Below are 55998 nucleotides of genomic sequence, written 5' to 3' on the forward strand. Positions count from 1 at the left end.
ACCGGATTGGCACGCTTGCAGAGAATGATTGTTGGCATTATTTTTTCCTCTTTTGAGGTTAGCATGCCGTCTCCACGCATCCGTAAAATGTCCCTGTCACGCGCACTGGATAAGTACCTGAAAACAGTTTCTGTTCACAAGAAAGGGCATCAACAGGAGTTTTACCGGAGCAATGTTATCAAGCGATATCCCATTGCCCTTCGGAATATGGACGAAATAACAACCGTTGATATTGCTACATACAGAGACGTTCGTTTAGCAGAAATCAACCCCCGAACGGGTAAAGCCATTACAGGTAATACTGTACGTCTTGAACTCGCCCTTCTGTCATCTCTGTTCAATATTGCTCGTGTTGAATGGGGAACCTGTCGTACTAACCCGGTTGAACTGGTTCGCAAGCCGAAAGTATCCTCCGGACGAGATCGTCGGCTAACGTCTTCAGAAGAACGTCGCCTTTCTCGCTATTTCCGCGAAAAAAATCTGATGTTGTATGTCATTTTCCATCTTGCCCTTGAAACAGCCATGCGGCAGGGCGAAATACTGGCCTTACGTTGGGAACACATTGATTTGCGCCACGGTGTGGCTCATTTACCTGAAACCAAAAACGGTCACTCACGGGATGTTCCTCTGTCCAGACGTGCCCGTAACTTTCTTCAGATGATGCCCGTTAATCTCCACGGCAATGTTTTTGATTACACCGCATCCGGCTTTAAAAATGCCTGGAGAATAGCCACACAACGACTTCGCATCGAGGACCTGCATTTTCACGATCTACGGCATGAAGCAATAAGCCGCTTCTTCGAACTGGGTAGCCTGAATGTAATGGAGATTGCTGCAATATCAGGACATCGTTCCATGAATATGCTGAAACGGTATACTCATCTTCGTGCATGGCAACTGGTCAGTAAGCTTGATGCCCGCCGGCGGCAGACACAAAAAGTGGCAGCATGGTTTGTGCCGTATCCTGCCCATATCACGACCATCGATGAAGAAAATGGGCAGAAAGCGCATCGTATTGAGATCGGTGATTTTGATAACCTTCACGTCACTGCCACAACGAAAGAGGAAGCAGTTCACCGCGCCAGTGAGGTTTTGTTGCGTACACTGGCCATTGCAGCACAGAAAGGCGAACGTGTCCCATCTCCCGGAGCGTTACCTGTTAACGACCCTGACTACATTATGATTTGCCCTCTGAACCCGGGCAGCACCCCGCTGTAAACATCATTCAAAACACATACAGAAAGGCGAGTTGCAACAACTCGCCAAACACATTCGATCTGCATGATCGAAATTATTCGTTTCACCAGAAAAAACACCGAAGATACAATAACCACATGAGCTGAAAAGACTTTTTCAGTCGGAGGAACAATGAGACTGAATACGACCGGTATTGCGGCCCGAATGATGCTCTCGCTGGACAAAAAAGCAATCGGCGAAAAACTCATCAACGGTCGTCAGATAAACCCGACACCTCTGCAGGTCCGTTACCCACAAGGGGTAAGAGAAGTTCTGGGGATAATGAGCGAACAATTAGCCATATCCACCGCTGATTTAACCCGAATCCTGCTTGAGGATGCTCTTCATAATATGTTTATGCCTGCGGATAACACCACAGGAAACATAATAAGCAGAATTGAATACATCATGCTGTCGCATGATATAAATGCGCCATTACTGGCAACATTGCTGTCGCCATGGAATATCCGCTCCACGGTTATACAGGACCCGGCCAGACTTGCAGACTATCTTTCAGCTGACGCTCTCGAACATCTTGCTGAATGTTTTAATCTCAATCCGGACTGGCTGAATGGCCATGAAAACTATCCGATAGCGTTGTCCGGTGAATGGCCAGATACTGCTGATAATTTCAGAATGCTTATTAATAATAGCAGCAACACTGAAGTTATTTTCTGGCATAGTTTCCCCTTCGCAGGAAACACGAAAAGAGAATATTGCGGGGTAATATTGAGACAGGAAAAAGAAATAAATGGCTCTGTAATATATCCGGCACTATCATTATCACCAACACTTCTGAACGATGAAAAAAGAAAATGGTTAACTGAATATACAACCAGGCAGAATACAACAATGTCTTTGCGACGCGTCACGTTGAGACCTGGCCTTGCCGAGAACCTTATTACAGGGCAAATACTACCTGTTAGCTTATTTAATACGTCTTTATTACCCTGGTAAATACCAGATAGTACCAAAGTAAAAAATTACGGCACATCCGTGTCATAGCGTTGTTTTGTCTAAATTCTGATAAACAGGAAATTAAATGATGAAGAAAAATCATATTACCCGCACCATCATTGCATCTGCTGTATTATTTTCCTTTAACGCTGCAGCAGCGACGTCATATTTTGAAGCGCGTAACGATGCAATGGGTGGCACCGGGGTAGCATCTTCCCATTATGGTGTGGCACCTCTGGCAAACCCGGCTTTACTGACAAAGCACAACAGCAATGATGATTTCAGCCTTCTTCTGCCGTCTGTTGGGGCACAAGTTGCTGATCCTAATGATGTATCAAATAAAGCTGATGATGTTAAAGATGACTGGGATTTGTTTGACAGTGCTGTAGATAACCAGCATGGCGTACAACAGGCAGCGGCAAATCTTAAACATCGTCTGCAGGAATTCCGCAATATCAATGCAGATGCTCAGGTAGGTGTATCAGCTGTAGCAGCCATGGCAAATGACACTCTGCCGTTTGCCCTTATGGTCAAGTCTTACGGAACTGTCAGCGTAAACGGAAAAGTAAACGATGCAGACCTGGATTATCTGGACAAAGTTGCCAATGGAACAATTACCGACGTCGATAAGAATGCCCTGACCTCACGCGCATTCGGGCGTGCAGCTGTAATTACCGACGTCGGAATTTCATTTGCCAAAGAACTGGAAACGGCCGGACAAAAATGGTCTCTTGGCGTCACACCAAAATATCAGCGTGTGGACCTGTTTAACTACAACGTAACGGTTCGTGATTACGACAAAGACGATTTTGACGGTGACAAGTACCACAACACGAAAAACGGATTCAACGCCGATATTGGTGCTTATACAGACCTGAATGACAACTGGACTGTCGGTCTTGTTGCCCAGAACATCATTCCACGCAGTATTGATACTAAAGTCGTCAATGGCTTTAAAGAAACCTTCAAAGTTCGTCCACAGGCAACCGCCGGTGTATCCTGGCATAATGACCTGTTTACCACTGCTCTTGACGTTGATCTGACTCCTGCCAGTGGCTTCACTTCTGACAGCAAACGTCAGTTTGCAAGTGTTGGTGCTGAATTTAACGCATGGAAATGGGCGCAATTGCGTGCCGGTTATCGTCAGAACATGGCATCAAACTCCGGAAGCGCCTTCACCGCTGGCGTTGGTATCTCTCCATTTGACGTCGTACATATCGATGTTTCCGGCCTGGTAGGAACTGACCACGATTACGGTGCAATGGCACAACTTCAGTTCACTTTCTGATTACTGTCCCCGCCCCCGGCACTAAACCCGGGGGTATTTTTATATTCATTTTAAATAACATGATGAAACCACGTTCTTCTTATTCAAAGACAGCATTCATTCTTTTATTTTCTGTTTTCCTGGTAGCTGCAGTGACAAAAGCAAAAAGCTCGCTTCCCGATATCACCCTAGAACAGGCAAAAGAAATTAATGCTGATAACACCGTTATTTTCCTTTTCCGCCATGGAGAACGTTGCGACCGTTCAGATATGCCATGCTATTCGGATAAAAGCGGAATCACTATTACCGGTACAGAGAAAGCACAGCAGGAAGGTATTAAGTTCGCAACAATCTTCAGTGAATATGATATTTACTCCAGCAATGCGGTAAGAACCATACAAACTGCAAAATTCTTCTCCGGTAAAGACCCCGTCGTTATGGACAGTTTATCAGACTGCAATAATGATCTTTATAAGACGCTTGAATCAATCGCAAGAGAATCTCATAAAAGGAACATAGTAATAATGACACATAATCATTGTTTATCATTTCTGGCCAGAGATAGGCTCGGCAAGAAATTCAAACCGGCGTACCTTGATGCCCTGATCATGCATTACGATGGTACCCGGCTCATACTTGACGGAAAATACAACAAAGAGGCATAGAGGATATTTGAATTTACATAAATTCTGATATACTCAGTAAGATACAAGAGTGTACGGGCACATGTGCCTGTCTGAATTGCAGGTCATCCGGACGAGGGCCGGGAACTGTTTCAGGGACAAGCGCCGGTACGTTCGATTCATAAATCGTCGAGTCATCCATCATGGATCGATTCGGCGCGGAGCGTTAAAGATTACGCTCATATTCGTTTTATGTCTGACGACACATCAACCAGCCAGTATCAGGAATAATCACCTTCAGTAAACTATGAGGCTATTTACCTGGCCACACTGGCATTTATTTCCGGTAACGCAAGTATAGCCGGAAACAAACATCATCCTGTCTGTACCGGAGCACCGGTATATCCCATTCTGATTTAACTGCTCAGGAATTATTATGAACCGTATTATACCTGCGGGGTGTCTTGCCGCCCTTTTTCTGGCTGGCTGCAACTCCCCTTCTCAGCATACTCCTGTTCCGCGTAACTACGGTGCTGCCTCTGATGTGGCGGTTACCCGGCACACTCAGTACACATTATGGGACAAAGGTGTGTTTTCCGGCCAACTTCCGGTTTCAACGGGGTCTCATCTTCTGACAGCTAACAGCGATCGCCTTTCCTTTGACTGGGAAGGTGATGCAATTGAATTACTGAACGAACTGGCCAGAGTCAGGGGGATGCAGTTTAACTACAATGGTGTCCGCCTGCCGTTACCAGTCAACCTTCACGTCCGGGATATGACGTTTTCCAATACGTTGAGACTTATTGAAGCCCAGACAGCCTGGAGAGCAACAATCCATCAATATCCGGGCTTGTTACAGGTCAGCTTCATGCAGCCGGAGAACCGGAAAAAATGAAAGCACTCACCTCTCTCATTTTGCCAGTAATACTGCTTACTGGTTGTTCTTCTTCCCCTACCATCTCGCCAGGTGGTGTCAATACGCCACCACCTGACATTAATGCATGGCTTAAACCACGAAGTGAAAAGCCGGATAGTCTGTCAGAAACACGCTGGAAAATGCTGACCGACGCAGGTAAAACGCTTGGATTTCGTGGTGGCAAGGCTCAGCGTTCATGGGAGCTGATTCAGGCACTCAACGCCCGGGAAAGCACACTTAATGCCTTATACGATTTCCGGCCACTGATTAGCCCGGAAGGCTGGCTACCACCGGTTATTGATGAAGCACAGGACGTAGCTCATATCACGCCAGATCAAATCCGGACCTCTTCCCGGGTCTGGACCATCATTCGCCCTGAACGCTTTGTCAGCAATCCACCGGGCTGGCGTGACTGGCTTCTCCGGGGGCTTTCAACAACAGCCACTCCGGGTACAGAAGGCAGCGTCGTTCCAGAAGACAGCGTGCAACGAAAAGTGTGGGAAACCGCATTACGGCAGGGATGGCAGGAAGGAAGACAAAACGCCGACCTGACGCTTGAAGCCAACCAGAAAACCCTCACCCGTGATTACCGGGGCATGATGCTGTACTCACTTCTCTGGCGTCAGGGCATGATCACCCGTCCGGATGTTTCTGATCAAATGCAAACCGTTACAGGTGACGGGAAAAAACTGGTCACTGGAGATCGTGTTCGTCGCCTTAAAAATCATGCGGAATTCAATCTTCAGAAATCTCACTGGCGTCCGCTTATAGGCACTGAAGGAGGCTCCCGATGAATATTCCTGATGAGTTTGGTCTTTTTCCGTTTCAGCGTTTCACTGCAGATGAATTACGGCATTTCTTTGTCTGGTGTGCCGCACATAAAGTCAGTGATGTGGATCTGACCGGTGGGTCACCTGTATCTGTCAGTCGCTTTGGCCGACGGGTGCGTTGTTCCAGTGCAACGTTACCAACCACACTCATGTCCTCCCTGATTGATGAACTGTTCGGTCGGGAAGTCGTTCCCCGCGTTCTGGCAGGCAATCCGGTTGACAGGACGATACAGATTAACGGGGATGCATCCGGTCGCTATGGTCTTAAACGCGGAGAACGCATCCGGTTACGCTCCCACCTCATTCAGGGCACATCTGGTGCAGAGGAGAAAGCAGTCTCAATAACCATGCGTGTCATCCCGACAGAAATACCGGACATTCTCTCCATGAACATTGAACCAGACCTGCTTGAAGCAATGGTCTGCAAAAGCGGTCTGGGATTTGTATGTGGTGAAACCGGGTCAGGAAAATCAACGCTGTGTTCAGCACTGTACCGTTACATTATGGACAATTTCCCCGACGCCAAAATCGTGACATATGAAGACCCGGTGGAATATATCCTGGGAAATGAAAACGATCTGCTCCCACCGCATCAGGCAGAAATCGGGCGTGATGTGGTCAGTTTTGCTGCCGGACTGCGTTCTGCTGTACGACGTAATCCCGAAATTATCGGTGTTGGTGAGATCAGGGATAACGAAACCGCCGACGCAGCGGTTCAGGCAGGCAACACCGGGCATTACTGCCTGAGCACCATGCATACGAAATCTCCTGGTGAAACGCTGGCACGTCTTCTTGGGCTGTTTCCCCCTGTCATCAGGGATTCGATGGCCTGGGCTGTCCTGTCACTGTTGCAGTTCATTCTGGTTCAGGTTCTGGTCAGAACAAATGACGGTGGTCGTAAAGCCGTCCGGGAATATATCGTCATTAACGATGAGCTTCGCGACAATCTTTCCGGAATGCCGCATGCAGAGTGGGGGCATCACATTGATGCCATAATCCGGCAGGAGAAGCGCCGTATCCGGGACCAGATTCTGGAAATGTATATCCGGAATGAAGTTGACCGAAGAGAAGCGATTCTTTTTATCCCGCCAGGGGAGTTACGGTCATGAAAAGAGAAGGTTTCTGGCGATATGCAACACCGCCAGTCAACATCCAGGGCGTACCTCTGCCGTTCACCATGATTTATCTGTTTATATGCCCCTTTCCCTCCAAAACAACCTTCTGGATTTGCACCGGCATCATTTTATTTTTCGTCATTCTCGACCGTTCAGGCTGGACTGTCAGGACGATCTGTACTCGCATTTTCAGCATTCTGAGAGGGGCCATCGCCTCCGGTCGTCCATGGTGGTATCGCCACCATACGGAATCACCACGAGACTGGACTGGCCTCGATTAAATTCTGGAGTCTTTATGTCAGGTAAAAAAACTATCGTTACTCTGCTCCGGGTATCGCTACTGGCATGCCCGTTACTGTTCACGACACCATCGTTTGCAATGATCGACACGCCATCCGTGAAGGTCGGCTTTTCTCCTGAAGGAAGCGCATCCGCTCTGGTGCTTGACACAATCAACAGTGCGGAAAGCTCCATCAGGATGATGGCATATTCCTTCACCGACCCGGATGTAATGCATGCGCTGGCAAAAGCGAAAAAACGCGGAGTGGACGTCCGTATTGTTGTTGATGACAAGGGGAATACGAACCGGGCAAGTCAGGAAGCGATGAAATATATCAACCTGCTGGACATTCCTCTCCGGACTGTAGATGCCTTCCCCATCCATCACGACAAAGTCATCATTGTTGACGGAAACACGGTTGAAACTGGCTCCTATAACTTCTCTCGTGCTGCTGCACGCAAGAATTCAGAGAATGTCGTTGTGCTCAAGAATATGCCGGATGTAGCCGCACAATATCTTGAACACTGGCAGGATCGCTGGAATAAGGGTACAGACTGGAGACCCTGACAAACATTTCTCCCCCGATTTTCTATCCCCCCAGCCACCCCCGGCTTCCGGCGGTGGTTTTTTTCCGTCTTTTTTCAGGAGAAGCACTCATGCCGTCTGTATCCCGCTACCGCACCTGGCTTGCCGTGCCTGCAGATGAAATAGAAGATCTCAAAAAAGCACATCCCCCGATGAACGGGCACACGCCCGTCATCTGGGACAAGGAGCACAAACTCTGGTTCGCCCGCCCGGGGGCGGACCTGTCCAGGCTGGACCGCTGGCTGCCCCGGCCACAGGACGTCTCCATGAACGGCAGTGATCCGGTCACCGAGTTTGCCCAGGTTCTGGAGAATGCCGGACTGGTTCTGAAAGAACTGCCGGTCATGGACGGGAAAATCCACCGTGTCCCGACCGCCGATGACAAAAAAGGACAAAAAAGTGGCGCATATCGCGGATTCCTGGACGGCAGACCTGCCGGCTGGTACAGGGATTATCGCAGCGCGGATAATTCGCCGATCACCTGGACCTTCTCCGGCGGAGAACAGACAGATCCCCGCGCAAGACTCCACCTGAAAGCGCATTCAATGCAACGCAGGGAGGACGCGGAGCGGGAACTGAAAGCACAGTACAACCGACAGGCCGCGTATGCCCGCCGCTATATCAACAAATGGCCGCAGGCCACAGCACATGAATACCTGACCCGGAAAGGCATTCAGGCTGCACCGGGGGTGCGGGTAAACAACAAAAATGAACTGGTTATTCCCTTCAGTAACCGTAACGGCGCGATACGCTCTTACCAGCGTATTCCGGTCACCGGGGGGAAAGATGCCCGCATCCTGATAGATTCGGAGAAAACCGGTAACTGGTTTGCGCTGGGCACACCGCGCAACGGTCAGCCGGTACTGTTTGCCGAGGGCTATGCCACTGCGGCCTCCCTGCACGAAGCCACGGGCCTTCCGGTACTGATGACGGTGGATGGAGGCAACATGATTGCCGTTGCCGAAAATGCCCGGCAAAAGTGGACGCAAAGCCCCTTTATCTTCTGTGCCGACAACGATCATGCAATCCGGGTTAACAAAGGTATCGTCAGTGCAACAAAAGCCGCAGAACTGACAGGAGGATCGGTCATCTTTCCTGCGTTCACCGATGCCGAAAAAGCGCAGGGGCTGACCGATTTCAATGACCTGGACGCAAGCCGGGGACGGGCCGCTTTTCAGCATGTCATCAACGCCCAGTTAGAACACATCGGGGTTTCCACCCCCAACAGTAACACCCCGGAAATGCGCGAGGCACTGGTGATAGGCAACCTCGTTTTTACACCGGTCCACACTGAGGAAAAAACCATGACTCCGACAGAATATCCTGAAACATCACCCGATACAGGGCACAGCCATGACCAGGGACCTTCTCTGCCGTCCGCCACGCAGCAGGAACAACCAGCTGCTTCCAGCAGTAACATTGCTGATGAAACACAGTCATTTACCAGTCACGCCACTGAAAATAACGGCAAAGATGAGCGGCACGCTGATAACGTTCAGGCGCAAACGGAAAGCTCTGTAGTTCAGGACTCCCCTGCAGAATCACTGGCGTCCCCGGAAAGTACAACGGCGTCTGCCCCTGATGAACCCGCTCATCCGGCGGAACCTCCGGAAAAAGTTGTCTCGGTGGCCACAGATAAAGACTGGCGTGAATTTGAAGCTGAACTGTCACAACCGGAAAAAAACGAGTCACAACAGGAATCCGGCACTTCACCTGAAATACCGGCCCCTGCTGCCACCACCGCATCCCCTGAAGACAGTCCCTCATCTGAAACCATGAATGAATCAGCCGAGCCATCACCTTCCCCTGATGCAGTCAAAGAGGAAATGACCGTGATGACGGAGCCTGATGACAAACAAAGCACCGGAATATCCCCGGATACTCCCCGGGAAGAGGCGGTCAACCATGTAACTGAAGACATTCCCCTTCAGCCAGAGCCGTTCCTTCCTGAGTCAGATGGCCCCGAAGAATACGAAAACTACAGCGCATATCAGGAGCTGATGAACAATGAAAATCCTGAGCATCTGCAGGAAAACAGTGATATGCCGTCGCAACCGGACACAGGCCACGTTCAGGCTGATGAGTCAGAACTTCAGGCCACAACAGATACAGTAGAACCGGCTGTCCGGGATGACCCCACTCCACAGCAACCTGTTCAGAGCACATCATCTTCTGATAATACTTCATCGTTTCTCGACAAAGCGCGTGGCTTTTTTACGCGTAAAAAAACGGATTCACAGGCGCATGAGAACAGTGATCCCACACCCTCACCGGAAACCACGACGACCACACCGGCACCTGACAGTATTGTCTACGCCCCGGAACGCCCTGATGCACCGATATCGCTCAATCTGGACGAAATCATTAAATCGCTGGAAGGTGAAGAACGAGCAGACAGAACCGTCCTGTACAAACTGGATGGCAAACCTGCCTTCATTGACCGGGTAAACCGGCTGGAAATGGTCAACGGTGCCAGCAATGACGATCGCAGTGTTCTGGCTGCACTTGCTGTGGCCACTGATTTTTATGGTGGTGTCATTGAGCTGACGGGCAGTGATGCCTTTAAGCAAAAAGCGATGCAGTTGATCATCGAGCACAACATCAAAGTGCGCATGAAATTCCCGGATCAGCGAGCGGCGCTCGAAAAATTACGCAAGGAAATGGCTGTCGGTAAGGATACTGTTGTCACCCATAAGCCAACACCGGAACTTAACCGGAATACCCCTGAACAACCAGCAGTCCCAGACCCTGTTCAGGAAAAAGAAGCCACACAATCCCCGGCGTCCCCAGTAGCCCCTGAAGCATCAACCGTCAGCACCGTCCCTGCATCATCACCGGCTGAACCTGGCAAAACGGCAGATGCGGCACAAGGTGAAGAACCACCAGGAAAACTTCGCCCGGGAGAGAGCGTGACTGCCGTACTGCACAATTTTGGTCGTGCTGAATATGCACCCGGCAAAGGAGAGAGTTTCTTTGTTGAGCTTAAAAACCGCAGTGGCAGCAAACTCTACTGGGGGGAACAACTGGAAAGTCTGGTCAAAAACCATCAGAAAGGTGACGTGGTGACACTGACACTTCAGAACCGCGAACAATTCATCCTCCCGGGAGAGCAAAAAGCACGTTTCCGGAATAAGTGGTCCATGGAGTCAGTTACCAACGGGATCTCGGTATCACATGATAATCCGGATAAAGGTCAGCGTATTCAGGCGATTCCGGTCGAAACCTTTATGAAAGTGGCTGCGCAAATCAGCCAGGGGTGGCCCGAAGAGATGAAAGCGTTACGTATGCCAGAAAACGTCGGCTCACATCTGTTTATCGGTGAAGACCGACATCCGGTCTCCGCGCCACAGAACGCAAATCAGGTAACAGAAATAACCAGCGCAGCCCCTGACAAGCTGACACCTGTTCTGGGATCAGTGGATAAGGATACGCGTGAACTCAACCTGCTACTTGTCCAGAGTGCCGATGAACATCTGCAGGGTGTGGTCCGGCTGAACGGCACATTGTATCCGGCACTGGCCACCCCATCAGCCGACAACAGTCAGCTGGTTATCAATGCGCTGACCGACAAAGGTTTACGCTTTGCAGGTTATGGTGAAGCGGTAAACCACGATGCTGACAGCACGAATCGCCCTGCACCGGAGCTTATGCAGTTTCATCTGAAAACCCGGGAAGAACCTCTTTTTGCTGCTGTCTACACGCCGGAAAAACAACCTGATGCGTTGTACCGGAACCTGGGCTTCGAGCAGTCATGGCAGCAGTGGTCCAACAGCCAAAAGCCGGAGGACAGGCAGGAAAAAACTCTGCATCAGGATCTCTCCCACAGCCCCGGCCGATGAGCCGGTAAGGAAGCCATATGAACATGCATAAGTCTCTGGTTGCCGTGCTCGGCCTTATCCTGATTTCATCCACGGCAAGTGCTGCAACCTGTCGTGCGGGTAGCGCGGCACAGGCCGGTAGTAATACAGGATATGAGCGAGCACGTGCAGCTGCGGATGCATGGTCACAACGTGAAAACGATGTTTCCTCATCCCTGCAGTCCTGTCTGTCACGAATCAAAAAAATCAGCATAAACCTCCCCCAGTTCCCCAGCCTTGACGACATTCTGTCGCAGCTGGAAAACCAGGTCTGCGACGCGGTCGTGGACAAGGTGAATGAAAAGCTGCCGGGGAATATTGATCCCTGGAAGGACTACAACCTATGACCGAAAATACCGAGCCATCCTCGCCATCACATCCGGCACCTGACCCGGAAATACTGAAGAGCACAATCAGGGCTATGAAGCAGTCAGAACAGCGGGCAAATAATGTCCCTGCGCTGATAAAAGCGCTTTTATGTACGGGCACATGTCTTCTTATCAGTATTACTGGTAACGCCATTCAGTACTGGCACTCAACGAATGTGGAGCGCGAATATTTCGCTACAGACAATGGTCGTCTGGTCAGGCTGGCACCAACAAGTCAGCCAGCATGGAGTCAGAATGATGCAATGGCCTTTGGCAGCCAGGCACTGGCGACCGCATTCAACCTGGATTTTGTGCACTATCGTTCACAGATCTCCTCCCTGTCTCCGCGTTTTTCTGACGAAGGTTTTGTCGGATATGTGAATGCATTACAGGCATCTAACATTCTGGAGACGATCAAGAAAGAGAAGATGAATCTGACCGCCACGACAGGTGCTGGCGTTCTGGTACGACAGGGACAAATGTCCGACGGCGTATGGTTCTGGACATTCCAGTATCCTGTCCGTATGCGTCTGGTCGGCCAGACAACCAGCAAGCCAGAACAGTCTTTTGTTTTCGAAATCACCATCCAGCGTGTTGACCCCAGACTGAAACCATCCGGTATGGAAATCCGGCAGATGATCTCCCGTAACGCCGGACCGAACTCCTGAGATAAGTAATATGCAATCACGTTATTTACTGAGCACACTGCTCCTGGTGTGCAGCGCCGCCACGTCTGCAGATAACGCAGGATGGCAGAACGCACGCACACCACAAACGACAAATTCTGCCAGCGATCACGTTCAGAACACCTCCCAAAACACCGGAGGTGTTCCGGCAACACTGGTAAAAGGTGAGCTGCCTGCCCCCGGGCAGGCCAGCCCGCTGGTACAGGATGCGGCAAGGCTTGATTCTGAGCTCTCCGCCGATGAGATTCGCTCACTACGCAGTCTCATGGCGGATAACGAGCGGGCCATCAATGCGCCCATCACCAGTGTTGTACCCCGTATCAGCTCTCTGACAGTTAATCTGTCCCCCGGTGCCAGCCTTCCTCTTGTTCGCACAGCCATGAACAACCTGAGCGTGGTGACATTTACCGATATCAACGGTTCACCATGGCCACAATCCGATCCTCCTTATAACGCGGCACCAAAACTCTTTGATGTGCAGTACAACGAGAACATGGTGACAATCACACCATTGCGGCCATGGGCATCCGGAAATATTTCTGTCTACCTGAAAGGTCTGTCGGTACCGGTCATCCTGAACGTAACCAGTGGCGAAACAGATACGCCGTCATCCAGTCAGGAAATGGACAGTCGTCTGGATCTGCGAATACCACGGCAGGGACCAACCAGCCCGGTTGTCTCCATCCCGACGGATAAGATCGCCCTGCATGATGCAACATTACAGGCATTTCTGGATGGTATTCCTCCCCGGGACCCTTCAGTTAAGAGGCTGAAATTCACAGGTAATGTCCCAGATACAACGATCTGGCAACACGGCGATGACCTTCTGGTTCGTTCCCGGGCGATGTTGCGCGATGAATTTGAACAGACCTTGTCCTCTGCCGACGGAACTCATCTCTGGAAACTTCCCGTCACCCCACTACTGACTTTCTCTGTGAATGGCCAGTCCGTTCACGTGACACCAGAACTGGAGTAATCATGAGTGCTGAACAGGATGCCGGTAAATCCGGAAAGAAACTGGCTGCCCTGCTTGGACTGGGCAGCATCATCTTATTTGGCGGCGGCTATATCGCGTTTTCCAAACTATCAGGGAGTAACAGCGATATGCAGTCAGCCGTGAACATTAACAGTGCAGCAAGCGGCGGAACGCGCAGCGTTACCGAAACGCCTCACTATCGTGAACTGTTAAGAGCGGATAATGAACGAGGGGCCGCAGCTGCAGCCCGCAATAATCAGACGTTCATTGCCAGTCTTCCACAGGGGCTTGATATTCCGGACACTCCGGAAAAGCAACAACAGCCTGCAGCAAAACCGGAAAACTATGCTCATCGCCAGGCTTCCGGCACACCACAGGAGGATCGAGCAGCCAGTGAAAAACGTATGGAGCGGCTGCAAAAGCTGATTGTAAGAATAAAAGATCAGCATCCTGCCGGTAGTACACCAACCATAGCAACGACTATGTGGAATAAATCTCCGGCAGAAACAACAGGGCAGAATGGTACGCAGCAATTCGCATTACAGAATGCCAGCCTGTCCACGCCTGTAGCAGAAAAAGGGATACAACTGATACCTGCTCTGACCCGTATACCGGCATATATTGATACTGCAGTGGATTCTGATAACCCGTCATCCAAGGTTATCGCAACCATTCCCGCTGGCCCCTGGGCAGGGGCAACGCTGTTCAGTCCGGGAGTCAAACTGGTGGGTAACGGCGTGGAGATCCATTTCGACCGGATGAGCTGGAACGGCATGGACCTTAAGGTCAATGCATATGCTCAACGGGAAGACAACCTGATGTCATCCGTGGCCAGCAATGTGAATACACGCTGGTTTAAACATATCATTCTGCCGTCAGTGTTAGGAGGTGTGGGCAGTATTGGCACACTTTATAAAGATGCCAACACGCAGGTTATTCAGGGTAACTATGGCACGGTTACCGGACGCGTGGGAATGCCCAGTGGTGAAGCTGTTGCGGGCGTTATTGCCGGTGGTATGGCGGAAAGAGGAAGTCAGATATTAACCCGCCAGGCAGAAAGTGAGCCCTATAAACAGGTAGAAGTGTATCAGCATGAAGTCGTATCAATTCTGTTTGTTGACCCGGTAATGACAAACGACGCCAGGTCATCTTCCCTTTCCAGTGGCATTTCCCCTTCAGTTAATCGTACATCACAGGCGGAACAACGCTCGCAGGCACGAATGCAGACAGCCATGGAGCAAAGAAAAGCTGTGATGCAACGTCGGTATGATGAACAACCGGAGACACCATAATGAAACCTGAAACAGAAATAGATGAAACCGGCAGCTTCGGTGAACCCGAAGAGAAACCCGCCCCCTTCTGGAAACGTTCCGTCTGGGGGATATCTGTAGCAACATGGGGGCTATGTGCAGTCGTGTTGCTCGCAGCCATATGGTATCTGTTCCTGAGAGCGCCATCGGAAACAGGCATGCCTCCGTTTAATGATGCGGATGCTGGCGTACAGACCTGGCAAACCACACAAGAATCATCACCTTCCGTTCAGTCCACTGAGACTATGACTGTCCGGACAGGAGAAGATATGAGCCAGCTTGCCCGGGATGTAAAAACAGAGCTGGATAACCGCGATGAAAAAATTCAGGCAACACTGAATATGCTTCACGACAGCATTAACAAGCTGGGCGAAGCTATAAAAAAGGATGAAGAATACGCACAGGAAACACGCCGTCAGCTGGATGATATCCGGAGCCGCCTGAACGGAATAATGACACAGAAAAGCGTCACTGAATCCTCTTCCACACCGCATCCAGCAAAGAAAAAAACGTCGTCTGTACTTAACGGAATGAAAATCATGTCGATGGAAACTGGTATGGCCTGGATTCGCTGGCAGGGTAGTACCTGGGCTGTCAGAGAAGGTCAGACGCTGGGCAATGTGGTGATCCAGCGGATTGATCCGACTACCCGGACCATCATCACCAGTGCAGGGACGTTACGCTGATGAACATGGATGCCCTGACCGCCATTGAGAACTTTGCCAGCAGTATTTTCAGTGCCGGAATGGATTTCCTGTTTACCTGGGGAGAATTCATCGGGGTGATCAGCATGATTACCCTGTTTGCCCGCGCCCGTTCAGCCGGTCCGGTAAAAATGTCTCCCGGAAAATTTATTGCGGGGATGTTAACCAGCTGCATGCTCGTATCACTCCCGGCAATGATTAACGCCGGAGGCGTACAAATGGGATTCAGGGCTGACTCATTTGGCCCGATTGCATATGTACAACCTCAGACGTTTGGCGCTGCTGCTGGCGCAGCAAATGCAGTTCTGTCGCTGGCCAAGCTGGCCGGTGTTGGATTTGTAATGAACGGGATATCCATCTGGCGCAAGGCCGGACTCGATGGACATACCGCACTGAGTGCCAGTGAATCCGTCAGTAAGGGAAACGTCAAATTTATTGCCGGCGTCCTGCTGGTCTTTATCGATCGTGTCCTCAATGCCCTGCTGGCAAGCATTGGAATCGTCTTCTGATTTTTTTCACCTTCATATAAACCACTGATATATCCATTTAAGGAGAAACTATGTCACGTATTCGTGTCGTAGCGGCCCGTCTGTACGCCGCATTTATCCACGCACAACTGTTTGTAATGTCATGCCGGAGCAAACTGACTAAGTTCCTGCTGCTCATTCCCATGATGTTGCTGCCCAAAGCCGTTCTTGCCGATGGAGATCTTGCCGATATGGTTCGCAATGTCGAACAAGGTGCCAAAACAGCACAGTCATCATCACTGACTATTGCGCAGTTCATCGGCGTAATTCTGTTTCTCGGGGGCCTGATTGGCCTGAAAAAAGTTGGGAAACAAGGGGGGATGGGACTGGCTAGTTGCATTGTATCTATCGTCATTGGGGCGGTACTTGTCGCCGGACCTGAAATGATGAGTCGCAGCCAGAAACAACTGGGGATTTCCTCAATTTCCATTGGCTAATCTTGTCCAGGGCACTGGCATTTATCCGGTGCCCTTCCTGTTCGGCAATACAAGGAGGCACATATGTCTGCCTGGAGCCCGGAGCACATAACGTTACGACGAACAGAAAACGGCAATGTGATTGCCCACGACAGTCGGGACGATCAGGAATTCATTTTTGCAGAATGCTGTTCCGATGAAATCGCAAACATCATTCTGGAAGCCGTGAAACGTTACACCAGTACGGAGCCTGCTCATGCAACACAGCATTAAAGACTTGTGGTTGTATCCCTTTCCAGAAATTGATGTGGTTCATACACAGGAGCCACTGTTACCGGAACCGGAATTAACAACGCCCGGTCGATGTATCTGCTGCCGGCAAAACGTCAGGCACCGTTTCAGACTGGATGACTCATGGCCACTCAGACAGCTTACCGACACAATCAGTGACACACGAGTTCGTCTTAATAAGGCCACAGAACATCTGGTTAAGTTAATCAGGCGTGGTGAACCAGTCGCAACCGGCGAAAAGGAAAAGTACAACACGGCAGTAAAAGCCGCTGAACGGGCGCTTGAGCAGGCCCGTCTGTCTGCCAGACGTCTTTCACTCCGCCATGTACAGAAAGCTGAAATCACCAGTACAGAGCCGTTGTCAGAGAAAGAGCAGGAACTGTTTCATGAAGACGGCCCGCCTTACAGCTTATGTGCTTTCTGCCACGCCTGGCATTCACTGAATGGTTATGCCGCAGCACAGGGCGTTATGGTGTGGCTACCCGACCTTCATCCATCCACGGTCGTGGCCCTTAACCGTCGTTCATTACAGGAAGTTTTCAGTAATGATAAGTTCCGGGTCCGGCGGGGACGGGAAGCGCTCTCTGCACTGATGCAAAACAGACTGGCGGTTGAGGATAAATTCCGCAGTTTCCGCCCGGCCGATTTCGCTGACGTTTTTCGTCGCTATCCACCTTCCGGTCGTTCGCCCCTGCGTGAAAAAATGAACGGGATTGCCCTGATTCTGACACCAGATTCATTCATCAAAAAAGAATACGTTGATTGATTTTTCTTCATGCCACTCCAGCGCGGGGTGGCATTAAAAAAATCAAACTGCACAAACCTCCCTCCTGTAAGTCCGGAGTTCCCTCACCTATGAACATAAACCGTTTAATCTTCACTATCGAAGACTGTCTGAACACGCTATCCCGTTTCTCTGTCGCAAGCAGTTTTGTTGAGTATTGCGATTTACGTACTGTAATTGGTCTGGACAGACAGGATCGTGAACGTCGCCCATGGCTGAATTCGCCCTATATTGCAGCCACAAAGCGTGGAGAATATCTCTCTGTCTTTGAAGTCAGCGGTGCTTTCAGGGAAATGGATGAAGCATCCGACCAGACTGGCCCGGGTTCACTGGAATCGCTGATCACCAGCATGAGTGACAGCCTGAATACGGCATATAAAAACAGCGGTCATAAAATCAGCTTCGTTTTTGAGCGTGATCCTGACATGGGGAAAGAAGAAATCGAAGACATGGTCGCCCCACAAAAGCGCTCACTGGCTAATACAGGTATCCAGTTACAGGATGTGGTCGATGAGAAAGTCACAACACTGTCCCCATGGCTGGTCCGGGAGCGTTGCTGGCTGGCGATCTGGAGTGGACCCGACCTTATCAGCAACAGCGATCGCACCGCCCATGATGAGCTTGTCAGAAAACTGGCTGAACGGGTACCGAAAGCACGCTTTGCCCAGTCCCCCTGGCAGTGGACCTTATCTGCACTGAAAATCCGCCACGAAGCTTTTCTTGATAATGTGGAACAGGCACTGAGACATTCATCTGATGGCCTGATTCTCCGGCTACTGGATATACACGAGGTCGGGCGTGAAATACGTCGTCAGACAGAACGGCACAGCACACCACGTAACTGGCAACCCCACCTGCCTGAAGATGCCCAGCCAGCGGGATATCGCTGGACTGACGATGAATCCGTACTACATGCTCCTTCATTGCATTTGCAGTTATTCAACACTCAGGTGACCACACAGGGCAACCTGGTTCAGGCGGGCGGACTCTGGCACGGAATGGTATCGATTACTTTACCTCCGCAAAATCTGCAGACGTTTAACGAACTGGTCCGTGCCGTCCCCCGCGCAGTCCCCTGGCGCATCAGAATGGATCTGATGCCCGGCGGGATGAAGGCTCTTAATCTGAAGAAAACGCTTCTGACTTACAGCAGCTTCATTTCTGCCGTTCGTCCAATGTATGAATCCGTTATGGCCCTGGCGGCAACGGATGAAAAAGAACCTGTCTGCATAATGACCATCATGGCCTCCACGTGGGGAAAAACACGTGAAATATGCACACGAAACCAGGCCATTCTGAAATCAGCCATTGAAGGCTGGGGCGTATGTGGCACCACGACAACATTTGGCGATCCCCGACGCGCCTGGGTGAATACCATTCTCGCGGCATCCGGAGGCTCCGGCCCGGTTCCCCTGTATCCCCCGTTGTCACATGCCATCTCGCTTTTCCCGCTTAACAGGGCAGGCTCTGTCTGGCGAGGTAAAGGGAATCTTATGTTACATACAGAAGACGGTTCCGCAATTGAGGTTGGTCTGGCGTCATCCCAACAAAATAAACATACAGAACTCGCACCAGGCGATCCGGGACTGGGTAAATCAGTTCTGATTAATACATTGTCGGAAATACAGATATCATCTGCTCAGAAAAACCTGCCCTTCATTGCCTATATCGATAAGGGATACAGTGCTCAGGGACTGGTTCAGCTTATTCGCGACAGTCTTCCTCCGGAAAGAAAAGACGAAGCTGTCGGTATTATTCTGAGCAATGATCCGGAATACACCCGTAACCTTTTTGACGTGATGTACGGCGCTAAAAAGCCTATTACGCCGGAAAAGAATTTCATGTCATCGGTGCTGTGTGCTCTCTGTGTCGATACCGGTACCGGTCAACCCTGTAACCCCGGAGACACCCGACAAATTATCAACCAGCTTATCGAGCTGGCTTTTAAAGAGTACGGTGAAAATAATCCGCGACTTTATCGCGCCTCAACGGAAGAACTGGTGGATTCAGCACTGCAGGACTCGGGACTGTATGAAAAACATGATGCAACCTGGTGGGCCAGATCAACCTGGTTCGAAGTCCGGGATATGCTCCACAATGCCGGGTATATCATGGCGGCTCAGCGGGCACATTATCAGGCAATGCCCCAGCTTCCCGAAGTGTCCTCGATGCTGGGCCATACCAGTCTCAGGGATGTTTTCGGTACTGTTCAGCGTGATGGTTCAAACGAACTTCTGCTGGACTACATCCGCCGCGCTCTCGAGCAGGGACATAACGACTACCCCATGATATCCGGGTATACCCGGTTTATGATCAACCCGGAAACCCGGGTCATCGCTGTCGATCTGAATAATGTTGCCGGTGACAAAACGCCTGCAGGCAGGCTTAAAACCGGCATCATGTACCTGCTTGCAGGTCAGATCGCCGGTGGTGACTTCACCCTGCCACAATACAGGGATGAAGTGTTAAAGCAGCTTCCACGGGAATACCATGAAATCGCTCTTAAACGTATTAACCAACTTGATCAGGAGGTTAAGACAAAAGTTTATGATGAACTGCATAACGCCCGGGGCATTGACTTCATCTGGGAAAATCTGGATACCCAGGAGCGTGAGCAACGCAAGTTTGCTATCCGCACGGTTCTGAGTACGCAGTATCTGAGGGACTACCCGGAAAGCGTTCTTAAGTCAGCAAATACTCTCTGGTTACTGCGCTACAAACCCGAAGATATCCCCGTACTGAGGGATAACTTCAACGTTCCTGAATTTATGCTGAAACGCTTCCTGAAAATGCCGGAAGGCCCGGCACCAGATGGTAGTGGTGTTCCTGTTCTGGGAGTATTCAGGGTAAAAAGTGGCACGCTTGCGAGAATACTCAAATTTACCGTCGGTCCACTGGAGCTATGGGCGCTGAACTCATCGCCAAAAGACAGTGCCCTGCGTAAAACACTGACAAATAAGTTAGGTTCAGTTCGGGCACGTAAGATTCTGGCCGAAAACTTCCCCAGAGGTTCTGCAACGTCATTAATTGAGCACCGGGCGGGCCAACATAACAGTGACAATGTTATTGAAGAACTGGCCTCGGAGCTCATCCGAAAACAGGGATACAATCTCTGATGTGTACAATTCATATCACCCCACGCTGCCGGAGACCTGCCAGAGGGCAGGTATTTCTTAAAAAACTTGAGGTAAAAGGTGACAGTTTCTCATTCACTCTGCCGTCACGTGTCTTCAGGTTACATCCGGCCCCCAATCCCAGAGTGATATACGCCTCGGATGCCAGAACACAGGGAAAGGTTACAGGCATGCGGCTGTTGTTGCCGTCCAGCACAGATGAGCTGATAACAACGGCAATATGGCAGGTTTCTGTCCCGGATGAAGCACCATTCGACGTTCAGCATGTCATCCAGTGGATACTCCCTTCACCGCTGGCTTCGCTGATGTCCGATGATACCTGGTTATGGCCATCCGTTCCCGGAACGCCGGCACTGAGTGCCGGTGACTGGCCTGTAATGGATACTGACCCTTCCACCTTACGGCGCGTCAGACGTCGTTCTTTCAGCATCATCGATAACCGGAACAGGAAAGGTTATATCACCAGGCGATATCAGTGTTTCCCACTGGCCCCACTACCTGAAGACAGAAAATACGACAGCCTTCCTGACCTTGTGCTCCACCCCGAGCAGGAGACAATAAAATGCAAAGAAAAACATTACTCGCAGCCCTTATAGCTATCCTGAATGGAACGGCATACCAGGCTCATGCTTATTCAGTCACCGTCGTCGCCAGCCGTCCCGTTGAACAGCAGGTCGTCCCCAGAATGGAGGCCATCAAAGGTGTGCTGAGTGACATACTGAGTACCCAGACAGCCACGGGTACCGCTATCAATCAGAACTCTGAAAAGCTGGCAAGTGTCATTGCCCAGAACGGACAGGCGACACGTCAGCAGATGATTTTCAGTAATGAAACTCAGCGCCTCGAGGAGGCACGGAAAAGCTTCACCGTGCCAGACTCCATCTGCAGTGAATCCGCATCAGGGATTGCAACAGAAAGCAAAAGTGCCTCAGCATCCGCAGCCTCAAAACTCAGTAAAGGTGGCGGTGTGAGCAACCGTAGCATCCGCGACCGTCTGGCCAGCGCAGCAAACTCTCCCGTGCGGGAAGCTTATGATGGCGCGGCCATACACGCCAGTTACTGTACAGAAGCAGAATATGCACGTTTTGGAGGAACCGCCGTTTGTCCTTCTGTGGGCGAAATACCAGGTGGAGACAGTCAGGTACGCTCGATTTACCACGGCGCAGGTACAGCGGACACACCTGCGGCACTGACATGGGATCAGAAGCAAATAGATGCAGCGACGGCTTACATGAAAAACACTTCCCGCCCCTCTGCCGGTCGTGCTCTGGGTAAAGGAGAAGTGAATACCCAGAGTGGGCGAACCTACGTCGGACTCCAGAACGAATACAACGGCATCATTGATTCTGCGTCGAATCCCCAACTGACGTTGATTGCTGACAGCACGCCTAATGAAAGCACACGTAAAGCACTGGCTGAAACACTGCAGTCAGACTCAGCGGCCGCTTACTTCGACCAGGTGGCTTCACCAGAAGCAAAAGCACGGGGATATATGAGTACCCGTGAGTTTGAAGCTTTTGAGGCTGGCCGGCGCTACGCCAACACAGCATACCTGGTGGATTTACAGGAAATGCAGGGGGATAACCTGCTCCGTGAACTGGTAAGAATCACTGCGCAAATGAACTGGCAGCTGAACGATCTGAAAGAACAGATCCGCCAGGGTAATGTTATCTCTGGCCAGCAACTGGCTCTGACTGCCCGCCAGTATTATGAAAAACAACTCGGTAGCCTTGAGAAAACAATCAATCAGGCAAACGCACGTTGAAAGCTGACGTCAGAACAGGACTGAAAAAATGAATAAGTTACCGGAAAATTCAGACCAGACGAAAAACGTCAAAAAATCACCATCCATAACCCGCATAGCCACCCGGAGGATTATTAACATTTTTGTTCCGCTGATGGAGACTCGCCTGATAACGAATTCTGTACAGCATATGCTAAAGCAACAAAAAAGCAGGCTGGACAGATTTCGTCAGGTAAATAATAAAAAGGCGCAACTCTGCCTCTCGTGGGAAGAAGCTCTGCAGGCCAGCCATATGTCAGTAGACGATCTGGATCGCCGTTTCCGCCGGCGCAGAACAGCATGGCGGTTATGCTGCTGGAGTCTGCTGGCCATCGCTTTATTCCTCAGCGGTATGCTCTTTGCCGCCTCCTCATTACCTTTGATGACACTGGTACGCGCCATCAGCACTCTTGTGTTGATACTGTCAGGCGTCGCTCTTTGTGCTTCCAGAGCCCTGATAGTTACATACCGCCTCTGGCAGTTGCATGAACGAAAAGTCAGCGAACCCGAGCAGGGGACTTTTCGTGATTTTCTGAACGACCGCAATGGCTGGCGCAATGCCACATTAATTGCCGTAACCAGTAAACAATACTGATCACGTCCGGATGCCAGTACCACTGGCATGTCGCCATCCCCCTTAATTAAATCCTGTGTGGCCTTTGCCCATACGCAATTCTATTCCGGAGTTACTGTGAAAATTTTACTTCGCGCACTCTGTGCAGGCCTTGCTATATCCTCACTGCCGGCAATGGCTTCAGTGACCTATCAGGATATTGTGTCTGCCGCCACCAATCCTGACGATCTGTCCCGTCAGGCGCTGGTCACGATATTCGGTGATGTGGTTACCAATCCACTGTCAACCAGCGACCCTACCCTGATCGGAAGCATGTTCTGGGTGTTCAACAATATCATTGCCGTACTTGCTATCGTCTGGTGTATCTTCATTAGTATCCGCCATGTTGTGCGTTCGGGGCATCAGGGACAGGTATTCAGCGTCGGGCGCGATATTGTCGGCATACTGAGTTTCGTCGCAGGTTTTCTGATGATCGTTCCTACCGGAAATGGCTGGAGTCTCGCTCAGCTCATTATGTTATGGGGCGCATCGATAATGGGGGTTGGGTCCGCCAATGTGATGGTGCAAGTTGCCGCTGATAATATCGCAAATGGTTATTCAATGACTGTACAGCCAGTTCAGGCATCCACACGAACAGCAGCGCGTGGCATTTTTGAAATGGAACTGTGTAAGTATGCGGTTAACGCAGGACTAAATGATTTTAATCAGACGGCCAAATCCTCGACTTCACTGATGACAGAATCAGCTAAAACTGCCAGTGGTAATTACACTGTCACGGTATCCAATGGCAGCGGTATCTGTGGTACAGCCAGCCTGTCAGTAGAAGGAAACGGAACAACAGATCAATCGACGATTGGAAAATTCTTTAATCCCTTCAGTAAAAACGAGTATAGCGGTGTTATCTCAGCACAACGTGCAGCCATGGATAATATGATTAGCGACATGGACAACGCTGCCAGTGAGTTTGTGACAACATTTCTGGAAAAAAGAAATTCTGGCAACGGAACACTGCCGGATATCGAGACACGAATTCAGAAAGCAGCCGACGAATACGAACGTGCTGTGCAAAAATCGCTACCCACTGATAACGGAGAGCAATCCAGAAAAGAGGCTCTTAAATCTTATCTCACAACCTACGGGTGGGTAACGCTTGGCGCATGGTATCAGACCTTTGCCACTGCTAACCAGCGTCTGGCAGAGCTGGCTGACAGAGCTCCAGCTGTAACTTCAATGTCATCACTGGGAGAAGTTGGTGATACTGACTTATTCAGTGCGGTCATGAGTGCCTATAGGACGCAACTGCAGAATTCCTCCTATACGCCACCGCTGGGCACAGTAGTATCATCCAGTGAACAACGCATGGCAAATGCACAAGATCCGAAATCTGCCTTGTCTGAAATTATGGGCCCCCTTGTTAGTCTCACTAACAGGATTGCAACGGAAACAAGTGGCACAGGCACAACCAGTGCTCAAATTAATCCTCTGATAAAAATGAAAAATATCGGAGATATAACAATGGTAAGTGCAGAAGGAATCTGGACTATATATACAACGGCCAGAGTTGTCGTTGCCGGTGGCAAAGATTCAATTCTTGTAAAATTCTTTAACTCACTAACAGGTGCCGCTTCGATGCTTACCGCGCTGTTTGAAGCACTTGCACCACCTGTTTATTTTCTTTTGTTCCTGATGTTCTGTGCTGGATTTTCCTTATCAATTTACCTGCCATTCATTCCGTTTATTTTCTGGATGACAGGCATCGGGAACTGGATAGTCAGCGTATTAATAGGATGTACCGCCGGGCCGCTGTGGGCTGCAACACATCTCGGGACATCAGAAGACAGAGGAAGTCGGGCAGCCTACGGTTATATATACTTAATTGATAGTATGATAAGGCCGCCCATCATGGTCTTTGGTTTTTTCTTTGCTTCTGTAGCCATCATCGCCGTAGGCACAATACTGAATGCATTATTTGGCGCTGCCCTGGTTAACGTACAGTTCAATTCGCTGACCGGTATTTTCAGTCTTGCTGGTTTCTTGCTGATATACGCCAGAATTTGTACAACCACTGTAGCTGCCATATTTGCCCTTCAGGCCTACCTACCTGATCATGTTATTAACTTCCTAGGGGGACGTGATGGAGCCAACACGCTTGGCAGCATGGCAAATTCTGTTAAAGAAATATTTATTGGAGGAAGTCGCAATATCCGACATACTCCTGGAATGAAAACAGATCGTCTTAAAGATAATACAAAAGGAAGTGACGACAAGGACGGAATAAAAGGATAATATCAATATAAATATTGCACAACCTCCCCATCGGCATTAAAATAATAGATAGTACGAGGGGAGGCATTATATGAAAGCTAAAAGAGAAACAACAGACAGATTTCCAACCTGGTGGCTATTTTATTATGTATTAAGAAAAGCTTATTTCTTTCTTGGAATCCCTTTTTTTCTGTTCTGCGCATTAGGCTTTACCGAAATGCTATGTTCTGATCGTTATTTCGGAAATAAGGTCGAAGATTATGTTGTCACTTTTGGTAGTTGGTTCTTATTACTTGCGCCAGGCATATGGATGTACTCACGTGCAAAAACAAGGAGAGAAAAAATAAGAAAAGTTGTACAAACAATAAAAGAGTCAGGCTTCTACTCTCCAGAGAAGGGGTATGAAGGATTATCTTTAACTCAGGGAGCTTATTTCGGTATTGACCTTAAAAATGGCACAATGTTGTATGTCCGTATTTATCCAGGCAACATTATGGATGTTATCGGTTTTGACATTCATAATTTCACTCGTACTGTAACAGACGACAAAACACTGGAAATTCATACGAAATACATCAATCTGCCAATGGTTCCTATTCCATCATGGTGTACTCATCCAGAAACCGCATCAAACACCATGCACGCTATGGCAAGTCGAGGATATGATTACCCTGTCGACTTTCCTCGTCTGATTCAGGAAAAGCGTAAGGAGTGGGAGCAGATTGCAGGCGTGCCTGTAGCCGAAGTTTTTTAAGATAAGCTCCCCCCATAACAGCCGGTTCAAATGAGCCGGCTTTTGTTCATTACAACAGATAACTTATGCCGTTACCGATAAATTCGACCAAGTGCTTTAATCGCAGCAATTTTTATTTCCATATCATCACTTTGACTCAATCTCTCTAATTCACGAATGATGTTATCCGCCTGGCATCGACCTTCACCTAATGCATAGATCGCAGCAAGCGTAATGTCTTTTGATTTACTCTTCATCATTTCAAACAAGAAAGTATTAGCTATCGCAGGAGGCATGCTCATAATCAATCCTCTTCATGAAATAAACAATGGCACTCACTTACAAACAGGAGTCCACTATCGCAAGCGACTCAACTTAGTAATATCTCTCAATTTGAATGAAAAAACCAGATGGCATGTGACAGGGAACCGTCCGCATGATGTCCGTGACCATTTAACCCCATAAACTGATAAAAAATGAATACCGGTATCTCAATGCGAAGAAATAATCTCCGTAGAATCCCCCATGAGAAAAATATCATATGGGAGAAAATCGCAATTATCACAGCCAGCGCATTCATTATTTTCGCTGTGTTCTGGCATTAATTATTTTCAACACAAAAAGGAAAAAACAATGAATCTGGTAGACGCCTTTGTCAAAAAAGTAATATCCGGTCCATATGAAGAATATGGAAAATGGTGGATAGATGTTGAATACATTTCATGGGGTGTTCCCGGGAAAACAAGACTGATGTTTGAGTCAAAGGAGCAGGCACTGGAAGTTAAAGAAGGGTACAAATTTTTAACGTGAGATCTCTTTTTGTTAAAGGGCAGGAAGCGGTAACTCCCTGCCCTTAGTTACGTTTCCAGGCTTATCAGTCGACAAGTTCCCGGATCAGTTCCAGAACAGCAATCAGCGCGTTTGCAACGGCAACTACTGCCCTGAGAACGATGATTAACAGATTAATCATCCGCTTCTCCATCACTGGAGGAAATCACCGTTGCTTACTCTTACATTGCCTGTCACAACGGCACTTTCAGTGTTAGTTGAAAAGAGACTTCCTCCTGCCAGAGCACTGAACACAGCACCACCTGTTTGTTCAGCCAGGACTTAAAATCTTGCATCCATAGTCCCGATGGATATCACGGCAGAAGTGTCGCCAGACAGAGCTAACCTGCGGATTATAAGGATGGTTGCTATCAAATGAACAGCTCGCTATTATAAGAACGTTAGTTGAAAAGAGATTTCCTCCGGTCAGGGCCACCCACTCTGTAACGGAACAGTAAAAAAACCGACCTCACCAGTCGGTTTTTTTACATCTGTTGTTTCTCAAAATCCGCCCAACATGCCCGTCACACCGGGGAAACTCATGCTCTGAATCAGAACCAACCATCTCAACTTTGCCGTCTCCTGAAAAAACTGGCACATTCAGTTCGATAACTACCCATAAATACAGAGAGAAAATCCGATGTCAGAAAAGTGGAGTAAAGAATTCGACTCTTGCTTTCAGGTGGGGAGCATAGAAGAAATTGCAGATGCTCTCGAGAAACGCAGCGGAAGCGAGGAAAATGCGTTAGCCATGCTGGCAATGACAGCCTTCACACTCATGACCCGACGTGGTATCTGCGAAATGCAGAACGTGGCCCCCGATGGCAAAGGCATTCGGCTGGAGCTAATCGGCTTCAGGGAAAATGAAACAATACCGGATACGCTTCATTGAAGAAGAAAGGGCGCAATGAGGTCAGCCTTCGCAACAAAGCGGCGGCAGAAAACCTGCCGCCGTGTTGCCCGTTAACGTTTAACTTCGTAGGCTAACGTTGCCACAAGCACTGTGTTTCCCTGCTGGAGCCGGAGTCCGCAAAGCGAATCCCTCACCATCCAGACAAAACACAGAATCGTCACACAGATGACGATTAACATCATTAAAAACGTTCGCTGTGGCATCATAGCCCCTCCATTGCCTTACGGCGGTTATCGGGCTACTATAATGTTGTCTAGGCATTACAGTAGAGCCCTTGGTTGATTGATAAAAAAATCTCCAGGGGCTTTCTGCTGTATATGGTTTAGTTAACAAAGAGAGCCAGTGTTCCACTGAGCAAAACCAGTAGCTATTCATGCTTACAATTATCTTCTCCATATCTGAAATAACTCAAACAGCCCAATAGAAACATATTGTTACATCTAAGATCTTGAAAAGACCTCTTTGAGAAATCAATATGAGATCACGGTATGTTGATAGGATAATATATATGAAGAAACTATTGATTCGATTAATACCTGATGCAATATATGAGGCTCTGGAAAAGACAGCTCTGCATTCTGAACGCTCCCTGGAAGCACAGGCCAGATATATCCTTAGTTGCTCCGTAGATAATGAAAAACAATTAACTGGTGGTGAACGCTATCAAAGAGAAATAACCGCGCGTCTTAATCAAGCGTTATCAGAAGCTAATGAGGTCATAACAGCCATTAATCTTGTTCCCGCAAGAATTGCAGAACAATTAGGCCATCATGACGCCATAGAATCCGAAAATTGGTTCACCGGAAATGCTGTTCCTAGCTTTACAGAGCTTGACGAATTAAGCGATATCTTTGGATGCTCTCCAGATTGGTTAAAGTTTGGCGAAAATGTACCTTATCCAAAGAGTTCTAAAGGAAGGATAAACTGGAATCGTGGCGGAGAAAAAGATATCGATGCACTTTTAGAGCCTGACAACAAAGGTCGTAAAGTCTCATCTATTCATATTTTCAGGGTAAATGAATCTGGCAATATACTAATACTGAGAGAATTTGAAAACAGCATAACTACAGATTTTTTCTCAACAAACCTTTACTTATCAGACAAAGAAAAAATAGGACAGGGCGGATTCCACGACCTGGTCGATTTCCTTGTAATTTTACAATCCCTTTATTTAAAATATATAAATAGCAATCTGTTAGTGAAAAGCTATAACATTAGCCAATATGTACTGGATTCCTGTTATAAGAGCGGAGAAAAGCACCCCATAACTATATGTAGTGCAGGTGAGACAAGTACCTGGTGGGAAGACATATGGCATGAAGACATGATAGCTCAATCGAGGAATAATGAGTCCTACTTCTGGGATGGTGACAAACCTCTTATTGATAGCCTTCATAAAGAACTTCAAAAAAATAACAGATTAAAGCCAAACAGTGAGTTAGATATGCCACTAATTGGTTAAACACCAATTAAAGATTATCTAGCTAAAACAACATCGTACACGCATACTGCAAAGCCCTTGGTGAGTTAATAGAAGAATTACTAAGGGCTTATAAAAAATATATACCCCCACATTGGTGACACATTAAAATATTTTTTGTTGATGTGTTACCAGCCTGACCCAAAAACAATTTTTAATCTTTCCGTTCGATTTAAATTCCAGAAATGGAGACTTTGTCATGTCTTACAATCGACAGCCTGTCGCAGAAGATCCTATGCAGATATGGGGCGCTGTTGGTGTCCTTCTTATCCTGCTGCTATTCGTCATATGGTTATTCTTGCCGGAAGTGGTTTACACCAGCTGCCTGATTCTTCATACCTTATGGGGACTGGTCGACTGGGGACCATTTCATAACTATGCAGCACCACGATACAACCTGCTTGCCATGACCGGTAACAACGCCGCCAACATAAGCTATAGCCAGTGGGTTAACGTCATGGAACAGACCATAGGTATTCTGTGGATGTACCTCTTACCTGTGACACTCTGGTGTTTGTGGGAATGGTATCAACATCCGGGACAAAGCCGTTTCACCCGCAGACCAGTAGATATTACCCGACTGCCACACATCTTTGCTTCGTTATCCCCTGCTATCGCCCCTGTACTGGCAGATGGTGATCCGAAAAAACTCTTTCATGGTGGTAAACGACCTGAACGGCGGGTTGCTCTCACCCCGGAAGCATTTGTCGAACAGCATACTCTCATCACCAATATGCAGCTCGATGTTGCAGCTGCAAGACGATGTTTCATGGCCCAGTTGGGTAAACCTTTAACGTCCTGGAAAGACATGGCACCACATGAAAAAGCGCTCTTTGCCATATTTGGCCTTCAGTATTTCCTGGATGATCGGAAGGCAGCATTAAAGCTCATGGATACACTGAACCTCTCATGCAGAATTAAAAGCAAACGGGACAGCGGGAAATTCTGTACCCCTGTTTATTCACTGGCCAAATCAGCTTTCCAGAGAGTGATTAAAAGCAACGGAGCACAGCAATGGCTGAAACAACATCGCTACGTCCGCAGTGGGCTGGTCTGGCTGTATGCACATGACCTGCGGCTTACGCCACCCAACTGGATTTGGCTGAAAGGCGTGGACAGAACGCTGTTTTATGCATTACACCGCGCCAATACCACGAAAGGATTTATTGAAGGCGCTGGCGTGGTGGCCGTTGCACGTGCAGAGGCCGAAGCCATGCGTTTTGGTCTTCCCTGCCCTGAACCCTGTGTTGATGAAGCGGTGGAAGGCTTACGGCGGGATATGCTCAGTCTCGGTCTTATCTGGGATGAACCACAACCAGATCGCGACCGGAAACGCCGCATCCTGACCAACTGGTCCCTCACCGACGACATCCTGCCCCGCACACCTGCTACAGACAACGAATTCTGATTATCCGGAGAACTGAAAATGACAATCGAGTACTTTGCAACACGCATTGCAAAACATATTTCCGTGCAGGCAATCTGGCCGGATGGCAGGACAGAAATTATTGCTGTCCTTCCACGGGATGCCCTGTCAGGGCTGGTAACACGAAATAATCAACTGATTCATATAGCCTTTGACGCCATGGGCACCCGTAACAGAGAAACCGTCCTGATTGATAAAGAGGAGCATAACGCTGACCAGATACTTACAGCTATTGATTCCTGCCTGCGCCTTGAATATCTGATGGAACGCCGCTTCAGCAGAACACCTTTGTTCCGTGGCATAATCGCCAGCGTTGTGCTGTTCGTAATGGCAACGATTGGCTTCTCTCTGTTCCGCTATGTTGATCGTGTATTCTGGGATGATACAACGCCTGAAGCAGTACAGACAGCAGGTGAGCCACGACTGCTACCCCCTCACCTGAATCACACTGTGCCATTAAATGAAGGCATTCAACTCCCGGTTCCCCCGAAAAAAGACGTCCAGGTCCCGGAGAAAACAATCACAAGCAAAAATCCGGAAGCCGCAGCTGCGCGACATAATCTGGCTACTGTTCTGAAGCGGAACGCCGATCGGGGCATGTTTACCATCAACCTGTCATCCGGTCATGAACGAACCCTGTTCGCATTTCTCGATCCTGCCTGTCCTAACTGCAGACTTCTGGAGCCGGCCTTAAAACGCCTGGCCAGCGACTTCAATGTCGTTATCTACCCGGTTTCAGTTATTGGTGGAGAGGAATCCACCGACCGTGTGGCACCACTGCTGTGTGAAAAAGATGCTCAGAAACGTGCTGCCGGCTGGCACCGACTGTATTCCGCAGATAACGGAATGATGACGCCATCAGAAGAAACAACGCCTGCAGATGAAACATGCCTGAAAGCAGCCAGAGCTGCGATTGATGTTAACAATGTCGCCTTCCGTAAGTTCGGATTTGCCGGTACCCCATGGGTGCTGTCCGACACCGGCTGGCATCTGCCTACAGGAATTCTGCAGGAAACTGGCACGCTTAATTTATTCCTGAAAACCACCGACAGCGAGTCTGGCCATGAGTGAACATCGCGTTAACCCCGAGCTTTTACACCGTACAGCCTGGGGAAATCCTGTCTGGAATGCACTCCAGAGTCTCAATATCTATGGCTTTTGCCTGGTGGCAAGTCTTGTGGCCAGTTTTATCTGGCCACTTGCATTACCGGCATGTCTGTTGTTCACACTGATAACAATGCTGGTATTTAGTCTGCAGCGATGGCGCTGCCCTCTTCGTATGCCCATGACGCTGGAATGTGCTGACCCGTCACAGGACAGAATGATTAAAAGAAGTCTTTTCAGCTTCTGGCCAACCCTGTTCCAGTATGAGGTCATTCTGGAATCACCGGCCAGCGGCATATTCTATGTTGGTTATCAACGCGTCAGGGATATTGGCAGGGAGTTATGGCTGAGTATGGACGATCTGACCCGCCATATAATGTTTTTCGCCACCACCGGTGGCGGTAAAACGGAAACCATCTTTGCCTGGGCGATTAACCCACTTTGCTGGGCAAGAGGATTCACCCTTGTCGATGGCAAGGCACAGAATGATACGGCAAGAACGATCTGGTATCTGGCCAGACGCTTTGGACGTGAAGACGATGTGGAAGTCATTAACTTCATGAACGGAGGAAAATCCCGCAGTGAAATCATTCTGAGTGGTGAAAAAACGCGTCCTCAGTCAAATACCTGGAATCCCTTCTGTTACAGCACTGAGGCATTCACAGCGGAGACAATGCAGTCAATGCTGCCCCAGAACGTCCAGGGGGGCGAGTGGCAGTCCCGGGCCATTGCCATGAATAAGGCACTGGTATTTGGTACTAAATTCTGGTGTGTGCGCGAAGGCAAAACAATGTCGCTGCAGATGCTCCGTGAACATATGACTCTCGAAGGGATGGCCAAACTTTACTGTCGTGGCCTCGATGATCAGTGGCCGGAAGAAGCTATCGCACCGTTACGTAACTACCTTCAGGACGTTCCCGGTTTCGACCTGTCGCTGGTCAGGACACCATCAGCCTGGACGGAAGAACCCAGAAAACAACATGCTTATCTCTCCGGGCAGTTTTCTGAAACTTTCAGCACATTCACGGAAGCATTCGGGGATATTTTTGCTGAAGATTCCGGTGATATCGATATCCGTGACAGCATTCACAGCGACAGGATTCTGATGGTAATGATCCCCGCTCTGGATACATCAGCGCATACAACGTCTGCTCTTGGACGAATGTTTATCACCCAGAAAAGTATGATTCTCGCCCGTGATTTGGGCTACCGCCTCGAAGGAACTGATTCCGATGCACTGGAAGTCAAAAAATATAAGGGGCGTTTCCCTTATCTGTGTTTCCTTGATGAAGTGGGGGCATACTATACGGACCGTATTGCTGTGGAAGCCACTCAGGTGCGTTCACTGGATTTTGCTCTGATTTTGATGGCACAGGACCAGGAACGTATAGAAGGACAGACAACAGCCACGAATACTGCAACACTGATGCAGAACACGGGGACAAAATTTGCCGGCAGGATTGTCAGCGAGGGTAGTACGGCCAGAACGCTGAAAAGCGCCGCCGGTGAAGAAGCCAGGGCGAGGATGAACAACCTGCAGCGTCAGGACGGCATATTTGGTGAATCATGGATTGACAGCCCACAAATCAGCATCCTGATGGAAAGCAAGATAAATGTTCAGGAGTTGATTGAACTTCATCCTGGCGAGTTCTTTTCTATTTTCCGGGGAGAAACCGTACCATCAGCATCATTCTTCATCCCTGACGATGAGAAAAGCTGCAGCAGCGATCCCGTTGTTATAAACAGGTATATCAGCGTGGATGCGCCACGCCTGGACCGTCTCCGCCGTCTTGTTCCCCGTACTACTCAACGTCGAATACCGTCACCGGAAAATGTCAGTGCCATCATTGGCGTCCTGACTGCAAAACCCTCCAGAAAAAGACGAAAAATTCGCACAGAGCCGCACACGATCGTGGATACATTCCAGCAACGCATTGCAGGACGTCAGGCGGCTATGGCAATGCTGGAAGAGTACGACACAGATATCAACGCACGTGAACGTGCCTTGTGGGAAACAGCGGTGAATACGCTTAAAACGACCACACGGGAAGAGCGACGAATTCGCTATATCACGCTGAACAGACCAGAACTACCTGAAACAAAAGAGGAAAATCAGATATCAGTGAGAGCAGAAAGAGCAGGTATAAACCTGTTAACGCTTCCACAGGACAATAACCACCTGACAGGGCGTCCTGTAAACGGGTTTCATCATAAAAAAACCAACCGTCCGGACTGGGACGGAATGTACTGAACAGTGGCCGCGCCGGATTCTGGCGCGGCCTTTTTTTTAACCTGGAGAAGGCGGTTCCCAGCGTTTATCCTGCTCCGGCGGAGGCAGTGATGCGTCATCGTTGCTGTTCGCCGCGATATAATCGCGGTAGTAGCGTTCACTTCCTTCACGGTGATGATCCACGTCCGGTCGCGTAATCCTGTAGTCTTCGTGACCGGTACGGCCTGTCACATTATGCCAGGCAACCATTTCAGCAAAGACCTGGTTAAATTGTTTGTCGTTTCCTTCTGGTTCAAAACCCATGCGTGGATCACGCCCGAATAATACCGGTGCAATCAAATCCAGTTTATCTGCCAGCGCATTGCGGTCATGGTGATTACGGAAAACAACCCTGTCACCATAATCCGTACAGACAAACTCTCCCGTCCGACGGTCACGGAAACGAACACTCCCGTTCTTCTGCAAACGGGCCTCGAGATCACCGGTATTACCGTATACCGGCGTTCCGCCCGGTTCACAAAGCACGACACAGCGGTCTGTTGTCGTTGTGCGTGACTTATCTTTACGGCGATCGCGATAATCCCAGCCTCTCAGCTGCGATACAGCAGCCCTGTCTCCCTGAGCAGCCTGAATTTCGACCCACTGACGGTAAGAGGGTGGATACCACTTCCCGTCAGCAATAAGTTTCTGCCGCTCATCCCTGATGTCTTCTTTCAGCCTGATCAATGCCTGCATTCGCTGAACTTCTGCAATGTGATAATGCAGCTTACGTAATGCCGGATCATCGTACTGCGCACGAATGTGTGACTTCCGCAGACGGCATGCCTGATGAATTTCCCGACAACGTTCCCCATAACGCAGATCTGGTTTACGCCATTGTTCACGCCATGCCAGATAGCGGGCACGCAGGTCAGCACGGGCCTCAGCTCTGGCTTCACGTCGCTGCCGGCGCAGCATTGGGTCACGTTTACTGCTGACCCCGTACCTGTCACTGACAGCCAGCTCCGGGTTATAGCGACTTTCAGGTTGCACCCTGTCAAACAAATCTGCTGGGGCACTCACAAAAGGTCCGGCCTGTGGCTCTGCACGCCCCAGTGTCAGATCAGGATGAATGCTGCTGGCCTTCACCGGCGTTTGCTCATGATTAAAGGCATCAACGACAACAAGCCCGTGATGTTGTTTCTGTAGCATCAGTCCCTGTTGTGCAAACAGCTCATGACAACGCTGCCAGGTAAACTCACCCTGTGTGATCATTTCTTCAATCTGAGGGCTACAATGGCTGATGCTGTATCCCCACAGACTTTCTTTGTCAGAAAACAGTTCGCGTTTGATAGCCCCCTGCGGCCCCGTACCTGTACGCATACGGTGCCATTCTTTATCGGTCGCAGGACAGCTCTCCATACGACGACCACGGAAGCGTTCTGTTGGCGTAACCTGGCGGAAAATATCTGTTGGTACAGGCTGCCAGCCACCATCGAGTTGATTCACATTGTCGAGCGTCAGCAGTGACCATACGCTGTCAGCACGAACGGGAGTCTGGTTATGATCATAACCGTCACAGATAACCAGGTGACCATGCTGAACACGCATCCATAATCCCGCTTCAGCCAGTGTGCGGTGAATAGCCTGGCAGTTTTCCAGCCGTCCTTCCCGTGCCATTTCCGGCAGACGTTCTCCAAGATGACGACAGGCATACTGCTGCAGACTTTCTGTTTCAGCGATTTTTTCCGGGCGAACATCAGCTGCAATGAAGTCCGGATTATAGCGTCCTGGTGCTTCCACCTGGCTGAAAATGTCTTTTGGCACTGGCGTGTAGTCACCCATTTTTTTCATGAGTTTTTCTGCACACCAGGAGGGTCCAAACGAGTCAAGCTGTACACCTTCCCTGTTGCGATCCCAGCCATCCATCACCAGAAATTTTCCGTCCATCTGAGACAGGTACAGACCATCTTCCGCAAGACGACGATGCAGGGATAACCAGTCATTTACAGGTTCACTGCGTAAACCAGCGACCGCTGTCTGCGCGACATACTCGCGAAAAGTTTGTTTTTTTCCGCGTGTCCAAGCGTTCTGGCGATCACGTTCAACGGCAGTTTTGCGAACGATACGATTTCCCGGCGCATGGACCCAGCAACCGTTATCCGGGGCAAAACCATGCTTCAGTTCAAGCTCACGGCAGGCACGGCTGAGTTTTTCCTGACTCCATGAAAGGCAATTGAGATAACCTGTAACCGGATGTACCCGGTTGACCGCAACGTGAACATGCAGGTTATCAGTATCGGTATGTACGGCAGAAACATACTGATGTTCACCCAGCCCGAGGGATTTCAGGGTATGGCGTACACTGTCATAAATCTGTTCCGGACGCGGGCTTTCATGGGCCTGCCAGGAAAGAATGTAGTGAAAAACAGGATCAGTATTATCTTTCGCATAGTGTGCCTGCTGTGCAATGTACTCCATATCTGCAGCAGCAGTTTCAAGCGATGTACAGTTGTGAAAACAGGTCACACCGTAAAAGTTAACCCATTCGCAGCCGTCCTTCATGACATCAACCAGTGCCACGAATGACTCATTTCGAAGGCGTGTCGCATAATCAACAAGACGACTGAAACGGCTCCGGTGCGGTTGTTCAGCCTGCGAAGAAGAAGATAAATTCAGTTCCTCATCGGTCATGTCATCCCGGACCGAGACGTAGGACACCAGGTCTTCGAACGAAGACTTGCCGTCCCTTCTCTTTTTCGGAATGACTGCATTCACCGGAGAATCCTCAACCTTCCATTAACTGTTTACGCAATGTATTTGTAAGTTCGGTTATGGCAACAAGCACTTCTGCGTATTCCTTGTCACCGGTTCTTTTTCCCTGAACAAACAGATGCTTCTGCATCCTTCCCAGTCTCATTAACTCCTTCAGAAAAGCATCATCTGTACGGGAGTTAATTCGCTTATTCAGTGCTGCATTTCGGATGTAAGCAGATACAGTAAGTCCGGAATCTTCAGCTTTTTTCCTGATGGTTTCATCCTCAACAGGAGAGAATCTGAGTGTCCTGACAACTGTCTTTTGCCGTACCTCACTTTTCTTTCTTACCGCACTATCACTCACTTCAGGCTCCTTACGGGGTGTCGGGGCGAAGCCCTGACCAGATGGTAATTGTAATAGCGTCGCGTGTGACGGTATTACAATTACACATCCTGTCCCGTTTTTCAGGCCATTATAGCCTGTTATTTTTGTGCATCATAGTCTTATGCAGACGGCAGAGGCAGGGCGCAGCCCTGCCAGGAGTCAGTTTTTGATGATAAAATCAGACTTCAACATGAAACGGAGAGAAAGTGCCAATGGCTTCTAAAAAATTTTACTCAGATGATGACATCCAGCTGGCAAAAGCTGCTTTATCGGAATTGCCGGACCTCACCGCTCAACGGAAAACATTGCGTGATTTTCTTGATGCCATTCGTGATGACATTATTGTCCTGGTAAGGACAAAGGGTTATACACTGGCAGATGTTCGTGACACGCTCAAAAATGCAGGGTATGAAGTAGGAGAGAAGGCACTTCGTGACATTATTCGGGAAGCAGAATCGAAAAAACCATCCCGCCGTTCTTCCTCTAAAACAGCACCTAAAAAGACAGATTCAGGCAGGAAAGATGGCATCGATATGAACAACAATTGATGTGACAATGTCACATTGTGTTCTGAGATTATGATGGTTACAGAAAAAAAAGCCCCGGCATAAATACCAGGGCTTTTCTGTTTAATCAGACTCGTGGCGGCAATGCACCAGGATAATGCCGTGCAATAATATCATTCAGTTTTTCAACAAGGTCAGAACGCTTAAAGACAATGTGTACGGTCCCTTTCTGGTAGCCACGCACCGTAAAATATTCCCCTTCTAACAGCTTACCGACATTGTCACCGTTCCCGAGAAATTCACCATACTGCGCCCCGATGCTGCTCCGGAAGTCAGGAACGTTGCGCCCCTCCAGCAGATAAAAAGGACGTACCAGGTCATCCAGTGCCTCCCGCCCGCTGCAGTCCAGCGTCACACGCCCGTTACTCCAGCGGTACAGCAGGTTTTCAATAATGATTCTCTTGCCCAGACGGCAGGGATTATTGGTTCTGTAATCCCATGACAATTTCCGGTAGACATCAATCAGTCCCTGTTCAAATGTCTGCATCTTGCTGGCATTCAGATGGCGGAATGTTGCCAGTACATTGTCCAGGGTGATTTCAGGACAGGTGTCGCTCATCAGCTGGCTGTTCCACTCATCACGCTGGCATGAACTCATGAAGGTGTACATGCCCGTATCTGTCATCAGGCGGTCCCAGATTTTCCGGTCGGCAAGACGGGTGATATTCCTTTTCGCTTCTTCCGGTTTATCTATGCGACGAACGGAATCAGTCACGCAGTCTTCAAACCCGTAAAGAAAAATATCACCTGACGCATCGAGCAGAATCCTGCGCGCTGTCGCCAGGCATTCCATCGCCTGCATAAACAGTGCAATACCTTCGTTACGCTGCGCGATGATGCGATCGATAGCCACAGACGGAATAACATCTGTCGTGCCGGCAGTATTCAGGTCAGCAGTGGGTAAAGTCTGATTCATCACATTGTCTCCTCATCGTCACGACTGCCGGGTCAGCCAGGTCATTTCCCGGAGGAGCGAAGCTCCTTCTGCCGTCCGGGTCTTCGGGGATTTCCCCGCAGTGGACCTTTCCGACGGGGGACGCTCACCACGTCACGGGGCAGTTGTCCGGGGGCAGACGCAAAAGTTTTTGACGCCTGCGGCAAAAAGTTTTGTGGCTGGTACATCTCTCCCCTGGACGACTGAAACGGGATGTGGTCGTGTATGTCCCCCGGAAAGTCCGTCTGCGGAGAACAGGCCGCAGTGCGGCGGCAGGCAGGCAGAGACAGCTGCGCCATCAGGCGAAGTGGCCTTACACACCGTCAAGTGTGCAGGGAGCGCCGGATGCGGCGCGACCGGAGAAAACCGACGGCACAGCAATGGCATGTGGTGGTCACTGGTACACCACTCCCGCACAGGTGAAAACAGAGAAAACAGCACGACTTCTACAACCAAAAAAAGTGAAATTTCTTCACTTTTTCACGCTTATTTTTCGCGTTGATTTGGTGATTATGATGATAAAATAAAGTGAAGTTTTTTCACTTTTTCAAAGGTGTTTTATGACCGGCTGGGAACTGCGAATCTGGCGAAAAAGCATGCTCTGGTCACGCGAAAAAGCGGCCAGAGAATTTGGCGTGACGCAGAGAACATGGCACGCCTGGGAAAATGCGGAACAGGTGGACGTCACCGTCTGGAGGACCACCCAGGCACTTTCAGTCCGTGACCTGCTGCCTCACATGCAGGGGATGCGTAAGGCAGATATCATCAGGCGACTGGAAAATGAACTGGGGGAAACGGCAGAGGATGTGTGAGCGTGATTCACAGCCTGGCTGAATGCCAGGCTACTGCTCATCAGGAAACAGTTTTTTCAGTTCTTCACCGGAAAGTCCGGTTGCCTCCTGAATCCGTTCCGGCGGCCAGCCCATATCCCGAAGCCGGCAGGCTATTTCCCGCGCCACTTCAAGAGCGCCTTTTTGAACAAGACGTTCTGCAATCGTCATACTGTTTTCTCTGCTCCTGCTGGCAAAAAAGCCCGGCATTTTGCCGGGCTGTGATACTCTCATCAGTGAGTTATTTTATTCAGTTCGTCATCGGAAAGCCCGGTAGCCTGCTTAATCTGCTCCGGCGTCATCCCCATTTTCTGAAGCTGGCACGCAATAGCCAGGGCTTTTTCAAGCGCACCTTCCATCCTGCCCTCCTGGCGACCTTTTTGCTCAAGACGTTCTGCAATCGTCATTCTGTTTAGTCTGCTCCTGCTGGCAAAAGGCCCGGCATTTTGCCGGGCCTTTTGGTTCTCATCAGTGAGTGATGTTCTTCAGTTCAGCTTCAGAAAGTCCGGTCAGCTGACAGATTTGTGCTGTCGGCATTCCCGCGTTCCGGAGCTCCCGGGCGATTTCCCGTGCTTTTTGAAGCGCCCCTTGCTGAACTCCCTGCTGGATACCCTGCTGGATACCCTGCTGGATACCTTGCTGGATACCTTCCTGCTTAAGACGTTCTGCCAGTGTCATAATGCTGTCCTCATGCTGCGGCAGTCGCTGCGCCAGCGTCTGCAAAAATTTAACCGTTACATGTTCGCTGCCATTAAGCAGATAGTTGAAAAGAACTGTAATCTGCTCTTCATCCTGGATGTCCTGCAGTGCCCTGACCAGGTTGTCCAGACACATCAGCATATCCCGCTGGCGGATATGCTTCATCAGCAGCGTCAGTGCGGCCATCCGGCGATGGTTCATGATTTCATTGTCATCAACGACAGTGATATCAACCAGCGGAAACGGCTTTGTGTATATTTTAGCCGCAAGTGCCGGATTCTCAAAACAGTCCAGCCAGTTCATGCTGTACGGGTACGGGCTGCGCTCACCGTGATAGAACAGCACCGGAATGACCAGTGGCAACGTTTTGTGCTGCTCCAGATGTCTCTGCATCGCCGCCACACTGTAACGTAACATGCGAAAAGGCATGTACAGATTTTCTGTGCTCTGGTGCTCGATGAGCGTATAAATATAACCATCTTCACCCCCGGTGGTTTTCACGCTCCAGAGGATATCGCTGGCGTACTGATGCAGGTCCGGCTCAACAAAGGTGGCGGGTTCCAGCTTCAGCGTGGACAGGTCGCACAACTGCCGGTACTCCGCCGGAAGATGCAGTTCCAGAAAATCTCTGGCGACGTCGGGATTCGCCAGGAACGACCGGAACGCGGCATCATGCGGCGTGGGCGTCGTGGTGGTTTTCTTCTTACTCACGGTTCCTCCTGGTGAGATGTCTGAACGTATCCTGCCGCCTGCACAGGCAGACGGCAAGGGTTAATCAGTGGCAGACCCGCTCAATTTCAAGCGCGCGGAGCAGGTGGCCCCATTCGCTGACTTTCATGGCGGGGATACGTACCCGCTTCTGCTCACTGCAGCGTCTGGCGATATGACCGCTCATCGCCAGGACGTCCGGGTTAATCTCATCCTGTGCCAGCTCCTGACGTCTGAAGCGGGTATGGCGGTGCAGGGGTTTATTCTCCCGCAGGCACTCTTCACGCAGACGCTTTACATACTCGGCGGTTGCGAAGATAATTGATGGTCTCACAAATATTTCTCCTTATGTTGTTGATGACTGCCGCTCTTCCTGGCGGGGAAGTAACGGCGGAGAGAGGCAGGGTTTATCGCCCTGCCTTTTTTTCATTTCGGACAGCGGCGCAGTGCCAGCGCGAGCGCTTTCATCTTCCAGCCTTCCGGCGTGCGGTACATCACCTTCCAGTAGCCGTCGATGAACACATAATGGAAGCGCACCTCTTCAGTGCTTTCAGTGGCAATAGCCTCCATGAAAGAACGGTACTCACGCGCCTCACTGTCCATCCGGAAACCACTGTCACGTCCGTAATAAGCCGTCACACCGTCCACCGGGTTCTGAAGCGTATGCCCGGCGGGTTTGTCGCAACGGGGACCAAGGCAACGGATATCACCGTGTTCAACCAGGGCTTCGGCCTGCTGACCGGTGGCATAGTGGGTATGCAGGATGCGACCGTTCCAGGTCGGCTCCCCGTGCAGGTGGCAGTAAACGGTACGGAACACCCCGTCGCGGCAAAAAACGGAAATCGTGCTGCTGACTGTCATGAAAACGTCTCCTTCTGCTGAATCAGGTCGCCGGGCCGACCGGTTGCTCCCCGGAGGGGCGAAAGCCCCTTCTGCCGTCCACTTCTTCGGGGTTTCTCCCCGCAGTGGACCTTTCCGATGGGGCGTCCGTCACCACGTCACGGGGCAGCTGTCCGGGGGCGGACGCAAAATTTTTTGCCGGGTTTATGGCTAAAAATTTTGTGGACGGTATATCTTCCCCTGGACTGCTGAAACGGGATGTGGTTACTCCAGCCCCCGGAAAGTCCACAGCGGGAAACAGGCCGCAGGGGTGGCGGCGGAAGGGTTGACTGCGCCATCAGGCGCAGTGGCCTTACACACCGTCAGGTGTGCAGGGAGCGCCGTTTCCGGCGCGACAGGGGCGGCGCGACCGGAACGGTCGCTGCAAGCCTGGTTTTTCAGACATCGGACCGTAGCGGCAGCCCGAAACCGCGCCAGCGGGTTCGGCGGAGACTGGCGGGTGCGCCAGCAGCTGCCTGTCGGAGTCGGGCCTGACGACCGGATGCCGCCAGGCAGCCGGGAGCCGAAGGTGTCCCCGCCTCCGGAAATCAGAACAACAGAAACGACATAACAGAAAAATGCCTCACACCATGACGGGCAGGAAGGGCAGCGCCGCAGGCGCGGCCCTCCTGCATTTCAGGCAGGCGTAAGCCTGCCAGGGTTTTCCGGCGGCCTGGCAGGCCATACCCCCGCCGGAGCGGGGGAGTAAATCACCGACGGAACACATGACCGTCAATAAAGGTGAAGGAGTCCAGGAATAAATCCCGCGCATACGCCTCATAGTCAAAATAGAGCGCCACCGTCTCCGGCACGTCAGCCAGCAGGCCGGTATCACTGGCGAACTCAACCGCAAAAGCCTCCTCACTGTCAGCCTCGCCCCACCAGGCATCGCGGAAGGTGTCAAAATCCGTCTCACCGGTATCCTCCACCCAGAGACGATAAGCCTCTTCGCAGCCTTCATCCCGTGCCTGGCGGAAGCCTTCAACCCAGGCCCAGTTGATATGGCATTCAGAGGCCATATTCCCCGGGAATCCCTCATAATCCTGAAACATCAGTTCAGGATCGGCTTCATCCTGGTGAAGAGCACGGCAGGCGGCGAAAAAGTCGCGCTCATCATCAAACGTGGTCAGGTCAAACCAGCGTCCGGCGATGCTTCCACAGTTGTATTTGTGCCAGGTTCCAACGTATACAGCAGGTGCAACAACAGACATTCCCGAATCCTCCATAGTCACATGTTCTGCGGCACCGGGCGGTGCCGTGCCTCCATAAAAGCCGGGCGATAAGGCGGGGATGCACAGGGCGCAAGGGAAGCCGCAGCCTGACGCACACGGCTGGCGGGAGTTGGAGGGTGAGACCGCGAAATCTGAGCGGGTGAACGACCGGAAAATCACGGCAGACGGGAAGGAGGGACCGGGTGACCGCAGCGGCGAAGCGTACCCTTGCATCCCTGCCAGCCCGGCTAAGATGGAGGCACGGCACAGCCCGCACACGACGCTGAGGCCACAGAGCTGAAAACCCACAAGGCCATGCCCCGCATGGCCGGGTAAAAGCGGAGCCGCCGGCGACTTCCTTATTCCGGCGAGTGCAGAGGACACGCCGCATGACCTCCAGACCACCCCATGATATGAAACGATCATGATCGGCGTGTCCCTGCGTAAAATATACATGTCTGGTTCACCGGAGAATATCTGTGATATCCACAAGTTTTCTGTCGCACAGCCAGTCCTGCGCTTCACGCACCACGCTACTGTCGGGTTTCACCGCTTTCAGCGATGATGCCAGTCGCTTGATCAACATAACCAGTTCCCGTGTCTGTATGTCCGGCATTGTCTCCGGCGGAGCAGAGGGACTCTCATTTCCGACGCCCATCCCATGCGCTTCCAGTGTGGCACGGACAAACCAGGCGGCATCGACCAGTTGCTGGCGAATCCAGGTCAGATCGGCATTTCTGTCACGGGCTGCCATTCGCTCACCCGACAGCGCCTTGCTGATATGGCTGCGCACCAGATTATCCAGGAGTTCCTGCGCTTCTTCCGGTGAAAAGCCACCTGGTATCTCTGTGCGCAACAGTCCTTTCCTGTACAGTAGCTGCAGCAGATCAATCTGCGACCGCACTGCAACTATCAGTACATAACGGACAATATTCGCACTGGCGGTGGTTTCTGTATCATTCAGCAGTTCCTCCGGATCATTACCACCGGTATTGCAGAGCAACGGCAACAGAGGTCGCATCCACACGGGAACCTGATATTGTTCGTCTGATTTCATCATATTGCGTTCTCCAGCTTGTTCGGGATCATCCACTGCTCAAGTGCACGTACCTGTACCGGTGCACCACGACCGGCCTCACCGGCTTCAAAAATCAGCCGCCAGAGTGGTTCCTCCTGCCAGAAAAACCGGTCAAATGATGACAGTGATGGAAAACGCCCGCACCACCCCCAGAAAATCGTTTCCAGATCATGCTCCTCAACAACACCAGACCAGCGGGACAACCAGCTTCCGACCGTGGCGGGAGTATGAAACGCAAGGTCAATCTGCGCCTGAGCAAAACATGTCTGGTATTCCAGTTCCCGTCGTTCTGCCTCACGTTCCCGCTGGCGGCTGTATTTCTGCTCTGTCAGCGTGGTTTTCTGGCGACGCCGCTCACCTTCACGAAAAGGAACGGACGGGAACAGACGATGCCCCGCATCGGATGGCAGGGGAAGAACACAGACTTCACCAAAACTTTCAATCAGTTTATCCACGGCAGCCAGCCACAGGAGACGGTTGCCATGAAATTCCTCCTTCGTCAGCGCAGGGGCAAAAAAGCGGAGATCGGTCAGCGAAATCCGGCGACTGCCATTCAGGCAGCGAAAGAAAGCGCTGGCATAAGGCCATGCTGAAAGTGTGCGTCCCTGACGACGACGTTGTTCTGTGACAGCCACAGCCTGCATGGCGGCCTGTTGCTCTGCGCTGAGGGGGATCAGTGCCCGTGAACGTGCGCTCATGCCTGACCTCCTTCTGCCATCAGGATATGGATGATGTCGTTAACACTGTACCCCTGCGCATCAAGTGTCGCGGCAAGCGCCAGCGTGTGACTGATAGCGACAGGCGTGAAGATATGTTGCACCTGAACGACGGCGAAAGGCTGTCCACCACAATTCACCAGAACCAGCATCCAGAGCTGAGAGACGTCTCCCGGCGAACATAATGCCAGGTGGAAACGTTCGTGGGCTGGCGTGAAACGAACCTGGACGGGGAAAAAGCCCCCGAACTCACTGCCATACTCGCCATTCATCATCCAGTTAGCCGGTGCGTCCACTTCACGCATCACCTCGTGAGTGAGATTACGGCGCATATCGCTTCCCGCAGCACGGATATCTTCATATTCCTGTGCGTTCATGGACTGCAGGGCATTCAGGGTCAGTTCAGTTTTCATCACGGTATCTCCCTTGCTGCCGCCCCGTCTCCGGCGGGGCGGTGTGGTTGTTCATCAGGCGGCATCAGCCAGGTTATCGGTGCGTTCAGTGGCATCTGTCTGTGGATGTGGAGCACACATCCAGCCTGGAACCCAGCGGTTGTCTTTCATATGGTGCTCTGCATGTTCAGCCGCATCACCTTTCTTCATCTTCTCCGCGTCCCGTGCGGCACCGGACAGTCCGGCCTCATTCAGGGCTGCGATAATTTGTGGCCTTTTCAGGTGTCCGAAGAAGTTTGCTTTTGTCGGCTGCCACCAGTCGCGCATGTGAAAACCGATGGCGCTCTCCAGCGTATCCAGCGGGCTGCGTGACGTGTGACCACACTCGCGGGTCTGAACGCCGTGGATGCTGCACGCGGTGCAGAAACTGAGCAGGGATAACAGCACCTCCTGGCTGAGCGACAGGAACGTCGTCATGTCCCGTGACCATCCCTCCGGTAACAGGGCCGCAAGACGGGCTTTTTCTGCCATCAGCGCCATGAACGCGGCACCTTCCTTCCCTGACGGCGCATCGCTGGTCAGCGAATAATGTTTACATTCCAGGCTGATTTGTGCTGGTTTACTGTACGCTCCGCTGCCAAACACATTCAGGCAGAGCGTCCATGCCAGCAGTGCCAGAGATTTGTCCGGTTGCTGCATGAGTGCCGCCTGGACTGCCAGCGTGCGTTCGGAAGACATTTTCGTCAGCAGTGGCAGACTGATTTCCTCCACTGATGCTTTCTCCTGCACCTGTTCCGTGCGGTCAGCGTCGTCAGCCGCGTCATCTTCACTGCGCAACTGCACACCACGCTGGACACACACATTACCGTAACGCCAGGACACCACCACACCGCTTCCGGTACGCATCTCCGGCGTCCACGCCCTGACCTTCGCCATGCAGCGCATCAGCTTCATTTCTGCTTCCAGCAGGTCGGATTCCTCACACTGGTTTTCCAGCGCGTCGTAACGCGTCATCAGTTCGTTCAGGCGTTCTTCTTCTGCCTCCGTCAGCACCGCTTCCGGCTCCGGCAGACAGCGGTATGTTCCGGCATCCTCACGGCACTCACCGACAGGCTCCATGCGCCCGGCGCACCATTCCCAGCCTTCGGCTTCCCGAAGGTGTTCAGCGACAGCCTGGAGTTTTTCCAGCAGGGCGGCATCGAGCGCCACGCAGTCCACATAGCCACCCTCGTCGTCGCTGAACAAATCGGTGCGCAGTTCGTCTGGCGAGAAGGCATCAGCCCCCACGAAGCGGAATTTACTGTTCCCCGCCACCGCCACTTCACTTTCGGTAATCAGGTTGCGGATAACCCGCACATCCGGTTTACCGCCCCATCCTGACTGGCAGGCGGCTTCAAACACCTGCACCTGACGCGCGGTGTCGTTCTCCAGCGCCAGCGCCTGACAGTGTTCGGTGGTGATGCGGTCTTCTGCCAGCGCATCAAGGATGACGGGTGCAAGGTCTGCCAGTTTCAGCATTCGCTGGACGTGGCGGGGTGAATAGCCCAGCAGGTCGCCAGTCTGCGCAGGTGTTTTGCCTTCCTGCGCCATTGCGCGGAATCCGGCAATCTGTTCGGCTGGGTGCATATCCCGACGATGACCGTTCTCGGTCATCGATGCAGCCGTCGCCAGTTCCTGCGGAATAATTTTCACGCGGACAGGCCAGTCAGCCGGAAGGATGTTGCGTTCTGCCAGCATGTTGAGTGCTGCCAGTCGGCGACCGCCTGCGGCGACACCGTAACGGTCACCTGGCAGGGCATGCACGACCAGATTCTGCAGCAGGCCAACGCCCTTAATGGACTCAGCCAGTTCGCTGACGGACTCCGCAGAATACGGCACCGTGCGCACATTCAGCGGTGATTTAATCAGTGAGGCCAGCGGCACGCTCACTTCCTCCGTCTGCGCCAGCAGGGCAGACAGGACAGTTTCCTGCGTTTTTGCAGATTTACGGCTTGCTTTGCGGGTGGTTTCTGGTTCACACTTCGTTACAGGCATAATCATCCCCTTATAATTGCTTATGTCCTGCCGGACGTTCGCGCGTCCGGCACCTCTCTTACTTAAGAATCCCGAAATCACGGATGGCATGGTTCATCCAGTACCCGGCACCGTCCTCAAAATTCCAGGTACGCCAGACCATTGTTCCGTTATTACGGACAACCAGGCGAAAATGTTCTCCGTGGTCATCCTCGATAAAGACGTTCCGGTACTGTGCGGCAACGGCTTCGGCATGTTTGCGGGTAAAAGGACCGTCAGGCAGTCCCTGAAGTATTCTGAAATATTCGCTCATCCTCATATCTCCGGTGATGCCCCGCGCAGGGCGGGGCGGTTATCACAGTCAGGCCAGTCAGAACGGGATATCGTCTGAAAACCCGTAATCCTCCCCCTCCGGCGGTTGCGGCTGAGGCTCGGGCTGCGCGGCCTTACGTCCACGGCCTTTCGTTTTCGCGCCACCTTTTTTCGTCGCGTCAGCACTCTGTGGCTGCCCATTCTGCTGAGGCTTCGGTTGCGCCTGAGCGTTCTGCTGTGGTGCACTCCCCAGCATCTGCATGGTGCCCGTGGTCTTAACAAGAATTTCAGTGACGTAACGGGTGATACCGTTATCTTCCCAGCTACGGGTACGGAGTTGCCCCTCGATGTAGACCTGCGCGCCCTTGCGCAGATATTCACCAGCCACTTCCGCGAGCTTGCCGAACAGCACCACGCGGTGCCATTCTGTCTGCTCCCGCATCTCCCCCGTCTGTTTGTCGCGCCAGCTTTCTGACGTAGCCACCTGCAGGTTTGCCACTGCGCCCCCGTTGGGGATGTAACGGACTTCCGGATCATTGCCCAGACGCCCGACGAGGATGACCTTGTTGATACCACGTGCACTCATAAGAACCTCCTGACTGAAAGATGTGAGATAAACCGGATACCGGCGACGGGACGTTCATGTGCCCCTTCAGAGGAGCGAAAGCTCCTCCTGCCGTCCACTTCACAGGGGTTTCTCCCCGCAGTGGACCTTTCCGATGGGGGCCCGTTTACCGCCTCACGGGACAGCTGTCCGGGGGCGGACGCAAAATTTTTAGCCGGGTTCATGGCTAAAAATTTTGTGGCCGGTGCATCTCACCCTGGACAGATGGAACGGGAGGGGGTTACGTCTGCCCCCCGGAAAGTCCACAGCGGGAAACAGGCCGCAGGGGTGGCGGCAGGAGGGAGGACTGCTGCGCCATCAGGCGCAGTTTCCTCACACACCGTCAGGTGTGCAGGGAGCGCAGGTCACGGCGCGACAGGGGCGGCGCGACCGGAACGGTCGCTGCAAGCCGGGTTTTCACGCATCGGACCGTAGCGGCAGCCCGAAACCGCGCCAGCGGGTTCGGCGGAGACTGGCGGGTGCGCCAGCAGCTGCCCGTCGGAGTCGGGCCTGACGACCGGATGCCGCCAGGCAGCCGGGAGCCGAAGTGGGCGCAATAAAAGACAGCCAGAAACGGTGACAGTGTCACGGAATATCACACCTGTTCCCTGCATACAGCCATACACTACCTTCTGACCGGAAAGCCGGGCCGGCAGCGCCGCAGGCGCTGCACCCCGCATTTCCGGCAGGCGCCAGCCTGCCAGGGGTTTTCGCGCGGGCTGACAGGCGGCCTCCACCGCCTGCCCTGTATCACCTGTTTCTGCTGCCCTGTAAGATGTAGTGACCGCCCAGGAAAACCGCCTGCTGATTCGCCACAAAATCGCAGATTTCATCAACAATCTGCGCGGTGGTGAGCGGTTTCTGCCCCATCTCACGACGTCGTGCATTAATCACGGCTTTGTAATTGCGCAGAATTTCGCGGGTTTCTGTGCTGATATTCATGACATGTGCTCCCCGTCCAGCGCCTGTAACACAACGTCCATTGCTTCGCGTTCCTCCCTGACGAACGCATCACCATCGCCCCCGTTCTCACTCCCGACGGCATACAGGCGCTTCATTTCACTGCCTGCCAGCGCCAACACTTTTTCCAGCATCACCGCCGGGACTGTCACATGACGGCTGGCGCGCTTTTCTTCCATCAGTTCACGAACAACGTCGTGAACAACGCTGACATCCGCACCATGCTCAAAGGCATCGTCCAGCCGCTGCATGACGGTTTCCAGCTCATCGTCTGTCAGACTCCAGTCCTGGGCTATGTGACGCACATCCCCACGGGTCAGCACCACGGCAAAAACGCATTCACTGTCCGGCACGTCTGTATCCAGCACTTCGCGGATAATTTCTTTAACAGTACAGTACATGTTCTCGTCTCCTTTACAGGGGCGGCATTGCCGCCCCGTCCGTTAATCAGTCCAGAGCCGCGTAAATCGCGTTGCATTCGGGGTGAAATTCGATGTGACGCCACAACTGCGCATCGCGCATCCGGTAAAGCTGGGTCAGTCCTGCATCCCCGCTGTCGTGGTACAGCCACAACTGGCGGTTAATCACAAGGGAGGTAAGGATGATGCCTGCGGCATCAGCACTCACGGTACGGTCAAACCAGTTTGCACCGTTCACCATGTGGAAACGGTCGCCATCCGGCATCATGTAACCGCCACCGTCCGGCAGGCGGATGAAGTGCCAGAAGCCTCCCTGATATTCCGGCATCATTTTTTGCGCCAGCGCGTACACATACGCCTCGGCATACAGAAAATCGTTGCCAAACAGATACGGCAGAAAGGAGAGACGGTCGCACTCTTCAACATTCAGAGTGACAGGTTTCGCATATTGCATGATGTTTTCCTCCGTTGTTCACATATTCCGCGACACCGGGCGGTGCCGTGCCTCCATAAAAGCCGGGCGAACAGGCGGGGATGCAGGGGCGCAAGGGAAGCCGCAGCCTGACGCACACGGCTGACGGGAGTTGCAGGGTGAGACCGCGAAATCTGAGCGGGTGAACGACCGGAAAATCACGGCAGACGGGAAGGAGGGACCGGGTGACCGCAGCGGCGAAGCGTACCCTTGCATCAACGCCAGCCCGGCTAAGATGGAGGCACGGCACAGCCCGCACACGACGCTGAGGCCACATAACTGAAAAACCACAAGGCCATGCCCCGCATGGCCGGGTAAAGCGGAGCCGGCGGCGACTTCCTTTGTGCTCTGTCCGGGGACCGGCAGGAAAAAGGCGGGGATTTACCCCGCCAGTGTCATCATTTCCGGATTTTTGCCAGGGCATCCGCCATGCTGCGGATTTCGGCCCGGGCTTCCCGGACCACCTCCCGCAGAACACCACGGTCAAACCAGCGGCGGGGCGGTTCATCCGGTATACGCAGCACATCGCAGGCCAGCCCACTGGACAGGATATGCTCAATACAATCGCTGACCAGGTACATTTCCACCGACGAAAAACGAGCGCCCCGGTTCAGGATGGCATCGAGCACCACGGGCAGGTTTTCGTCGTCTTCATCGAGCCAGCAGGGGTGATCGCTTTCCTTCACCACCAGGCGAAAGCGGCGGGTCTGGCGGGTCAGCAACGTCTGACCGGTGGTGGTCAGCGCCGCCCGGATACACCGCGCATCTTCTGCCACCCGGCAACTGACACTACATACTGCATCGCGCACCGCATCAAGAACTGCCCTGATTTCGTCCTCTGCCAGCCACTCACCGGCATACGGGAAAGACACCTGCGTTCCGTCTGCCGGAAGTACCGGCAGCGACTGCCACTGACTGCCGGACAGAACAAGTTCCGCTCCGGTTCCGGTCAGTTTCTGAATGGCGGAGGCCAGGAGCGGCGGCAGTACGCCGCCGTGACGGTTGATAAGTAAGGTCGCCAGCCGGGGCGCATCCAGCAGAACATAAATGCTGATCCAGCCCGGATACTTCGGGTTACGCTGGTCAACATCCGTCTCTTCCGGCCAGCCCTGCGCCAGCAGCAGGTTGCGGGCGTGACGACAAATCAGTGCGTTCAGCGTGCTGTTTTCGTTCATGATTAAGCGTTCTCCCTGTATCGCCGCCCGCAGGGCAGGCGGCGATAACATCAGTTGTTTTCGTGTGTGTTGTTTTTCAGCAGGGTGCGGGCCTGATTAACCACCGCCTGACGGCGGGTAACGCATTCCGGGACGGCGAGGCCGTTATCACGGGCGGCCCACTCACGTTTCCACAGTGCCTGTTCAGCGGTCTGAATCAGGGACGCCAGCAGTTCAGCCGGGACGGTCACCTGGCGGTTTTCGCTCACGTTATTGATGATCTCCATCGCCACGCCGGAAGAAATACCGGATTCAGTCCGCTGGTCTTCCGGGATGTCCTCCAGGCGCGCCAGGACGGTTCTGATTTCATGATCGGACAGGGAAATATCCATTCCGTCAGCGAGGGCCTGAATCTCTTCCGGGGACCAGATAACCAGCATCAGCGGCATGTCTCCCGGATACTTTACTGCCAGCTCCCGGCATAGCGTTTCGCATGTTCCGTACATTCTCGTCTCCTTCTCAATCTTTAAAGCACGCATCCAGTTCCAGAATTTCGGTATATGCCTCCATCAGGAGGCGGTTTGCGCGAAACAACGTCTGACGCACCAGACGTTCCGGCAGGGTGTCAGCATTAAAGCTGTACCGCCGCTCCATCTCATTCATGGTTGTACGCAGGTCGCACATGGCATTGGCCACCTCCGCCACTTCGGCGCGAAGTTTTTCGTGTCCGGCATAGTTCATTTACGCAGCCTCCGGCATAAACCAGTCATCATTCGCGGCCCCCTGCTGCATGGCCCGTTGTACGGCAGCCAGTCGTTGCTGTCCGGCACGGTGATACTGCTCAAGCAGCTCGATACCGATATACCGGCGTCCGGACTGGAGGGCGGCAACGCAGGTTGAGCCGCTGCCTGCAAACGGGTCCAGCACAATTGCGTTCGGGTGTGTGAAGCTCTCAATCAGCGGTTGCAGGCTGGTAACAGGCTTTTCCGTCGGGTGATGATGATTGCCTGAATATTTCCAGCCCAGCACGTCCGGCAGCGGTTTTTGTGGCAGACGTGGACGGCCTTTTGCCAGGATGTAGGCGCATTCGTGGCGATAGCCCACATATGCGGCCTTCGATGTGTAGTTTTTGGTGAAGACCAGGTGACCAACAACGCTGAATCCCGCATTTTTCCAGGCGGCCATAAAGCGATCGACGCGGTTCCAGCCGTAGAAGCTCACCATTAACGCGTCTTTTTTCAGCACGCGGAACATTTCATTACAGGCCGGTTGCAGCCACTCATCGGTTTTATCGCCGGCGATGGTGCGCCCGGAACGGTCACGGAAACCGACGAGATATGGAGGGTCGGTGAGGATGAAATCAATGGCGTTATCAGGAATACGGGCCATAACATCGATGCAGTTACCGAGGACAAAACGGGACATACGAAACTCCTTCTCTTACAGAGGGCACCGGGAGGGCACCCCTGTGGTGCCCGTTCCCCGCTGCCTGTGGGCTGTTCACCGCGTCCGGTAACGGGTCAGGCCGACCGTGGAATATCGCAGCCGTCGTCTTTTTGACGGCGAGAATATGCCGCGAAAGCGGCTTGAAGGGCGTTCATCAGAAAAGGGCGACGGGCTGGCGTACACTGTCACCGATGCCAGCCGGGAGCGGTAAAAGCGCCCGTCCCGTGCCCGGCCGGACGCGGGACACTGACCACAGGCAGCGTTTATGCCGCGCCGCGTCAGCCGGCGCAGTAAAAAGAGGAGCACGGCGACATCCTTTGTCGGAAAAGAAACGGGCGGTTTCCCGCCCGTCTCCGTCATACTTCATCCGCCATAATGCGCCACATTGTCGACTATCCACGCAGGTCCGGTGACTTCCGGCAGCTCATCGTCATCTGTCGGGGAAGACCATTCCAGTTCCCCCCACAGCACATCAACGAGCTCTCCGCGCTCATACAACTGCCAGCCACAGAAATCACAGCCCTGTTCGGCATACCAGTGCTCCAGCGTGCAGCTGAAACGGCGGCTTAATTCTGCAATAACGTCGCTTTCCGGCTGACACCACGGCGTGTCGAAATCCACCTGAATGAAGTTGTCTCCCTGACTACTGATATTCACCTCATACCCCACAGGCCACTTCACGCCATACTGTTCCGTATACCAGTGATATGCAGAAGGAACACCGTTCAGAACACCACCGTTAAAGCCATTCACTTCAACATCCAGGCGGGTGGGCAGAACCGTCAGCAGGTCAAACGGCATGGTTTTTTCCGGCAGTACGTTGTCACACAGACGGTTCCACCACACCGATACATCCTCGTTACTCCAGAAGCCACACCAGTCACCTCTTTTTGCGGTGAAAAGTGCGGTGATGGTATCCCTGACATCGTCCGGTAATCCTTCCCAGCGACACTGTCCAGTACCGCTCTGCAGCCAGAGTTTATGCAGCATCAGGCAGTTTTGCTCATCCAGCAGTACACCGTCCTGCAGGTATGTCAGCCAGCGGGTGAACGCGATATTCTCCGGCGATACAACGCCACGCCCGGCAGCCGTCAGTCCGGGGCATGGTTCAAACCGCACATCTTCAGTGGTCTGCAGAAGTCCGGCACTTCCGGCCAGAAACAGCTGAATACCTTCATTTGTGGCGCGGCGATAAAGCGGTGTGACTGCACCGCTGGCCAGTCGTTTAATCTCAGCAATCTGTGCCGGTTCACCAGAAAAATGCATACGATTTGAGCACCAGTTTGGCATGGGAATTCTCCTCTCACATGCGGCCTCCATCAGGCCGTGCCGCACCTGTAACCGGGCGACCGCATACGAATGCAGGTGCGGCCCCGAAGCCGCAGCGCGTGGAGGAGGAACGACGAAACGTGACCGGGTGAGGAGGCCGGCGACAGCGACACACTTGCATCGGATGCAGCCCGGTTAACGTGCCGGCACGGCCTGGGTAACCAGGTATTTTATTCACAGAACCGTGCGCAAAATGCTGTGGATAAGCTGGACACAGCAGTCCACAGCAGGCATACCGCCACACCCTCAGAGAATTGAGCGTTTTTTAGTCACAATAATGACATTTGACTGTGTGTGGATTCAGTTATTAGAATACTGTATATGCATACAGCAATAGAAAAGGGAGATGAGAACATGATCCGCATTGAAATTCTTTTCGACCGCCAGAGCACAAAAAACCTCAAATCAGGCACACTTCAGGCGCTACAGAATGAAATCGAACAACGTCTGAAACCACACTACCCGGAAATCTGGCTGCGTATAGACCAGGGCAGCGCCCCGTCTGTATCTGTCACAGGAGCCCGCAACGACAAGGATAAAGAACGTATCCTGTCTCTGCTGGAAGAAATCTGGCAGGACGACAGCTGGCTGCCTGCAGCATGAGTACCGTTTATCACCGTCCGGCTGACCCTTCAGGCGATGACAGTTACGTGCGCCCGTTGTTTGCCGATCGTTGCCAGGCCGGTTTTCCTTCGCCTGCCACTGATTATGCTGAGCAGGAACTGGATCTGAACAGCTATTGCATCAGCAGACCTGCAGCCACCTTCTTTCTGCGCGCCAGCGGTGAATCGATGAACCAGGCTGGCGTGCAGAATGGTGATCTGCTGGTAGTGGACAGGGCCGAAAAACCACAACACGGGGACATCGTTATCGCTGAGATCGACGGTGAGTTCACCGTCAAACGACTGCTGTTGCGCCCACGCCCGGCACTGGAGCCGGTTTCAGACAGCCCGGAGTTCCGCACACTGTATCCGGAAAACATCTGTATTTTTGGTGTTGTCACTCACGTGATACACAGGACGCGGGAGTTACGCTGATGTTTGCACTGGCTGATATCAACAGTTTCTACGCCTCATGTGAAAAAGTTTTCCGCCCGGACCTTCGCAACGAACCGGTCATCGTACTCAGCAATAACGATGGCTGTGTGATCGCGCGCAGCCCGGAGGCAAAAGCCCTTGGCATCAGAATGGGGCAGCCCTGGTTTCAGGTGAGACAGATGCGCCTGGAGAAGAAAATACATGTATTTTCCAGCAATTATGCGCTGTACCACAGCATGAGCCAACGGGTCATGGCTGTTCTGGAGTCGCTTTCTCCCGCAGTTGAGCCCTACTCAATTGATGAAATGTTTATTGATTTGCGGGGGATAAATCATTGCATCTCTCCGGAGTTTTTTGGTCATCAGCTCAGGGAACAGGTAAAGAGCTGGACAGGACTCACCATGGGGGTGGGCATTGCGCCTACAAAAACGCTGGCTAAAAGTGCACAGTGGGCAACAAAGCAATGGCCACAGTTTTCCGGTGTGGTCGCGCTGACGGCAGAAAACCGTAATCGGATCTTGAAGCTACTGGGACTGCAGCCAGTTGGTGAGGTCTGGGGAGTAGGACGCAGACTGACGGAAAAGCTGAATGCGCTGGGTATTAACACAGCACTGCAGCTGGCGCAGGCTAACACGGCATTCATCCGGAAAAACTTCAGCGTCATTCTTGAGCGTACGGTACGCGAACTCAACGGCGAGTCCTGCATATCCCTGGAAGAAGCACCACCGGCAAAACAGCAGATTGTCTGTAGTCGCAGTTTTGGTGAACGAATCACAGACAAAGATGCCATGCACCAGGCTGTTGTTCAGTATGCAGAGCGGGCCGCAGAGAAACTACGTGGGGAGCGTCAGTATTGCCGGCAGGTGACGACATTTGTACGGACATCCCCCTTTGCAGTAAAAGAACCCTGTTACAGCAAT

At 51.7% G+C, this 55998-nt stretch carries 64 protein-coding genes and 1 pseudogene (1 of these 65 only partly in view); 37 read left to right on the plus strand and 28 right to left on the minus strand.

All coding sequences use genetic code 11. From position 1 onward, the window contains the following. Positions 1 to 63 precede the first annotated feature (63 nt). The 25 genes from ACH0WD_RS21000 (at position 64) to excA (ending at position 26238) form a co-directional block, all read left to right on the plus strand. Positions 64 to 1218, plus strand: a complete 1155-nt coding sequence (locus ACH0WD_RS21000) for a tyrosine-type recombinase/integrase (RefSeq protein ID WP_001139955.1) — start codon at positions 64 to 66, stop codon at positions 1216 to 1218. A 150-nt stretch (positions 1219 to 1368) separates the two neighbouring features. Next, positions 1369 to 2193 carry a conjugal transfer protein TraE gene (gene traE / locus ACH0WD_RS21005; protein WP_015058912.1) on the plus strand — a complete coding sequence of 275 codons (825 nt, stop codon included), beginning with the start codon at positions 1369 to 1371 and terminating at the stop codon, positions 2191 to 2193. Positions 2194 to 2278: 85 nt separating this feature from the next. Further along, positions 2279 to 3481: a conjugal transfer protein TraF gene (locus ACH0WD_RS21010; RefSeq protein ID WP_000976357.1), complete on the plus strand. Its 1203-nt coding sequence runs from the start codon at positions 2279 to 2281 to the stop codon at positions 3479 to 3481. Between the two features lie 59 nt (positions 3482 to 3540). Further along, positions 3541 to 4125, plus strand: coding sequence for a histidine phosphatase family protein (locus ACH0WD_RS21015; RefSeq protein ID WP_000977520.1), 585 nt, complete (start codon positions 3541 to 3543; stop codon positions 4123 to 4125). Positions 4126 to 4519: 394 nt separating this feature from the next. Continuing rightward, the gene (traH, locus tag ACH0WD_RS21020) at positions 4520 to 4978 is read left to right on the plus strand and encodes an IncI1-type conjugal transfer lipoprotein TraH (RefSeq protein ID WP_001079808.1); all 459 of its coding nucleotides are present in this window, start codon (positions 4520 to 4522) and stop codon (positions 4976 to 4978) included. Next, entirely contained in the window at positions 4975 to 5793 is an 819-nt protein-coding gene (gene traI / locus ACH0WD_RS21025) for an IncI1-type conjugal transfer lipoprotein TraI (protein WP_000646097.1), read from the plus strand. Before traH ends, traI begins: the two co-directional genes overlap by 4 nt. Next, positions 5790 to 6938: a plasmid transfer ATPase TraJ gene (gene traJ / locus ACH0WD_RS21030; RefSeq protein WP_001024976.1), complete on the plus strand. Its 1149-nt coding sequence runs from the start codon at positions 5790 to 5792 to the stop codon at positions 6936 to 6938. The genes traI and traJ overlap by 4 nt, the downstream gene beginning before the upstream one ends. Continuing rightward, positions 6935 to 7225, plus strand: coding sequence for a hypothetical protein (locus ACH0WD_RS21035; protein WP_001299214.1), 291 nt, complete (start codon positions 6935 to 6937; stop codon positions 7223 to 7225). Before traJ ends, ACH0WD_RS21035 begins: the two co-directional genes overlap by 4 nt. Before the next feature lie 14 nt (positions 7226 to 7239). Continuing rightward, positions 7240 to 7791, plus strand: coding sequence for a phospholipase D family protein (locus ACH0WD_RS21040; RefSeq protein ID WP_000014584.1), 552 nt, complete (start codon positions 7240 to 7242; stop codon positions 7789 to 7791). An 89-nt stretch (positions 7792 to 7880) separates the two neighbouring features. After that, positions 7881 to 11648, plus strand: a complete 3768-nt coding sequence (locus ACH0WD_RS21045; RefSeq protein ID WP_006855639.1) for an LPD7 domain-containing protein — start codon at positions 7881 to 7883, stop codon at positions 11646 to 11648. 17 nt (positions 11649 to 11665) lie between these two features. Beyond that, positions 11666 to 12013 (plus strand): conjugal transfer protein, encoded by a 348-nt coding sequence (locus tag ACH0WD_RS21050; protein ID WP_001055900.1) that lies wholly within the window; start codon positions 11666 to 11668, stop codon positions 12011 to 12013. Then, positions 12010 to 12702 (plus strand): DotI/IcmL family type IV secretion protein, encoded by a 693-nt coding sequence (locus tag ACH0WD_RS21055; RefSeq protein WP_000138552.1) that lies wholly within the window; start codon positions 12010 to 12012, stop codon positions 12700 to 12702. The genes ACH0WD_RS21050 and ACH0WD_RS21055 overlap by 4 nt, the downstream gene beginning before the upstream one ends. A gap of 10 nt (positions 12703 to 12712) precedes the next feature. Further along, entirely contained in the window at positions 12713 to 13696 is a 984-nt protein-coding gene (gene traN / locus ACH0WD_RS21060; protein WP_021513963.1) for an IncI1-type conjugal transfer protein TraN, read from the plus strand. A gap of 2 nt (positions 13697 to 13698) precedes the next feature. After that, complete coding sequence (traO, locus tag ACH0WD_RS21065) at positions 13699 to 14988, plus strand: conjugal transfer protein TraO (protein ID WP_001271994.1); 1290 nt, start codon at positions 13699 to 13701, stop codon at positions 14986 to 14988. Then, the gene (gene traP / locus ACH0WD_RS21070; protein ID WP_000801920.1) at positions 14988 to 15692 is read left to right on the plus strand and encodes an IncI1-type conjugal transfer protein TraP; all 705 of its coding nucleotides are present in this window, start codon (positions 14988 to 14990) and stop codon (positions 15690 to 15692) included. The genes traO and traP overlap by 1 nt, the downstream gene beginning before the upstream one ends. Beyond that, the gene (gene traQ / locus ACH0WD_RS21075; protein ID WP_001055569.1) at positions 15692 to 16219 is read left to right on the plus strand and encodes a conjugal transfer protein TraQ; all 528 of its coding nucleotides are present in this window, start codon (positions 15692 to 15694) and stop codon (positions 16217 to 16219) included. The genes traP and traQ overlap by 1 nt, the downstream gene beginning before the upstream one ends. A 50-nt stretch (positions 16220 to 16269) precedes the next feature. Beyond that, a complete protein-coding gene (gene traR, locus ACH0WD_RS21080; RefSeq protein WP_000086960.1) occupies positions 16270 to 16674 on the plus strand; it encodes an IncI1-type conjugal transfer protein TraR in 405 nt (134 codons plus the stop codon). Positions 16675 to 16737: 63 nt separating this feature from the next. Then, positions 16738 to 16926 (plus strand): putative conjugal transfer protein TraS, encoded by a 189-nt coding sequence (traS, locus tag ACH0WD_RS21085; protein ID WP_001277255.1) that lies wholly within the window; start codon positions 16738 to 16740, stop codon positions 16924 to 16926. Next, positions 16910 to 17710, plus strand: coding sequence for an IncI1-type conjugal transfer protein TraT (gene traT, locus ACH0WD_RS21090; protein WP_060527642.1), 801 nt, complete (start codon positions 16910 to 16912; stop codon positions 17708 to 17710). Before traS ends, traT begins: the two co-directional genes overlap by 17 nt. A gap of 89 nt (positions 17711 to 17799) precedes the next feature. Beyond that, a complete protein-coding gene (traU, locus tag ACH0WD_RS21095; RefSeq protein ID WP_071447696.1) occupies positions 17800 to 20844 on the plus strand; it encodes an IncI1-type conjugal transfer protein TraU in 3045 nt (1014 codons plus the stop codon). Further along, complete coding sequence (traV, locus tag ACH0WD_RS21100) at positions 20844 to 21458, plus strand: IncI1-type conjugal transfer protein TraV (protein ID WP_000337399.1); 615 nt, start codon at positions 20844 to 20846, stop codon at positions 21456 to 21458. The genes traU and traV overlap by 1 nt, the downstream gene beginning before the upstream one ends. Then, positions 21425 to 22627: an IncI1-type conjugal transfer protein TraW gene (gene traW / locus ACH0WD_RS21105; protein ID WP_001189156.1), complete on the plus strand. Its 1203-nt coding sequence runs from the start codon at positions 21425 to 21427 to the stop codon at positions 22625 to 22627. The genes traV and traW overlap by 34 nt, the downstream gene beginning before the upstream one ends. 28 nt (positions 22628 to 22655) lie before the next feature. Next, positions 22656 to 23240: an IncI1-type conjugal transfer protein TraX gene (traX, locus tag ACH0WD_RS21110; protein ID WP_060527640.1), complete on the plus strand. Its 585-nt coding sequence runs from the start codon at positions 22656 to 22658 to the stop codon at positions 23238 to 23240. 96 nt (positions 23241 to 23336) lie between these two features. After that, complete coding sequence (locus ACH0WD_RS21115; RefSeq protein WP_000698368.1) at positions 23337 to 25505, plus strand: DotA/TraY family protein; 2169 nt, start codon at positions 23337 to 23339, stop codon at positions 25503 to 25505. Positions 25506 to 25575: 70 nt separating this feature from the next. Next, complete coding sequence (gene excA, locus ACH0WD_RS21120; RefSeq protein WP_060527638.1) at positions 25576 to 26238, plus strand: plasmid IncI1-type surface exclusion protein ExcA; 663 nt, start codon at positions 25576 to 25578, stop codon at positions 26236 to 26238. A gap of 71 nt (positions 26239 to 26309) precedes the next feature. On the opposite strand, the gene ACH0WD_RS21125 is transcribed toward excA, so the two are convergent. Then, entirely contained in the window at positions 26310 to 26519 is a 210-nt protein-coding gene (locus ACH0WD_RS21125; protein WP_000062602.1) for a HEAT repeat domain-containing protein, read from the minus strand. A 331-nt stretch (positions 26520 to 26850) separates the two neighbouring features. On the opposite strand from ACH0WD_RS21125, the gene ACH0WD_RS21130 reads away from it, so the two are divergent. After that, complete coding sequence (locus tag ACH0WD_RS21130) at positions 26851 to 27027, plus strand: hypothetical protein (RefSeq protein WP_001054900.1); 177 nt, start codon at positions 26851 to 26853, stop codon at positions 27025 to 27027. A gap of 64 nt (positions 27028 to 27091) precedes the next feature. Here ACH0WD_RS21130 and dqlB read toward each other — a convergent pair whose 3' ends face one another. After that, positions 27092 to 27187, minus strand: coding sequence for a DinQ-like type I toxin DqlB (dqlB, locus tag ACH0WD_RS21135; protein ID WP_001303310.1), 96 nt, complete (start codon positions 27185 to 27187; stop codon positions 27092 to 27094). A gap of 498 nt (positions 27188 to 27685) precedes the next feature. Here dqlB and ACH0WD_RS21140 point away from each other — a divergent pair, with 498 nt between their 5' ends. Further along, positions 27686 to 27937, plus strand: coding sequence for a hypothetical protein (locus ACH0WD_RS21140; protein ID WP_001291964.1), 252 nt, complete (start codon positions 27686 to 27688; stop codon positions 27935 to 27937). Between the two features lie 71 nt (positions 27938 to 28008). Here the strand turns inward: ACH0WD_RS21140 and ACH0WD_RS21145 are convergent, their stop codons facing one another. Beyond that, positions 28009 to 28161 carry a Hok/Gef family protein gene (locus ACH0WD_RS21145; RefSeq protein ID WP_001331364.1) on the minus strand — a complete coding sequence of 51 codons (153 nt, stop codon included), beginning with the start codon at positions 28159 to 28161 and terminating at the stop codon, positions 28009 to 28011. Positions 28162 to 28433: 272 nt separating this feature from the next. On the opposite strand from ACH0WD_RS21145, the gene ACH0WD_RS21150 reads away from it, so the two are divergent. The 4 genes from ACH0WD_RS21150 to trbC all read left to right on the plus strand — a co-directional run bounded on the left by ACH0WD_RS21150 (position 28434) and on the right by trbC (position 34219). Next, the gene (locus ACH0WD_RS21150; protein WP_001257838.1) at positions 28434 to 29420 is read left to right on the plus strand and encodes a hypothetical protein; all 987 of its coding nucleotides are present in this window, start codon (positions 28434 to 28436) and stop codon (positions 29418 to 29420) included. A gap of 217 nt (positions 29421 to 29637) precedes the next feature. Next, on the plus strand, positions 29638 to 30846 hold the full coding sequence (trbA, locus tag ACH0WD_RS21155) for an IncI1-type conjugal transfer protein TrbA (protein WP_001383960.1): 1209 nt from the start codon (positions 29638 to 29640) through the stop codon (positions 30844 to 30846). 18 nt (positions 30847 to 30864) lie between these two features. Further along, positions 30865 to 31935 (plus strand): IncI1-type conjugal transfer protein TrbB, encoded by a 1071-nt coding sequence (gene trbB / locus ACH0WD_RS21160; protein ID WP_065523389.1) that lies wholly within the window; start codon positions 30865 to 30867, stop codon positions 31933 to 31935. After that, the gene (trbC, locus tag ACH0WD_RS21165; protein WP_077268757.1) at positions 31928 to 34219 is read left to right on the plus strand and encodes an F-type conjugative transfer protein TrbC; all 2292 of its coding nucleotides are present in this window, start codon (positions 31928 to 31930) and stop codon (positions 34217 to 34219) included. The genes trbB and trbC overlap by 8 nt, the downstream gene beginning before the upstream one ends. 36 nt (positions 34220 to 34255) lie before the next feature. Here the strand turns inward: trbC and nikB are convergent, their stop codons facing one another. Both nikB and nikA read right to left on the minus strand, forming a co-directional pair. Then, positions 34256 to 36955 carry an IncI1-type relaxase NikB gene (nikB, locus tag ACH0WD_RS21170; protein WP_053264317.1) on the minus strand — a complete coding sequence of 900 codons (2700 nt, stop codon included), beginning with the start codon at positions 36953 to 36955 and terminating at the stop codon, positions 34256 to 34258. 10 nt (positions 36956 to 36965) lie between these two features. Beyond that, positions 36966 to 37298: an IncI1-type relaxosome accessory protein NikA gene (nikA, locus tag ACH0WD_RS21175; RefSeq protein ID WP_001283947.1), complete on the minus strand. Its 333-nt coding sequence runs from the start codon at positions 37296 to 37298 to the stop codon at positions 36966 to 36968. A gap of 233 nt (positions 37299 to 37531) precedes the next feature. On the opposite strand from nikA, the gene ACH0WD_RS21180 reads away from it, so the two are divergent. After that, positions 37532 to 37867, plus strand: a complete 336-nt coding sequence (locus ACH0WD_RS21180) for a molybdopterin-guanine dinucleotide biosynthesis protein MobC (RefSeq protein WP_000157095.1) — start codon at positions 37532 to 37534, stop codon at positions 37865 to 37867. 85 nt (positions 37868 to 37952) lie between these two features. On the opposite strand, the gene ACH0WD_RS21185 is transcribed toward ACH0WD_RS21180, so the two are convergent. Beyond that, the gene (locus ACH0WD_RS21185) at positions 37953 to 38801 is read right to left on the minus strand and encodes a DUF4942 domain-containing protein (RefSeq protein ID WP_086531938.1); all 849 of its coding nucleotides are present in this window, start codon (positions 38799 to 38801) and stop codon (positions 37953 to 37955) included. Between the two features lie 347 nt (positions 38802 to 39148). Between ACH0WD_RS21185 and ACH0WD_RS21190 the strand changes: the two genes are divergently transcribed. Together ACH0WD_RS21190 and ACH0WD_RS21195 are read left to right on the plus strand one after the other, a co-directional pair. Continuing rightward, positions 39149 to 39346 (plus strand): hypothetical protein, encoded by a 198-nt coding sequence (locus tag ACH0WD_RS21190; RefSeq protein WP_001749578.1) that lies wholly within the window; start codon positions 39149 to 39151, stop codon positions 39344 to 39346. Between the two features lie 33 nt (positions 39347 to 39379). Further along, positions 39380 to 39631 (plus strand): helix-turn-helix transcriptional regulator, encoded by a 252-nt coding sequence (locus ACH0WD_RS21195; protein ID WP_000148285.1) that lies wholly within the window; start codon positions 39380 to 39382, stop codon positions 39629 to 39631. Between the two features lie 30 nt (positions 39632 to 39661). On the opposite strand, the gene ACH0WD_RS21200 is transcribed toward ACH0WD_RS21195, so the two are convergent. The 22 genes and pseudogenes from ACH0WD_RS21200 to ACH0WD_RS21305 form a co-directional block, all read right to left on the minus strand. Continuing rightward, complete coding sequence (locus ACH0WD_RS21200; protein ID WP_164719281.1) at positions 39662 to 39883, minus strand: hypothetical protein; 222 nt, start codon at positions 39881 to 39883, stop codon at positions 39662 to 39664. Further along, a pseudogene (locus tag ACH0WD_RS21205) lies at positions 39883 to 40056 on the minus strand (transposase); the annotation flags it as partial. The gene ACH0WD_RS21200 and the pseudogene ACH0WD_RS21205, both read right to left, overlap by 1 nt. A 61-nt stretch (positions 40057 to 40117) precedes the next feature. After that, complete coding sequence (locus ACH0WD_RS21210; RefSeq protein WP_001749579.1) at positions 40118 to 41059, minus strand: Rpn family recombination-promoting nuclease/putative transposase; 942 nt, start codon at positions 41057 to 41059, stop codon at positions 40118 to 40120. Positions 41060 to 41123: 64 nt separating this feature from the next. Beyond that, complete coding sequence (locus ACH0WD_RS21215; protein WP_001247862.1) at positions 41124 to 41390, minus strand: hypothetical protein; 267 nt, start codon at positions 41388 to 41390, stop codon at positions 41124 to 41126. Between the two features lie 92 nt (positions 41391 to 41482). Continuing rightward, positions 41483 to 41917, minus strand: coding sequence for a hypothetical protein (locus ACH0WD_RS21220; protein WP_000218858.1), 435 nt, complete (start codon positions 41915 to 41917; stop codon positions 41483 to 41485). Between the two features lie 728 nt (positions 41918 to 42645). After that, complete coding sequence (locus ACH0WD_RS21225) at positions 42646 to 43146, minus strand: antirestriction protein ArdA (RefSeq protein ID WP_000117622.1); 501 nt, start codon at positions 43144 to 43146, stop codon at positions 42646 to 42648. 463 nt (positions 43147 to 43609) lie between these two features. Continuing rightward, positions 43610 to 44206, minus strand: a complete 597-nt coding sequence (locus tag ACH0WD_RS21230) for a hypothetical protein (RefSeq protein ID WP_000978012.1) — start codon at positions 44204 to 44206, stop codon at positions 43610 to 43612. Then, the gene (locus ACH0WD_RS21235) at positions 44203 to 44922 is read right to left on the minus strand and encodes a plasmid SOS inhibition protein A (RefSeq protein WP_001276261.1); all 720 of its coding nucleotides are present in this window, start codon (positions 44920 to 44922) and stop codon (positions 44203 to 44205) included. The genes ACH0WD_RS21230 and ACH0WD_RS21235 overlap by 4 nt, the downstream gene beginning before the upstream one ends. Continuing rightward, entirely contained in the window at positions 44919 to 45353 is a 435-nt protein-coding gene (psiB, locus tag ACH0WD_RS21240) for a conjugation system SOS inhibitor PsiB (RefSeq protein ID WP_000845897.1), read from the minus strand. The genes ACH0WD_RS21235 and psiB overlap by 4 nt, the downstream gene beginning before the upstream one ends. Positions 45354 to 45407: 54 nt before the next feature. After that, positions 45408 to 47366 carry a ParB/RepB/Spo0J family partition protein gene (locus ACH0WD_RS21245; protein ID WP_001145459.1) on the minus strand — a complete coding sequence of 653 codons (1959 nt, stop codon included), beginning with the start codon at positions 47364 to 47366 and terminating at the stop codon, positions 45408 to 45410. 58 nt (positions 47367 to 47424) lie between these two features. After that, on the minus strand, positions 47425 to 47658 hold the full coding sequence (locus ACH0WD_RS21250; RefSeq protein ID WP_000005985.1) for a DUF905 family protein: 234 nt from the start codon (positions 47656 to 47658) through the stop codon (positions 47425 to 47427). A 57-nt stretch (positions 47659 to 47715) separates the two neighbouring features. Next, the gene (locus tag ACH0WD_RS21255; RefSeq protein ID WP_001276114.1) at positions 47716 to 48243 is read right to left on the minus strand and encodes a single-stranded DNA-binding protein; all 528 of its coding nucleotides are present in this window, start codon (positions 48241 to 48243) and stop codon (positions 47716 to 47718) included. Positions 48244 to 48626: 383 nt separating this feature from the next. Then, positions 48627 to 48998, minus strand: a complete 372-nt coding sequence (locus ACH0WD_RS21260) for a hypothetical protein (protein ID WP_001392076.1) — start codon at positions 48996 to 48998, stop codon at positions 48627 to 48629. 13 nt (positions 48999 to 49011) lie between these two features. Further along, complete coding sequence (locus ACH0WD_RS21265; RefSeq protein WP_001027495.1) at positions 49012 to 49203, minus strand: hypothetical protein; 192 nt, start codon at positions 49201 to 49203, stop codon at positions 49012 to 49014. Continuing rightward, positions 49200 to 49622: a DUF1380 family protein gene (locus ACH0WD_RS21270; RefSeq protein WP_077539907.1), complete on the minus strand. Its 423-nt coding sequence runs from the start codon at positions 49620 to 49622 to the stop codon at positions 49200 to 49202. The genes ACH0WD_RS21265 and ACH0WD_RS21270 overlap by 4 nt, the downstream gene beginning before the upstream one ends. A gap of 46 nt (positions 49623 to 49668) precedes the next feature. Further along, on the minus strand, positions 49669 to 50094 hold the full coding sequence (locus ACH0WD_RS21275) for an antirestriction protein (protein ID WP_001198928.1): 426 nt from the start codon (positions 50092 to 50094) through the stop codon (positions 49669 to 49671). A 416-nt stretch (positions 50095 to 50510) separates the two neighbouring features. Next, positions 50511 to 51287: a hypothetical protein gene (locus tag ACH0WD_RS21280; protein ID WP_214019265.1), complete on the minus strand. Its 777-nt coding sequence runs from the start codon at positions 51285 to 51287 to the stop codon at positions 50511 to 50513. 50 nt (positions 51288 to 51337) lie between these two features. Beyond that, positions 51338 to 51772, minus strand: coding sequence for a DUF1380 family protein (locus tag ACH0WD_RS21285; protein ID WP_053001039.1), 435 nt, complete (start codon positions 51770 to 51772; stop codon positions 51338 to 51340). A 13-nt stretch (positions 51773 to 51785) separates the two neighbouring features. After that, on the minus strand, positions 51786 to 52007 hold the full coding sequence (locus ACH0WD_RS21290) for a hypothetical protein (protein ID WP_001104885.1): 222 nt from the start codon (positions 52005 to 52007) through the stop codon (positions 51786 to 51788). Then, positions 52008 to 52691, minus strand: coding sequence for a DNA methylase (locus ACH0WD_RS21295; RefSeq protein ID WP_021513974.1), 684 nt, complete (start codon positions 52689 to 52691; stop codon positions 52008 to 52010). It abuts the gene before it with no gap. 75 nt (positions 52692 to 52766) lie between these two features. Next, the gene (locus ACH0WD_RS21300; protein WP_015058890.1) at positions 52767 to 53072 is read right to left on the minus strand and encodes a hypothetical protein; all 306 of its coding nucleotides are present in this window, start codon (positions 53070 to 53072) and stop codon (positions 52767 to 52769) included. Between the two features lie 3 nt (positions 53073 to 53075). Then, positions 53076 to 53978 carry a DUF1281 domain-containing protein gene (locus ACH0WD_RS21305; RefSeq protein ID WP_001442863.1) on the minus strand — a complete coding sequence of 301 codons (903 nt, stop codon included), beginning with the start codon at positions 53976 to 53978 and terminating at the stop codon, positions 53076 to 53078. A 417-nt stretch (positions 53979 to 54395) separates the two neighbouring features. Between ACH0WD_RS21305 and ACH0WD_RS21310 the strand changes: the two genes are divergently transcribed. The 3 genes in view from ACH0WD_RS21310 to ACH0WD_RS21320 are tightly spaced (each overlapping or abutting the next) and all read left to right on the plus strand, a layout consistent with a single transcriptional unit that may run on beyond the window. Continuing rightward, positions 54396 to 54644, plus strand: coding sequence for a DinI-like family protein (locus tag ACH0WD_RS21310; protein ID WP_000618110.1), 249 nt, complete (start codon positions 54396 to 54398; stop codon positions 54642 to 54644). Further along, on the plus strand, positions 54641 to 55078 hold the full coding sequence (umuD, locus tag ACH0WD_RS21315) for a translesion error-prone DNA polymerase V autoproteolytic subunit (protein ID WP_000109071.1): 438 nt from the start codon (positions 54641 to 54643) through the stop codon (positions 55076 to 55078). Before ACH0WD_RS21310 ends, umuD begins: the two co-directional genes overlap by 4 nt. Further along, on the plus strand, positions 55078 to 55998 hold the 5' portion of the coding sequence (locus ACH0WD_RS21320; protein WP_000457498.1) for a Y-family DNA polymerase. The gene runs 354 nt beyond the window's last position; the window shows 921 of its 1275 coding nt (coding positions 1–921); its start codon is at positions 55078 to 55080; its stop codon lies off the right edge, out of view. The genes umuD and ACH0WD_RS21320 overlap by 1 nt, the downstream gene beginning before the upstream one ends.

The organism is Salmonella sp. 2020_1395 (genome assembly GCF_043848115.1).
GTDB lineage: Bacteria > Pseudomonadota > Gammaproteobacteria > Enterobacterales > Enterobacteriaceae > Salmonella > Salmonella enterica.

Excerpts from the sequence above, each read along its gene's own strand:
- ACH0WD_RS21195 (WP_000148285.1), top strand. The coding sequence starts at position 39,380 with ATGACCGGCTGGGAACTGCGAATCTGGCGAAAAAGCATGCTCTGGTCA.
- excA (WP_060527638.1), top strand. The coding sequence starts at position 25,576 with ATGAAAGCTAAAAGAGAAACAACAGACAGATTTCCAACCTGGTGGCTA.
- ACH0WD_RS21010 (WP_000976357.1), top strand. The coding sequence starts at position 2,279 with ATGATGAAGAAAAATCATATTACCCGCACCATCATTGCATCTGCTGTA.
- ACH0WD_RS21305 (WP_001442863.1), bottom strand. The coding sequence starts at position 53,978 with ATGCATTTTTCTGGTGAACCGGCACAGATTGCTGAGATTAAACGACTG.
- trbB (WP_065523389.1), top strand. The coding sequence starts at position 30,865 with ATGACAATCGAGTACTTTGCAACACGCATTGCAAAACATATTTCCGTG.
- trbA (WP_001383960.1), top strand. The coding sequence starts at position 29,638 with ATGTCTTACAATCGACAGCCTGTCGCAGAAGATCCTATGCAGATATGG.
- traI (WP_000646097.1), top strand. The coding sequence starts at position 4,975 with ATGAAAGCACTCACCTCTCTCATTTTGCCAGTAATACTGCTTACTGGT.
- traO (WP_001271994.1), top strand. The coding sequence starts at position 13,699 with ATGAGTGCTGAACAGGATGCCGGTAAATCCGGAAAGAAACTGGCTGCC.
- ACH0WD_RS21145 (WP_001331364.1), bottom strand. The coding sequence starts at position 28,161 with ATGCCACAGCGAACGTTTTTAATGATGTTAATCGTCATCTGTGTGACG.
- ACH0WD_RS21255 (WP_001276114.1), bottom strand. The coding sequence starts at position 48,243 with ATGAGTGCACGTGGTATCAACAAGGTCATCCTCGTCGGGCGTCTGGGC.
- ACH0WD_RS21230 (WP_000978012.1), bottom strand. The coding sequence starts at position 44,206 with ATGATGAAATCAGACGAACAATATCAGGTTCCCGTGTGGATGCGACCT.
- ACH0WD_RS21290 (WP_001104885.1), bottom strand. The coding sequence starts at position 52,007 with ATGAACTATGCCGGACACGAAAAACTTCGCGCCGAAGTGGCGGAGGTG.
- ACH0WD_RS21050 (WP_001055900.1), top strand. The coding sequence starts at position 11,666 with ATGAACATGCATAAGTCTCTGGTTGCCGTGCTCGGCCTTATCCTGATT.
- traU (WP_071447696.1), top strand. The coding sequence starts at position 17,800 with ATGAACATAAACCGTTTAATCTTCACTATCGAAGACTGTCTGAACACG.
- psiB (WP_000845897.1), bottom strand. The coding sequence starts at position 45,353 with ATGAAAACTGAACTGACCCTGAATGCCCTGCAGTCCATGAACGCACAG.
- ACH0WD_RS21000 (WP_001139955.1), top strand. The coding sequence starts at position 64 with ATGCCGTCTCCACGCATCCGTAAAATGTCCCTGTCACGCGCACTGGAT.
- ACH0WD_RS21270 (WP_077539907.1), bottom strand. The coding sequence starts at position 49,622 with ATGTACTGTACTGTTAAAGAAATTATCCGCGAAGTGCTGGATACAGAC.
- traQ (WP_001055569.1), top strand. The coding sequence starts at position 15,692 with ATGAACATGGATGCCCTGACCGCCATTGAGAACTTTGCCAGCAGTATT.
- traH (WP_001079808.1), top strand. The coding sequence starts at position 4,520 with ATGAACCGTATTATACCTGCGGGGTGTCTTGCCGCCCTTTTTCTGGCT.
- umuD (WP_000109071.1), top strand. The coding sequence starts at position 54,641 with ATGAGTACCGTTTATCACCGTCCGGCTGACCCTTCAGGCGATGACAGT.
- traP (WP_000801920.1), top strand. The coding sequence starts at position 14,988 with ATGAAACCTGAAACAGAAATAGATGAAACCGGCAGCTTCGGTGAACCC.
- traN (WP_021513963.1), top strand. The coding sequence starts at position 12,713 with ATGCAATCACGTTATTTACTGAGCACACTGCTCCTGGTGTGCAGCGCC.
- ACH0WD_RS21245 (WP_001145459.1), bottom strand. The coding sequence starts at position 47,366 with ATGCCTGTAACGAAGTGTGAACCAGAAACCACCCGCAAAGCAAGCCGT.
- ACH0WD_RS21225 (WP_000117622.1), bottom strand. The coding sequence starts at position 43,146 with ATGTCTGTTGTTGCACCTGCTGTATACGTTGGAACCTGGCACAAATAC.
- ACH0WD_RS21295 (WP_021513974.1), bottom strand. The coding sequence starts at position 52,691 with ATGTCCCGTTTTGTCCTCGGTAACTGCATCGATGTTATGGCCCGTATT.
- ACH0WD_RS21220 (WP_000218858.1), bottom strand. The coding sequence starts at position 41,917 with ATGACAGTCAGCAGCACGATTTCCGTTTTTTGCCGCGACGGGGTGTTC.
- ACH0WD_RS21015 (WP_000977520.1), top strand. The coding sequence starts at position 3,541 with ATGATGAAACCACGTTCTTCTTATTCAAAGACAGCATTCATTCTTTTA.
- traR (WP_000086960.1), top strand. The coding sequence starts at position 16,270 with ATGTCACGTATTCGTGTCGTAGCGGCCCGTCTGTACGCCGCATTTATC.
- ACH0WD_RS21280 (WP_214019265.1), bottom strand. The coding sequence starts at position 51,287 with ATGAACGAAAACAGCACGCTGAACGCACTGATTTGTCGTCACGCCCGC.
- ACH0WD_RS21045 (WP_006855639.1), top strand. The coding sequence starts at position 7,881 with ATGCCGTCTGTATCCCGCTACCGCACCTGGCTTGCCGTGCCTGCAGAT.
- ACH0WD_RS21130 (WP_001054900.1), top strand. The coding sequence starts at position 26,851 with ATGAATCTGGTAGACGCCTTTGTCAAAAAAGTAATATCCGGTCCATAT.
- ACH0WD_RS21125 (WP_000062602.1), bottom strand. The coding sequence starts at position 26,519 with ATGAGCATGCCTCCTGCGATAGCTAATACTTTCTTGTTTGAAATGATG.
- ACH0WD_RS21180 (WP_000157095.1), top strand. The coding sequence starts at position 37,532 with ATGGCTTCTAAAAAATTTTACTCAGATGATGACATCCAGCTGGCAAAA.
- ACH0WD_RS21300 (WP_015058890.1), bottom strand. The coding sequence starts at position 53,072 with ATGACGGAGACGGGCGGGAAACCGCCCGTTTCTTTTCCGACAAAGGAT.
- ACH0WD_RS21035 (WP_001299214.1), top strand. The coding sequence starts at position 6,935 with ATGAAAAGAGAAGGTTTCTGGCGATATGCAACACCGCCAGTCAACATC.
- traE (WP_015058912.1), top strand. The coding sequence starts at position 1,369 with ATGAGACTGAATACGACCGGTATTGCGGCCCGAATGATGCTCTCGCTG.
- ACH0WD_RS21250 (WP_000005985.1), bottom strand. The coding sequence starts at position 47,658 with ATGAGCGAATATTTCAGAATACTTCAGGGACTGCCTGACGGTCCTTTT.
- traW (WP_001189156.1), top strand. The coding sequence starts at position 21,425 with ATGCAAAGAAAAACATTACTCGCAGCCCTTATAGCTATCCTGAATGGA.
- ACH0WD_RS21310 (WP_000618110.1), top strand. The coding sequence starts at position 54,396 with ATGATCCGCATTGAAATTCTTTTCGACCGCCAGAGCACAAAAAACCTC.
- traT (WP_060527642.1), top strand. The coding sequence starts at position 16,910 with ATGCAACACAGCATTAAAGACTTGTGGTTGTATCCCTTTCCAGAAATT.
- ACH0WD_RS21285 (WP_053001039.1), bottom strand. The coding sequence starts at position 51,772 with ATGTACGGAACATGCGAAACGCTATGCCGGGAGCTGGCAGTAAAGTAT.
- ACH0WD_RS21265 (WP_001027495.1), bottom strand. The coding sequence starts at position 49,203 with ATGAATATCAGCACAGAAACCCGCGAAATTCTGCGCAATTACAAAGCC.
- traS (WP_001277255.1), top strand. The coding sequence starts at position 16,738 with ATGTCTGCCTGGAGCCCGGAGCACATAACGTTACGACGAACAGAAAAC.
- ACH0WD_RS21055 (WP_000138552.1), top strand. The coding sequence starts at position 12,010 with ATGACCGAAAATACCGAGCCATCCTCGCCATCACATCCGGCACCTGAC.
- ACH0WD_RS21200 (WP_164719281.1), bottom strand. The coding sequence starts at position 39,883 with ATGAGAGTATCACAGCCCGGCAAAATGCCGGGCTTTTTTGCCAGCAGG.
- ACH0WD_RS21275 (WP_001198928.1), bottom strand. The coding sequence starts at position 50,094 with ATGCAATATGCGAAACCTGTCACTCTGAATGTTGAAGAGTGCGACCGT.
- trbC (WP_077268757.1), top strand. The coding sequence starts at position 31,928 with ATGAGTGAACATCGCGTTAACCCCGAGCTTTTACACCGTACAGCCTGG.
- traX (WP_060527640.1), top strand. The coding sequence starts at position 22,656 with ATGAATAAGTTACCGGAAAATTCAGACCAGACGAAAAACGTCAAAAAA.
- ACH0WD_RS21150 (WP_001257838.1), top strand. The coding sequence starts at position 28,434 with ATGAGATCACGGTATGTTGATAGGATAATATATATGAAGAAACTATTG.
- ACH0WD_RS21185 (WP_086531938.1), bottom strand. The coding sequence starts at position 38,801 with ATGAATCAGACTTTACCCACTGCTGACCTGAATACTGCCGGCACGACA.
- traV (WP_000337399.1), top strand. The coding sequence starts at position 20,844 with ATGTGTACAATTCATATCACCCCACGCTGCCGGAGACCTGCCAGAGGG.
- ACH0WD_RS21140 (WP_001291964.1), top strand. The coding sequence starts at position 27,686 with ATGTCAGAAAAGTGGAGTAAAGAATTCGACTCTTGCTTTCAGGTGGGG.
- ACH0WD_RS21235 (WP_001276261.1), bottom strand. The coding sequence starts at position 44,922 with ATGAGCGCACGTTCACGGGCACTGATCCCCCTCAGCGCAGAGCAACAG.
- ACH0WD_RS21040 (WP_000014584.1), top strand. The coding sequence starts at position 7,240 with ATGTCAGGTAAAAAAACTATCGTTACTCTGCTCCGGGTATCGCTACTG.
- traJ (WP_001024976.1), top strand. The coding sequence starts at position 5,790 with ATGAATATTCCTGATGAGTTTGGTCTTTTTCCGTTTCAGCGTTTCACT.
- dqlB (WP_001303310.1), bottom strand. The coding sequence starts at position 27,187 with ATGATTAATCTGTTAATCATCGTTCTCAGGGCAGTAGTTGCCGTTGCA.